The sequence below is a fragment of the Pseudomonas sp. PA15(2017) genome (assembly GCF_001945395.1).
Classification (GTDB): Bacteria; Pseudomonadota; Gammaproteobacteria; order Pseudomonadales; family Pseudomonadaceae; genus Aquipseudomonas.
Genome location: NZ_MSXV01000052.1, coordinates 53859 through 108858 on the forward strand (window position 1 = coordinate 53859; position 55000 = coordinate 108858).

A 55000-nucleotide genomic window follows, 5' to 3' on the forward strand; every position below is an offset into this window, starting at 1 on the left:
GCCTGGCATACGCCATCTATGCCGTCGATGTTCTGGACGCCAACTCGGCCCCCGCCCCCCTGGATCACATTGCCTTGGAAGGCTACCTGACCAAATTGAAGCGTGAGCATACCGATACCGTAACTCTTCCCCGGGACAGGTTCGAGGCTCTGGTTACGAGTGGAAAACAGCGGGAGGTAGAGGTGTATGAGCGAATCAGACAAATGGCGGCTTACAGCGAAGCACCCGCGATCTTTCACGACTGGATTGACCTGATGCAGAACTTAGCACGCGAGGCGATTAGAGAAGGTTCAGGGCTCCAGCCCACAAGACCGCCAGGAACCTGACAAGAAACGGCGCCATCCGTATCTGCTCTTCAAACACCAGCCCGATGCGGGGAGCAGATTGGACGGCGCCGAGATGTATGACCGGTGAGGACAGTGACAGTTCCTCATGGCAAGCAATCGGGCTCAAACGTTATTGGAGGTAATACATGAGCCATCAACAGGTTCAGCGCAAAGGTCGTATCGATAAACCCAAGTACCTTGTCCGTTTGCCGGACGGCATGCGCGAGCGCATTTCTAAGAAAGCCAAAACCGCTCAGCGCTCCATGAACATGGAAATCATCCATCGTCTGAGCTGCAGCTTCGAGGCTGAAGATGACATCCGCCGCCTGGAAGCGGCGCTCGACAGCGCGCTGGAATTGAATCGCTTCCTCAGAAAAGAACTCGCTCAACACCAACCATCGATGTTTCAGGAACAGGGAGCACTCGTATGAAGCCCGTCAAGGCCGCAGACAACAGCTCCTTACGCGATAAGCTTCTCGTTGGCCAGTTCGGTACGACATCGCCACAACTATCAGCTCTTAGTGACCCTCTGGAACCCGTGCAGATGGTGCGGACACTAGACGAGTTGCGCCCTTATGAGCACAACCCCCGGGTTACCAAGAACGAGAAATACGAGGAGATCAAGGAGTCGATCCGCAACCGCGGACTCGACAGCCCTCCTCCGATCACTCGCAGACCAGGTGAGCAGCACTTCATCGTCAGTAATGGCGGCAACACCCGCCTGACAGCGTTGAATGAACTGTGGCAGGAAACCCGCGACGAAAAGTATTTCAAGATTCATTGCCTGTTCAAACCGTGGCCAAAGCGAGGCGATATCGTCGCGCTCACTGGCCATATGGCCGAGAACGACATTCGCGGCAACCTGTTGTGGATCGAGCGCTGCTTGGGCGTGGCCAAGGCGAAAGAGTTCTACAAGGAAGAGGATGGCGGCAAGGACATCTCGCAGAGCGAACTGTCCCGACGTCTAGCAACGGATGGCTACCCGATAGATCGATCGCACATCAGCCGGATGGAACAAACCCTGCTGCACCTCTTTCCCTTCATTCCCAATGTGCTGTGGAACGGCATGGGGGTGGACGGTGTACGTACGCTGTTGACCTTCCGCTCGAACGCTGAAAAAGCCTGGAACAAACTAGTCCAGGAGAAAGGCGTGCCGGCCAATGGCATCGACTTCGACCAGGTTTTCAGCAACACCCTCTGCGTCTACGACGAAGAGCCTGGTGGTTATGTCTTCAACCACTTCAAGGATGACCTCCTCGGCGCGATGACAGATGCACTTCGAGAGAACGGCGTGAGCTATGAGCTCATCCTGTTCGAGATTGAGGTAGCTCAAGATCCCAGGCAGGCTCGCCCGCTCGCAACCGTCGCACCGACCAGCACGCCAGAAACACAGCCACCAAGCATTGTGCCAGGCCAGGTACAAGAGACACACATACCGCCGTCAACCCAGCATCCGCTCCCCCCCGCGGGGAATACCGGTGGTCGTGCTGGAAGTGCAACCGTCGGCAAGTCGCCTACTCCCCCACAGGAACAAGTCCTGAAACAGGTACCAGTTCTCACTGCCGTCAACAACGAACCTGGGAGCACTGTCGTTTCAATTCCGGTTCAGGCTGGTGGTTTGGCACCGGTCAGCGATATCTGGGCGATCTACCCTCAGCAGGACAGCATTGCGGCAATCCGCAATCTGGCAGATCTGCTCGCCTTGGAGATCGCGACCTGGGCCGGCGTCATCGACTTCATGCGCTCTACCCAGGATCAGGGACTGGGTTTCACGCTGCGCCGGCCTGAGACCTTCACCTCGGCAGCATCGGAGACGACCTGGCAACTGCTGGCGAGCCTGTCTGGTAACTCGCCTGCAGAGGAGATTCAACCTGTTGCTCCAGACGATCTTGCCGAGCTGCTGATTCAGCATCTTCCTGATGACCTAGTCATCAAGGCCTTTCGCATGATCCGCCTGGCACGCCGAGCAAAGGAACTGACCGGGGAGAAGTGAGATGACCGATAGTTCATTGAATACAGCTGTTCTGTACCAAGTGATGACCCACCTGCGCGACGGAAACTTTCGGCGCTGCTTGGAGATGGGCTTCGATCAAGAGGAGCTGGTGCAGCTCAATCAACTTTCATTCAGCGATATCAGTGAACTGACGCGAACGCCCGTGAGGTTTATTGAAATCACGGTGAACCACGACCTGCTGGGGCGTGCGCTTGGTCGCTTACAAGAAGAAGCCTTGCGGCAGCAAATGATTCAACGGGCGATAAAACTTGGTGCAAGCCTCGAGATGCTGAACTCGTTGTTCGGCATCACCTCCGAAGAGGTCAGCGGCCGAAGACGTTTCATGGGCATCAATATCAAGCCCGGTAGACCACAGATGCCTGAAGTCGAGGAAATGCACCAACTCTGGAATCGTTGGCAGAAGCTCATTGCCGAGAACAGCGCCAAGATTGACCAAACCGATCCCACAGCTGCGCTTGGCGTGATGATGATACTCGCCGAAGAGACAGGTCATCCCCTGTCAATCATCTGGAAGCTGATTCGAGAATGGGAAGCCGACGTTCGAGAAATGCTGAAGAAGTCCACCAAAGGTAAACCGAAAACACCTAGGAAGAAACCTGCAGCAGCCATCGTGTCTCAACCATCGCCCAGTAGACAGGAGGCAGCTCGATGAGCGACCTGTCGGCACTGGTTGGTCGAGCGTGCGGGCAACTGACGCAGCGTGCGGCTAATCGTGCAGCCGGCCTCTCAGACGACGATGATCTGGGTGGCCTGCTGTTCTTCGGCAACCCCATGGAAACGACGCCGAGGCGCTTACTCCTGGACGAACGTCTATCGCCCGTCGACAAGATCGGCTGGATGGCTTTCCGAATGATGGCTTCGAAGGATCGAGAAACCTCATTCCCAAGCTACGACTCACTGCAGCGCCTACTCTCGTCCAGGGCCGATGGCAGCCAGGCTAGCAAGAGCACGGTCAACCGGGTGATTTACATCCTACGCCTTACCCGTTGGCTCAGCCTGTGCCACCAGGCCAGGAATACGGCCAACGGTCGCATGGTCGGCAACATCTATGCCTTGCATGACGAGCCGGTTCCGATCGTCGATGCGGCCAGTATCGACACTGATTACATTGCATTCGTCGGTCGCTGTCGCAAGCACGGTAACCAGGCAGTACGCAAAGTCGCCAGCCTGGTCTTCGAAGAGCTGGCAGAGGACACGATGGTCCGTTACTTGATGACGCGCCTGGGCTTGTTCGAAGAGCGGCTACGTGATCATGAGCTGAACAAACCACGTCCACGATCAAGCGCTAAACAAAATCGAACCCGGCAGACCAGAAAGCTGGATGCAGGGTTCGAAAATCGGACTGAGCGGAACTCACCGAGTTCGAATATCGAACCAGGTGAAGAACAAAATCAAACCCTGGCTGAAAGCCCTGAGTTCGAAAATCAGCCAGATCCGGCGCTTAGCGGAACAAAATCGAACTCAGTTGAAAACACTGGGCCTGCTCCCAGAGTCTCAAATTCAAACTCATATACAGTACGTACTATACAAAAACCTGTTCTTGTAAAGGTACGTACTGGGCCACTCGATTGGTCGAAGCTGACGCTGAACACTGATGAGCAACAGGGCATCACGCGCTACATGAGCGGAGTACCTGTGGAGCTCCACCAAGCCATCATCGATGAGGCCGCTGCGCGCATCAAATCCGTCCGCAACATGAGCGCTTACCTGATTGGCCTGATCGATAAAGCGAAGGTCGGCGAACTGAAACTTACGACAGCCACCAGGCCACCTGTCATCGACGCGCCGCCTGATACGCGACAAGTTCAGCCCCCGTCTTCCCCACCGCCATCAGCCGAGGGCAGACGTGTTCACCCGCTCGGTAAGCCCGTTGATATATCCGCCGAACTGCAAGCGATTCGGGGGCTAGTTGGTGCCAAACCGACGTCACTCCCTCCCCCTAAGGAGACACAGACCAATGAGTAGCCATGACCATGAGATCGGGGCAGTGCTGTTCTTCGGCAACCCCATGGAAGTCATTCCGCGCCGACTGATTGCAGCCTCGACGCTCACCCATGAGGAAAAGATCTGCTGGATGGCGGTGAAGGTGCTAAGCGAACACAACCGCGTCCACGACCTTGAAACCTGCTCTCAGTTGGCTCAGATGCTCTACAACGACCCCAATCGAATGGAACCGCTCCAGGATGTATTGATCAAGTTGCGCCTGGGCCGCTGGATAACTCGATGCGGCGAGTCCGTGGCGGGCAGTAGCTTGTACGGTATTCACGACGAAGTAGCTTCGATCAAAGAAGTCATGCGACTCGACCCTGACTACCCTGCACTTGTCGACGCTTCGACACAGCATGAGCGCGAGGATATTCGCCAATTGGCTCTGGCCATACAGCCGCAGCTGCTGCCCTCTCCAGTTGCGGACGCAGGGTGATGGCGATGAAAACTACGCTACAGGCATTGGGGATCGGATTGCTGTTCCAGTGGGTACTGTTCACTGCCTTCGTACTCACTGGTTATCGCGACCTTTTCTTGGAGCATGGTGGTTTCTGGATGAGCTGGGTAGCCGCCAGTCTAGTTCTTGCTGCCTCATTTACAGCAATCAGGATCAGCGTTGAGCTCACTCGAAAGCGGCTCAAGGCTGCAACAACGGCCAAGGCATACTATCTGGCCGTATTGCTATTGTGTGCGTTGTGCTTGCTAGCGTCCTTCTTGAGCATCATCACATCGACAGCACTTTTCGACATTCAGGGTGATCGCCGCCTTCTACTTCCTGATATAGGGCTGATAACCAATTTCGTCTGCGTCGTGGGTTTACATCTAGGGTACCAACAGTGGTTAGTCGGTCATCTTTTACTCTCTACCCCCCTACCCAAAGAATCCGCGCAAGGCATGTGGAACAATGATGGAGCCCTTCCCGAAAAGTCCTGTCGACCACATCATAGTGACTGCCAAGAGAAACAACCCGGCAAGCACAACAGCAATAACAACAAATGACCGCATAAGGCCTCCCACGTAAGACGAGGCAGTGAAACTATCACAGTGATTCGATCCTGATCACCACCAGGGCAACGGCATGGCAGCTATGCGGGTGGCATAGATCCAGCAGTGGTGCGGGCCGCGTCACCAGAGCAACGACCTGGAAGTGATGAAGCCTTCATCACCAACGGGAATTGCCTTATCAGAATCCGAGCAGGAGCTTACCAATGAACAACGATCTACTTGGGCTTGTGATCAGCACCTTCATACTTGCACTTATAACGACCTTCATCGCTGCGTCCTGGTTCTATCGTCGTTACGTGCGATCCCGTCAGGCTGATCTGATGAATGCCAGCCAAACACTGCGAACCGTAACTCACAGCTGCCGTGGTATATACAAACGTCTTGATGAGCTTCGCGAGCTCGAGACTTTTCTACACGAGGAAATACCTGAGCTGATCCAGGAAAAACCGTGGGTCATCAGTTGGATCAAAGGGCAGTCCATTTGGATGACCGACCTAATTGAGCAGCTTGAGAAGATCAGTCCCGACTTCCGTCAATACAGCGAGCAGCAGAAGATCCGCTACAGGTCATGAACTATTACTGCTTTGTTTGAGGTGCTCTATACGACGAGCTAGCTCCCATACCCAGCCAAAAGCTTCGTAACGCGGCTCACCAACACAAGCCCCAGTTTCGATGCAACGCCACTTTCGACCGTCAAAACGCACATATGGAATGAGAGGGAGTACATCAATTACCTCCCTTGGAATAAGCCAGCCATCTCCGCGAATGATCGCTTGGGCGATGGAGTGGTTTCCTCCACTGACCCATCCAATGCAGAGCGCGGGCATAGACGTAACTTTATGGTTAATCGATTGTTTGAATTCACCACAAGGTAGTCCCTTTCCTATTCTACCCAGGGTATCGATGAGGCTATTTGGATGCCACCCAGTAGGCAAGACCATGTCGGATGCCAAGCTTATTTTCTCATTTTCAGTTCCTTCTCTGACGCACTGCTTGAGGATGTATGTTTCTATCCTCTCGCTCAAAGTAGGTATATGCCCAATTAGCCCCATTGAATCCAACCACCAAAGCTCTTCTATACCGGCATGGGCTGGTTTGAGATAGGCATCTGATAGATGCAAAGCTTGTATGGGACGCAGCACTATCTTCATCAGATCTCGCAGACCTGTCTCATTCCCTTGCTCGACAAGCTGATCAGCCCAACTGAGCAGGCACCCCATAGGGGATATATCGGAGTGAGGCTTCCTCCGCCCACCCCCTAATAACCTCGACAATATTTGCATACGGCCTCCACCAAAGCTGCTGGCCGATACTGGAGTCTTCACTGATAGGAAGCAACCAATATGGCCTGGCACCTATGCGGGCCGCATAGCTCCGGCAGTGGTGCGGGCCGCACCACCTGGGCAGCGACCTGGCACCTGTGGAGCCTCCACAGCTCCGGCAGTGGTGGAGCCTCCACCACCTGGGCAACGACCTGGCACCTGTGGAGCCTCCACAGCTCCGGCAGTGGTGGAGCCTCCACCACCTGGGCAACGACCTGGCACCTGTGGAGCCTTCACAGCTCCGGCAGTGATGCGGGCCGCATCACCCAGGGCAGCGCCATGGAAGTGATGAAGCCTTCACCACCTGGGCAAGGCCTGGCACCTGTGGAGCCTTCACAGCTCCGGCAGTGATGCGGGCCGCATCACCCAGGGCAGCGCCATGGAAGTGATGAAGCCTTCACCACCTGGGCAAGGCCTGGCACCTGTGGAGCCTCCACAGCTCCGGCAGTGGTGGAGCCTCCACCACCTGGGCAACGACCTGGCACCTGTGGAGCCTCCACAGCTCCGGCAGTGGTGAAGCCTTCACCACCTGGGCAACGACCTGGCAGTGGTGAAGCCTTCACCACCTGGGCAACGACCTGGCAGTGGTGAAGCCTTCACCACCTGGGCAACGGCCTGGCAGTGGTGAAGCCTTCACCACCTGGGCAACGACCTGGCAGAGGTGAAGCCTTCACCACCTATGAAGGCTTCATAGCTCTGGCAGTGATGCAGACCGCATCACCCGGGGCAGCGCCACGGAAGTGGTGGAACCTCCACCACCTATGAAGGCTTCATAGCTCCGGCAGTGGTGGAGCCTCCATCACCAGAGCATCGGCCTGGCACCTATGCGGGCCGCATAGCTCCGGCAGTGTTGCGGGCCGCAACACCTGGGCAACGGCCTGGCAGTGGTGAAGCCTTCACCACCTGGGCAACGGCCTGGCAGTGGTGAAGCCTTCACCACCTGGGCAACAGCCTGGCAGTGGTGAAGCCTCCACCACCTGGGCAACGACCTGGCAGTGGTGGAGCCTCCACCACCTGGGCAACGACCTGGCAGTGGTGAAGCCTTCACCACCTGGGCAACGACCAGACAGTGATGAAGCCTTCATCACCAGGAACCAGGATTTGCCGCCGCTGGAGATCGGCTTATCTATAGAAAGAAGCTTCCCAAACCAGCGAGATTCAACACAGACATCCTGGAGGGAAGAACAATCCATGACAGCTAAGCTCCCCATGTGGAAACAAGCCCTGAATTTCCATAAAGACATGTACCCCGATGACTTCGGTGTGGTGGTGAAGGACGAGCACTACTACCCCATTTTGGCCAACCTGCTGATAACCCGCCGCACTCAGAAAGCCTTCAGCTATCTGGACATCGAGCCCATCGAATCCACCCTCATGGTCTCACGCAGCGATCCGGTCGTTGTCCGTGCCAAGGGCGGTAACCGACTCATGTTCAAGGATGCATCGGGTGCATTTCGCGTCCGCCTGAGTAAGGAGGAATGCGTCCATATCGTTCGCTGCAGGTTAAACACCAAACTCAGCATCGAGTATGCGGTTGGCCGGCAAAGCGCGATGCTGCAGCTTCACAACCTCTGTCGAACCGGATCGCGAAATCTGCGCCGCACACTCCCGAAAAAAGGACTGTGGGACTGCGAAAAAGATAGCGGCCTGGTCTACCAAAGACCCAAGCCCTCTGTCGTAAAGGAGGCCATGGCTTTTTCCGGCCACCCTCAATATGAAGCTCTCGAAGCTGACTTCAACCAGTTCTTTGAGGACATCGAGTTTTACACACGATACGGTCAGGCAGGCATGCGTAAGGTTCTGATGGCAGGCCCGCCTGGAACCGGCAAGACGACTCTGGCTCGTGTGCTGGCAGCCAACCACTGCAATAAGTACGCATTCATTCAAGCTGACGGCTACACGTTCAAGGACGTGTGCTACGAGGCAGCCCGACGCTCAACTCCCACGATTGTTATTGCGGAAGAGGTCGACCATCTCTACAGGGGCAGAGCCGATTCGGGCATCCTCAGCTTCCTAGATGGGATCAAGACGCCCAGGAACGTTGGTGGTACCTACGTCATTTTCTCGACCAACTACCCGAAGGCTATTGACGAAAGGATCCTCAAGCGGCCAGGGCGTATCGACCGTGTTATCTCAGTAGGCGCCTTCAGGCGTAAAGCCGCTGCTGCCTGTGCTCAGCACTATCTACCAGATGATTGCAGCCTCCCGCTGAAAGAACTTGGTGCTGCACTGGATCGCTGCACCGCGGCAGAGATCAAAGAAATCATTGTTACCGCCTTCGGCGTCACTCGAGTCACCCGCGAAGAACTCTCGGTGAAGACGATCGAGCATGCCAGGGAACTGCTGCAGGGGCGCCTGAAGCGTGCGGCCGAAACCTGCGAGGAAGATATGGACACCCGGCAGGATGAGTTCAAGGAGAACGGTCCTGGTGTCGACCATGACGAGTTGCTAGCGGAGCTTGAGGACAGAGCTGAGCTATCACCCACTCCCGCTGTAGATAGCCTGAACAGGGATGTTCAGTAATTCCCCCCTTCCCCAATTTCGATTTCCCGTTGAGCAGCTACCCCGGCTGCATCGACCATCGGCGCACACCCTCTCGCTACCTTTAGGAGGCCACGTGGCCGATAACTTCGAACTCAACCTTGGAAGCCTGCGCAGTGCGATGAGCATCACCATGCACACTCATCGCGCAGCCTGGCTCTGGTTCGGGCGCCGGAAGAACCAGGACAACCCCCAAAATAGCCACGCCATCATCGGCATGCCGCGCTTCATCATGATCATGGATCAGATGAAGAATGCCTCCGCGCAGAACGATCCCTATGCAGACCACTGGCTCATACGCATGGAAGAGCGGCTGGAGAAAGCACGCGAGACCATCTCATCGCTCCAAGATCACGTTGACCATCTGCTAAGCCAGGTTCCGCCAGCGATCTCCATCGAAGACAACATCAACATCCAGCCCATCAAGCTCCCGCTTTATATCGGCTGCCAATTGGGCTTCATTGGCATCTACATGCTGACCGAGTACGACACACTCGCTCGACGTGTCCTGCTGTCACATCACGTCGGGATGATCGGGCGCAAGCAGATGGAGCAGTGGCTGGATCAGGGTGCGCATGAGATCCGCAGTTGCTATGGACTGGCACAGCAGTACCGCCATGCCGGAGTCACCCGCGATGATATGGCCGCAAACAATGCCCGAGCCCGCGAAGCGCTCGAGAAGTTTGGCCCTCTGCCCCAGGGCGTGTTGGACGGCACTTTACGTTCGAACTACGCACCGGCGCTGCCGCAGCTACGTGATGGGTCGGATGCTGCCGCAGAGCACGTGGCGGTCGATGATTCTGTGCTGGAGCAGAGTGCTGTGATCGATGCTGAGGACACCACCAGTGGCGCATGACCTCTCCCCAAATGAGGCGCACGACCTCTATCGACGCATGGCGCACGAGTCCTCCCTAAAAGGCCTTTTAAAACCCTTTAAGGGTAATAGGGACTACAGCGAGTTGGAGGAAGGCGCGAGGGGGGCTTTGGATAAGCTGAACTTGATGATGCAGCGTTTGGTGACTCTGACTGAACACCAGCACGTGTCTCACAAAAACATAGTGCTCCGGCTGCATAAAGCGAAGTCTGGCCAGGGCTACCTGCGCTGGAGAACCCTCAGACATGCGGTGGATCAGTCCATGGGCTTCATGCTCTGGAAAGCGGTGGTCAACGATCCTCTGACTGGCCCTCAAACTCGGCAAAACCTACTGATCCTGGAGCAACAGCGGATCGCTCTGAACATGCAGGCATCTGTCCTGCAGTACGTCATCCGCCAAGCCTCGGACTGCTCCGGCAAGGTTCAGTTGGCTCAGCAAGCAGTTGGCTAGATAGCGCAGGAGAAATACCTATGAACGGCAAAATCCCATCCACTCACACCGTGTCAGCCTCCACTGAAATCTCTGTGGAGATATTCGATGGCAAAACCACAACCACCAGCCTTGATGTCGCTACCCACTTCGGCAAACACCACAAAGATGTCCTCAAGCGAATCTCTAACCTAGATTGTTCTCATGAGTTCACACAGCGCAATTTTGCGCCGTGTACTCGGCCTGGCTCGAACAACAAGCCTGAGCCGTACTACCGCATGACCCGCGATGGCTTCACCTTCCTGTGCATGGGATTCACCGGTAAGGAGGCGGCAAGGTGGAAGGAGGCGTACATCAATGCCTTTAACCAGATGGAGCAACTGCTGATTGAGCAACCAGCCATCCTGAGCAATCGCCACCTGTTGCAATTCGCACTCAAGACCCTTGAGCTCATGCGAGACCGCGCGGCTAATCATCCCCCGCGGCCAAGCACCGAGCAGGTGGTGCAGAACTACCTGAACCTCAAGTCGCTGGAGCAAGCCACTGCCGAGCAGATGGTACAGGCTATTGCTTTCCTGCAGGGGCAGATCATCGGAGAGGGTGCAGCCGCTAAATCCCTGCCTGGTATAGCTGGCAGCTCCATCACCAAGGATCTTCTGTACGGCCTACTGCGCTCCTCGCACGACGCCGAGTTGCTATTCAATTCGCTCTACGACAGCGGCATAGAGAAGTTGGCCAGTGAGGCATTTAAGAAGCACATGGCCGACAAACTCGCCGAGACATCTCGTCAGGCCCGCGACCTGCTTGGCTATATTGCTAGCCGCGCTGCTCACAGGCCCTACACGAACCAATCCACGCACTGAAAATAGCCGGATGGAAAAGATGGGCGCGACGATAGGGAGTGGGCGGCAGATCATGGCCAAGCAACTGACCACCGCAGCATCAATCAGCACTAGTTCTAAATCAAGCTAAAGCTAAGGAGCACGTTATGGCACGTGGGGTTAACAAAGTCATTTTGGTCGGTACCTGCGGACAGGATCCTGATACACGCTACATGCCCAATGGCAACGCGGTCACCAACCTGAGTCTGGCGACCAATGAGCAGTGGACGGATAAGCAAAGCGGTCAGCGCGTCGAGAAGACCGAGTGGCACCGTGTATCGCTGTTCGGCAAGATCGCGGAAATCGCCGGTGAGTATCTGCGCAAGGGTTCGCAGGTCTACATTGAAGGCAAGCTGCAGACCCGGGAGTGGGAAAAGGACGGCGTCAAGCGCTACACCACCGAAATCATTGTCGACATGCAAGGCACGATGCAACTGCTTGGCGGCCGTCCGGACAACGCTGGCGGTGGTGATTCCGCAACGCGCCAATCGCGTCCAGCACCGAAGAGCGAGCCGCAACAACCGGCTCCGCGCCAGTCCGCTCCGCAGCAGCAGAAGCCACAGCAGCCGGCTCAGGACTACGACAGCTTTGATGACGATATACCGTTCTGAGGGGCAAATCGCCTCCATCTTGAAGTCCCAGTAAAGTCTGGGACTTATTTTTCGTGGAGCAGGCATCCATGACGAAATCCAGCACCTGTACCGATGGGCGCAGATTCAACAATCCACATCGGGCAATCTATGATGCCGGCCTGCAGGCAGCCCTATCAGGGTTACCTGTGCACACTTGTCCGCATCGACATCCGCCATTGAGAAACACCTGGCTCAAAGGCTTCACTGCTGGAAAGCAAATTCCGTTGTTCTCGGAGTAAGGATTATCTGTGGTTCTAGCTGACGCCCTGGTGAAAGCTCTGCGCAGTAACTCACCCGAGCATGACAGAGAGGCCAATATGAATCATGACGAGATCCTAGAAAACCGAGCCGAGTTGTCTTCGGAGCCTGTTCAGGAAACCAGCGGACAGTGCTGCGACAATCACCTGATCTTCGCTCTGCGAGATCGCCATCATGACTTTTCGTTGGGTATTTCCACGGTTCTAGAGTGCCTTCGATTTGCCGAAGCCCAAGGAGCGATACCAGCGCTGCCCGAAGACTGGTGGATTGCAGTACGGGGCAGATATCATCTCAGTAACAACCAGAGGTAGAAGGTGTTGCGCATGGATGTCTACAAACTCAGGCCGGAGCATGTTGGTGGCCATCGCATCGAACGCGAGAAATTCGAGGCAGACACCCAGCGGCAGAAACCTTGGTATCAGATTGGGGCATCCGGACGTAGTTCTCAGTTCGCGGTTTGCCCTGCCTGCGACAACCCTGTTCAGTTGATAGGCTTGTACGAGCTGCCAGCCAATGTCCGTCAGCCATTTGGTAAGCACGCGGTCAAGAGTGTCGAGGGCCTGGGGCTGGTGGACTCTGAAGCCCGAGAGAACTGCCCCTATTTCAAGCCGCGTCAGCACGAAAAAGCTGCCCGTAAAGTTCGCTTCGACGGTACACCCAGGAAGATAGTGCAACTGCTCATCGAGCAGTTTGATCGCGTGGTGTACCTGCTGCAAAAACAGACCGGGGTGACGCTGTCCCAGAACGCACTGAAAGGAATGCTCCGGCGGTACAAGGGGGAGCGCGGCTTCATGTACACCGGGGCGACGCTACGGAATGTGCCGTGGATTTTCGCTTATATGTCAGATGCCACCGATCTGTTCGGCCAACGTCTGATCGCACCTTTGCAAGAAGTCATTCTGGCTTCGGTTCCTGGAGCGGACATTAGTGCTGATGGGCGGGTGGTTTCCCAATTACTTCCCGATGGAACCAAAGCCCCATTCTTCGACCTGAAGCATTGTTTCATTCACCATCGGGTCAGCAAGACCGACGATGATGGTGGCTTGTCGGAGACCATGACGATGGTGTTTTCGCTTCGAGAGAGACAGGACATTCGTGAAATTTACCGGCAGGTGCTCGAATTCGATTACGAGGAGTTCGAGCGGCTTATTCGCATACCGGAGGGTAGAGGGACGCGACGGATGGAACTGGTCTCGCTGGCCAACGAGATGCTGGGGGAGCTGCTGCGTTAACGCCATCGATACCTTCACCTTTTCAGGCAAACAGCATAATTCCCCTGTGACCAAAAAAGACCTTTCCATTGAACTGGGCCTGACTCGGGCTTGACCATGCATCCAGCACAGATCTGGAAGCATGCGCATGACCGTTCTCGTTATCGTGGAGTCGCCGATCAAGGCGAAGACCATCCAGAAGTACCTCGGATCGGGGTATGACGTAAGAGCCAGTGTCGGCCACATACGTGACCTTCCTGAGAAAGAGTTCGGCATCGACCTCGAAACCTTTCAGGCTCGATACGTCACGTTGCCTGGCAAGAAGAAGGTAATCGACGGGCTGAAGCAACGCGCTGCAGCGGCGTCAGATGTCATCATCGCCACCGACCTTGATCGCGAGGGCGAAGCCATTGCCTGGCACCTGGCAACGGCGCTTAAACTGAAAAACCCACAGAGGATGGTCTACAGCGAGGTAACGCCCGATGCGCTGCGCGCAGCCGTCAAGGACGTTCGCCAGATCGATATGGCGAGGGTCAATGCACAGCAAGCCAGGCGCCTGATAGATCGCATCGTCGGGTGGCTGGTCAGCCAACGAATCTCGCAACTGCGTGGACAGAAACTGTCCGCTGGGAGGGTGCAGAGTGTCACGTTGCGACTGATCGCGGAACTCTGCGACCGCGTTCGGCGGTTCCAACCCATTTCGCACTTCGGCGCCGAGGTCGAGTTCGCAGGCCCCGGAGGGGTGTGGAAAGCCAAGTGGCAATCGAAACCGATCCTGCAGCAACGCAACCTTGGCGACTACTGGTTTGACCAGGACTTCGCACACCGAGTCGCCGCCCTATCTCAGTTCAAAGTTCTTACATGTGATGACAGGAATCGCAATGAGAATCCGCCTGCAGCACTAACGACCGCAACGATGATGCAGCGGGCCTCCAGCGAACTGAAACTCAAGAGCTCTGCCACGATGGCGGCAGCGCAGAAGCTATTTGATGCTGGGCTGATCACCTACCACCGGACAGACAGCCCCAACCTATCAGGCACAGCCTTCGCTGCGATTACGGACTATTGCAGGGCGCATAACCTGCCAGTGGTAGACCAACAGCGACTCTGGAACGCAAAGGAGATGGCGCAAGAGGCGCATGAGGCAATTCGTCCGACCGACTTCCAACTGCTGGAGGCTGGAGCAGATAGCGCGCAGCAGGCGCTTTACCACTTAATCTGGCGGCATGCGGTCGGCTCACAACTGGAGAGTGCAGTCTGGAACGTTCGCACTGCCAGCCTGCAGGCACTTGATGCTCTGGACGGTGAAATGATCCAGTTCTCTGCTACCGGCAAGGTTCTCACCAGGCCCGGGTGGAGAAGGTTGTTGCAGGTCGGAGTTGAAGACGATGGTCAAGAGCAGGAGGAAATGAAAAACCCCGTTCCGGAGCTCGATGCCGGCCAGCGTCTTCAACCGCTGTCTGGCCACCTGCTTGAGCTCGAAACGTCACCGCCAAAGCTGTTCACCGAGGCGTCACTAATCAAGGCATTGGAGAACCTCGGGATCGGCCGCCCCAGCACCTACTCGGCGATCATCACCAACATCCAGAAGCGCGATTACGTCCAGGTCGACAAGAAAGGATATTTCCACGTAACCGAGTTGGGACTAGTCGTGGTCGCCAGCCTGGTGAAACAGTTCAGCTTCATGCAGGTGGACTTCACCAAGAAAATGGAGGAATTACTCGACGCTATCTCGACCACAAAAATGGAATACATCCCGGTTGTGAGGAGCTTCTACAACCGTATTGTCCGCGAGCTCGATGGCGTGCAGATCGCAGCTGCAAAGTCTTTTCCATGTCCCGAATGCGGTCGCCCCATGTACCTGAACCCGAAAGGCAAGTTCGGCCCGTTCTGGTCGTGCTCGGGCTTCAAGGAAGCGGGGTGCAAAGCATCGTTGCCGGACGTAGAGGGTAAGCCCGGCCAGAAGCGGCCTACACGTGTGTGAGTGAGATCAACGCATGACATACGCATCAGCCGTACTGATTGGTTACGACTACTGGCGCCGCAGGCGCGACCAGGTCGAAGAGCGCGTGCAGTGGAATCCAGAACGGCTGGCAAATCATCATGTCGGCATCGCTGGAGCACCTGGGGCAGGTAAGACCCATTGGATCCGCAACTTCATCGAAGGACAGTCCGATGATGTGGAAGTCGACATTTTTGACTACCACGGCGATATCGAGGTTCCAGGCGCCAAGACCGTGCTTTTCAGTGAATCGACGAAGTACGGCTTCAATCCGCTGGTGTTGAACCCAGATCCCGATTACGGCGGCGTTAGACGGGCAGTCAATGACGTGATCGCAGCTATCGGCAATACCTCACGCGCTTTAGGCACCAACCAGGAAAGTGTACTTCGGAACCTTCTAACCGATGCTTATTCGCTCAAGGGGATATCCGCAACCAATCCCTCAACTTGGTACCGGAACGAAGCCACCGACGAACAGATACATCGCCTCATCGAGCAACAGGACTGGGCTGGCCTGCGTCAGGTTTACCCAACGCTTCATGATGTCACCACCTTGGCCAGAAGGAAGCTCAAGGCTCTTTGGATGGGCATCGAGGACAAAGACGAAGGACGCCAGGTGCTGACTGCCTTCGACGAGTTCTGCCGGGTGATGGCTACCTTGAATCAGCGCAGGATGAAGAACGCCAGCCAAGCATCCGACGACACGGAACTGGCACAGCTCGACAGCAAATTGGGTAGCATCAAGATGCGTGCCCTGGACGGTTTCGGGACGTTCCTGGAACGCATGCAGTCAGGCCGTGAGTTCGAAGAGGTGGTGAAATACAACTCGAAGGACGTGCTGCTGAGCGTGATCAACCGTCTTGAGAACCTGCAGGCCATCGGGATCTTCAACAGCAATCCTCCCCCGTTCGGCAATGCGAGGATTCGTCGCTACAACATCAAGCCATTGGCTCAGTCCGAGGATGAGCTACGCATGTTTGTCCACTTCCGCCTGCAGGCGATCATTCGCGAAGAAATGCAACGCGGCGAAGCACACGGGCGGATCCGCCGACTGGTTGTTGTCGACGAGTGTGTATTGTTCAACGACGAGTCTCGGAGCAACCCGATCAACGTCATTGCGACCCAGATGCGCAAGTTCGGTTTGGCACTGCTGCAGGCCGGACAGTCGCCTACTCACATGAGTGAGGAGTTTCTATCGAGTGCAGGGACATTGCTGCTCTTGAACTTGTCGCCAACCATCTGGGACAGTGCAGCTCGGCGTCTAAAGATCGATCAGAAAATGCTGCAGTATCTACAACCGCAACACACTGGTGCAGTCAGACTGACCGAGAAAGGACAAATCCCAGCGTTTAAGCAGGTTTATTTCGCTTGAGCAGTTGAACTGCTGTCAACACGTGACGATAATCCGAATCAACGATTTCACCCGCTGGCAACTGGCGTCTCAGTTGTGCCCTTGGGCAGACGGCTCCCGACTGACACTCGCCGGCCGTTATGTCCTAACCCAAGCACGCCATCACTCAGGGAAGCGCGTGCGAACCCTGCCTCCGTGCACACGAAGCCTCCAACTTCCGGGTTCTGAGTTTCCTCTTCTACGGGTCGGTCTGGTGTTCCGCCCCTTCCTTTTTTACACAGCGTCGTGAGTCGGTTGTCGTGGATCACCTCTTACTGGTGCTCCACGACAACCGCGCTTGCGGCCATACTCATTGCCGGTGCCCGCCGGCGAACACTGGGATCCGTTTGTGTGCGGATGCATGCTTGTATTTGCCGGCCTTAGGTCACGACGAGGGTCGGATGTGGGAAACGTGATCTTGCGAGGGGCACAAACCTGCATGGTGACCATTCTGCACTTCGCTGCGCCCTAAAACGCGCAGCAATCTGTTCGTTATCACCGCCCGCCAGCGGCATAGAGTCTGGCAAGAATTCCAAGCTGCTGTCGTCGACAGCAACTTCCCAAGCCTGTCACGCATCCGGCAGAACAGGCGGTCGCCGTTGGCGATGGATGCTTCTTAACCTCAACCCTAACAGGGCGCTCTCCTGTTGGGGGCGCTCCTATCCTAATAGGAGATACGACATGTTCCTCAACAAAGCCCTATCACTGCCTACCACTGAGCTGCACCTGGTGCAGGATATTCTCGACGAAGCAATCGCCATGCACTCAGATCCATCTGCGATCCGCGAGCAAGCGATCGACTTACTACAGCTCAACCTGCAGCAGCCTGAGTCTGCAGTAGTGGACAGGTTTGCAGCCATCGTGGACGAGCTGTTGGCTCACATGGCTATGCCGACCAATAAACTGATGCTGGCAATCGCACTACTGCGTGAGGCTGGCTTCGAAGAGGAAGCAGATCTGCTTAGACCAGCCATACCGGATCGCATGCTGCTCATTCGCGCAGCGCCAGGTCTGGAAAGCCGTCTGCGCGATATTTTCAACCACTGCCCAGCCTGCTCGAATTCAGAGCGGCATAGCCATGATCTAGCCTGGCGGGCTCTTGAACACCTCACCTTTAATGCTCGGTTCGGTTCCTCGAAGGCCTCCTGATCGACATGCTTACAAATCAACCCATGCGGGAAGCTCCTTCCCATGGGAATGGGCTCTCCGCTATCAAAGCTGGAGAACAACCATGACCCCATATGGCCACCTGTACGACGAACCACTGCTGGATCTGGCGGATCAGCACAACACCATTCTCGCTTGCATGGCTGAGCTCGGATGGACTGTTAACCTTGACACCAAGAATGGCAGACTTCACATAGGCGGTGGACGCTGCGGTGGTGCTCTGAACCCTCACGGAAATCGAGTCGTGGTTGCCGCGTTTGATCCGACTGACTTGAGATGGATGACCCTTCAAGTTGGGTTTACCGATGCGTACGAACAGCGCATTTCGAACTTTCCAACAGCGCGGTCTTTCGCCCAGGCAATGCACAACGCCGCACAATCTCTTCCAATCGAATACTGACCTGTTCCATGCCCCCATCAACGGTGGCTAAACAGGGCTTGACAACAATCTCGATTGCTCACATATTTTTAGTCGTATGCCGCTGACGTTGTCAGCAACATGCCCAGGCAGCGAGGATCTTCAAGCTGCGTCCGCTGTTGCGGTGATCCACCTCCCCAGTCCGTTTCGCATCCGGTAGTACGGACAATCGCCCCCGGCGATGGATGCCCTCTCTTCCAAACATCTACTCACCCTTGCGGGAAACACACTCCCGCAAGGGATACGTGTTTCTCCGCTTTCCCGTACCTGGAATCTGGAGAACCACCATGACTACTACCAACGCTCAAAAAAGCTACTTCGACCTCCACATCACTGGCTTCGGCTACCTGAATCGCATCCGCGAAGTGCCCATCCGCAAGGGTGACCCCTTCCTGGCCTGCGATATCGTCGCCCTCCATGGTGATGCTAGCGCTCCTGAAAAAACCCGGTTCGACTGCAAAGTCTCTGGCGGTGAAGCTGACAAGCTGATCCGTCGTTGCATGGCAGCCGTAGCAGCCGAAAAGAAAGTCCTCATCGGCTTCCGACTCGGCGACCTGACCCCCGATCTCTTCACCTACCAAGGTGGCGAGAAGAAAGGTCAACCCGGTGTCAGCCTGAAAGCCCGCCTGCTGTTCGTCAGCTGGATCAAGGTCGACGGCGAAATGGTCTACAAGGCAGAGCCGAAAGGTGATGCAGAACAACCACAACAAGCTCAGCAGCCCGCTGCAGAGCCGCAACAACCCGCACAAAGCAGCTCCCAGGAAACACCTGAAGCTGCCAGCTTCTGAACCACCGGCCCTCTCTGAGGGCCACCACTCAACTCAGCTAACCCATCCGGGGGGCACCATCCCCCCGCTGGCGGGCTTGGTGTTCTCCAAAAATCCCTTTTGGAGAATCATCATGAATAACGCCAACATCCAAGCTGTAGAACTGCCTGCTCTGCCGGAAGTCACCGAGATTTCCGAAAGTGACGCCCTCGAGGCCCTGCTCGATAACGAGCAGTTCTGCGAGTACGCATGGGCCGTCCTGGCCGCTTAATGTCTGACCTCAAGGCACCTTCGGGTGCCTTTGTCTTCTTCGCTTAGGAGTCCATATGGCCACTGTAGCCCTGCTCCAGAAATCTACTCGCAACAAATCCACTGAGGACGCTTTTGACTCTAAGGGCTTCGGCATGACCCTTCGCACTGTCTACAAACTCACAGTGCTTGCTGCTAACGGCTGCTATTTCGCGCCTCGTTACGTCAATGTCCGCGCTTTGATGCTCGATGGCGACTCGCAGTGCCTGTACACACCGATCCGCTGGCTTGCCTATGAGGTGATCGCATGATCCGCAAATTCGATGTGTATCTTGAAGGCGCCTATTGCCTTTCTGTTCGTGCCCAATCTGAGCAGGAAGCACGCCGCACTGCCTGCGAAGCAACTGGTTGTGACTATGACGATGCCGCTCTTGAGCTTTTCGAGGTGTTCGAATGATCGCCCTACCCTCTCAATCCACCTTTGAGTGTGGCTGATCTGCACAATGCCCCGAAGTTGCGTCGCGGACAGCGATACATCTGATGGATAGCTAAATCGACAGCCGGGCGCCTCTGGCGCCCTGACTTTTCCCACCTGGGGCAATGCCCCTTGGGTAATTGCTCCTGGCTCTACAATGGAGCAGCCCATGTCCCATTTCCCCAACCCATTCCTCCGCGGCTTTTACAGCTTCACGATCGAACGTCAGCTGCAGATATTTCGGGAAGCCGATCAGCCGACGATCTTCCGCCCACTCCACCCCAGTCAGGGAAACCTGACGGATGAGATGGTCAATCGCCACCCCTGTATCTACTCGTGTGACTTCGCGCTTGTAACTGAGGGACAGGAAATTACACCCGAGCTCGAGGAGCACTTCCATGGCAGCGGTGTCGCCTGCAGAGTCACCTACTCGTTGTTCGGACACCGGGAATCCACATCGATCTTCCTCGGCGACTACGACAACTTCGCCCTGGCCATGGCCATCAGCGAGCAGCTGACGTTCAGAACGGGGCACTTCAGCCGCGCCTGGGAAATCAGCAGTCTTCATCTGCCCGAGAAAGCTCTTGAACACGCCCAACGGTTGGCCGGTTTCGAAATTCCCAGCGGCCAACTTGTAGAGTTCTTCTTATTGCCTGGCTGCGATGGTGTTGGGTGCAAGCTGTTCATGACACCCTGGAGCGACGAGAATCTTGCCGGTCTTGGGCTAACAGCTGAAAAGCTGCGCCAGGAACATCTGGATAATGGACTCCACCTGAATCTGATCGAGCTGCTCCACCAGGCAGCTGCCGCAGACGTGCGCTTCCTGGTCTTTGACCCTGATGCGGATCGGCTGCAGGATCTGCCAATTTACGATCTAAAGGGCTAAGATCATTAACACAGTGCGCCATCGTTGATGGCACCTGCCCAAGCTGCTCGAACCTGTAATGCAGCGCTGCCCCTGGCAGTGGTTCATCCCAAGCCCAAACCTGTTTCGCATCCGGTAGGACAGGTGATCGCCATTGGCGATGGATGCCCGCTAAACAACCACCCCTTCGGGAGCTTCACGAAGGAGGCCTCCCGTTTAATTTCTGGAGGTCTATGATGAAAGCAGCAATTACGCTGTATGACGCGCTGGTTTCCGCCAATGTCCCAACCGATAAGGCCAAGGACGTGGTTGAAGCCTGGGAGAAAGACATGGAAAACCTGGCCACCAAGCAAGATCTGCTTGGACTTGGAGAATCGCTGAAAAGTGACTTCAAAGCCTTGCTGTACCAAGCCATGTTGCTTCAAACCTTAACAATGGCAGGTGTGTTCATAGCGGTCATCAAACTGATCAACTAGAAACACACAGCTCACACTTCCAAGTACCTCGCGGGAATCACTATCCCGCTAGGGACAAGTGATTCTCCGCTTCCTGGAGAATCACGATGAAAACTGCAAACCTCGTTGCTTTCCTTGCCGCTGCCCGTTCCGGACAGTTCCTGGAAGTCGATAGCGCTGTACTCGAGCAATACGACCTTGATGGGTCGGTGCTTCACCTAACAGTCGACGAGCTCGCTGACCACCTGGTTGCACTGCACACGCAGATGCAAGCAGAGCGTCTGCAGGCCGAGCTGCAGATCCACAACCAATCTCTACTCAAGATCGAGCAGTTGCAGCGCGAAGTGGAAACCCAACGTGCCAAGCTGCAACACGAGAAGGACTGGGCGGATAGCCAGATCCAGGCTCTCACTTACAAGTGCGAGCAGTACGAAGCCATCCTGCCGGGTCTTTCCCAAGGGAATACTCGCTGGATGTCATTTCGCACCTGGTGGTGGGTGATTGGACTGCTCTTCCTCGCATTGTGGGCTTTCAAGTCCGACTATGCGGTCGACAGTCTGATTTTCAGCATCGGCTGGATCGGCTCTTACTCGGGAGTGTTCCTGGGCAAGCTATTTCGCTTCCTCGGCCAACCTCTGCGGGAGCTCATTCGTATGCCGGCACTACGTTGCCACGCACCTCGGCTTGAACGGAAGGCTCAACAACCGTTTCGAGTCCTATGATTCAACCTCTACCACAGGCGCCTTCGGGTGCCTTTTTTATGACTCGAAATTAATTCTCGGCGTTGGGATTTGGATTCTTCATTGTTGCCAGGGCGTGCGGGAGCAACCCTATGCACCTATCGAAGTTGGAGATCCCCCAATGCGCCATCCCCTGCTGCTCACGCTTGTCATTGCGACAGCAGGTTGTGCTGTTCAGCGACAACCTGTCCCAGCCGAGGCTGAAGAAGCTCCCGCCAATCCCGTGTTCATCACTCCAGACATCTACGCGAACAAAGAGTTAGGGATGAACCGCGAGGGGGATCTGGTCAGGAACGGCCGGTACACGCTGAAGAGCACCACTCCTACTATCGCCCAGGAAGACCTGATGGCTCAGATCATCGAGGTGACGATTCCTGGGTCGTTGAAACCGACAGTCGGGGATGCCCTCAAACATGCCCTGTCACGCTCGGGATATGCACTCACGGCTCCCAATAACACCACAAAAGTTCTCTTCAGCCGCCCTCTGCCAGCTGCGCACTACAACCTGGGACCAATGAAGCTACGCGACACTCTCCAAGTGCTCGCAGGGCCGGCATGGAAGGTTCAAGTTGATGAAGTCACACGCCAAGTGGCTTTCAGCTTACGTCCAGGCTATCAGGTACCGGCGCAACAACGCCCCCGTTCTCCTGCGGCGGTCGCGGGAACCCCTGTCGTAAGCCCACCGAAGGCTGTAATCATCTCGACGGCACCGCCCAGTACATCCGTCACAGCAACTGCCTCGGCTGATCACCTTGATGTCGAAGTTGCCAAAAGTGGCAGCACAGGTGCTACGCCTATTCCGGCTTCTTCAGCCACGGCTGCCATCGTGAGTGTTCCCCCTCCAGCGCCTGCCTCGAAACCACCTACGCAAATCTGGTCGGCGGAATCGGGCTCAACCCTACGTGACTCAGTCGAGGCCTGGGCGGAGAAAGCTGGTTGGACATTGATCTGGGAACAAGACGATCTGAACTACCCCATCGTGGCTCCGCTACGGTTTGAAGGGTCATTCCAAGAGGCAATCGATCAGGTTTTCCCGCTGTACGACAAAGCTCCTCGATCATTCGTCGTCGATGGAAGCTCGTCACAACGATTTGTACACATCGCCGAGAGGAAGAAGAAATGACCCTGCTTCGCGTGATCCTACCTTTCGCTCTGGTGATGATGAGCAGTTGCACGCTACAGCGTGTAGACGAATCGGTCGACCGGGCAGAGCGTGCTGGGGCGACTGCACGACAGTACGCCTCTGTTCTTCGAAACCAAAGAGCAGAGACAGCCCGAGAAACTGTCATCTTCAGTGAGAAACCCTGGGTCTCAACTCAGCCCCTGGTAACTAAGCGAGGCTTGCCACCTGCTCTGAACCAGCACATTGCTTATCGCCCTGCGCGCTCGGTAACTATCACAGAGGTTGCGCAGTACATTACAACCGAAACAGGACTACCGGTTGTTGTAGCTCCAGATGCTGTCGATCCAAGCATCCTCAATGCAACGACTGCAGCAGCTGGCAGCAGCATCGCTCCCCCTGCGATCAGCCCGATCTCTCCCAATAGCCTGGAGGGGCTGTACCCTGCCAGCGCAACAGGCGCGAGCCCTAATTTCGGCATGAGCCTCAACCTGCCATACAGCGTCAGCGGCATAAAATTCTCAGGCGCCGTATCTGGACTCCTTGACCAAGTCACAGGCCGCCTGGGTCTCTCCTGGCAATACGCCCCAGAGATTCGGGGAGTGAAGATCACTAATTTCGACACCAGAACCTTTGATGTATGGGCATTCGGTGACGACCAGGTTATCGAGAGCACAGTCAAAAGCGGCCTGGTTACGGCGACAGGATCTGGGGATAGCTCGACCGGAGGCTCAGGGGGTTCTGGCGCGACAGGCGAGTCGGGGAGCAGCCAGAGCACAACTGTCACTATCAAAACGTCGCTTCTCGGCGATATCGAGAACAACGTCAAATCGATGCTGAGCACCCAGCCTGCAGGGCGCATGTTCTTGTCCCGCACCACTGGAACATTGACGGTAAGTGACCGCCCTGACGTACTCAACCGAGTCAGCGCCTACCTGAAAAGCATCAATAGCAGCATCACTCGTCAGGTGGTGTTCAACGTAACGGTGTTCGAAGTTAGCCTGACTGATCGTCACCAACTCGCCGTTGATTGGTCTGCGGTTTACCAATCTATCTCGAGTGACTGGGGCTTCTCGCTCGCAAACACCGTCGCAGGCATCAGCAACGAGGCCGTATCAGGATCATTCGGCATACTTGATACCGCCGATTCGCCTTGGGCCGGCTCGACTGCCGTTATGCAGGCGCTGGCCCAACAAGGCCGGATTTCAAACATCCGAACCCCCAGCGTCACGACATTGAACTTGCAGCCGGCGCCGATTCAGATCGGTAACGTGCAAAGCTATATCGCCTCCAGTTCAACCACCACGACAGCATCGGTTGGATCCAGCACATCGCTCAATCAGGCAACGATTACCAGCGGCTTCAACATGATGTTGCTCCCCAAAGTCATTGATCGCGACAACCTTCTGTTGATGATCAACCTAAGCATGAGCAGCAGGCCGACCTTCCAAACGTTCACCAGTAACGACTCCAGTGTTCAAACAGCCGACTACGACACTAAAAACGCAGCTCCCAAAGTAAAGCTACGCAGCGGGCAGACCCTCGTGTTGACTGGGTTCGAAGAGAATCGTGAAGACGCTTCCAGAACTGGTGTCGGAAGCGCCAGGTTCTTCGGCCTGGGCGGGGGGCGGGTCAGCTCGTCGGAGCATAGCGTCCTGGTCGTATTGGTCACCCCTGTGGTGGAGCCTGACAACCTGAACACCGGTAGTATCCAGTTCGTGCCTGACACCTATCACACAGCGGTAGGCATGGCCGCCAACGAAGCTTTTCCCTCTAGTCGCATGACATGCAGACAGCCTCTGCGTGCTTGCTCGGTCTTCTGACGGGGGCCGAATGAGCACTGAACAGCTTCAACCACCTCGAACCTCACGCACTCAGATTATCGTCCATCGCGGTCGATCTTTCGTGACCGGCCTGCGCTGGCACCCGCTGGGAAGCGTGACGAGTTACATGAAGGAGGCCCGCCAGTTCGGCAAGGAAAACAACCTCGATATCGTGGCCATCCGCAGAACACCGGGCATCATCCAGGCCGGGTTTGTCTCCCGTAGCGACGGTGTCACGAAGGGGATGTATTCGTTGGCCGCTACTCTGGCGGGCCAGTTGGGTGACTCCTGGATCGCTGCGTGGCGTGTTGACTTGGTCGAAGATCGATTCGCGGTTGTTGCGGTTCACAAAGGGGGGATCATCCCGGGCTGCGACCTGATAGGCACAGAGGCCGAGATTCGTCGACGTGTGGCTCAGCAGCGCAGCCGCGGCATTGAGTTTGATGACTGGTATCTGCCACCTGAATTCGGCATGGGCGGCACCGCGGCCGACATCGATGAGCTGCTCCACCCTTCGAAGCTGAAGCGCGAGTATAGATTGCGTCCACTGATGTTCGGCTTGTCGAAAGCAGAGCTGGCACAGTTGATAGTAGTGGGATTGATACTCGCCGCAGGGCTGACTGGATGGATGCAGTGGCAAGCCTACCAGGACAAGATCCAGCTCGAGGCCAGACTTGCCGCAGAGCAGAAGCGCCTTGAGGAATTGGCCAGACTGAAGGAAGAGAGCGGCGCCGAGCAACCCGAGCAAGCGCTAGAACATCCGTGGGCGAAACGCCCTGGTGTATCTACCTTTGTGAAAGGCTGTAGCGAAGTCATATACCAGTTGCCGCTCAACATTCACGGTTGGGCCTTCGCTAATGCTCAATGCGACGGCGCTCAGGTTTTGGCCTCATACAAACGATCGGGAAGCAATAGCACTGCCGATCAATTGATAGCCGCAACAACCGACTACTTCTCGGATCTACCAGCATTCTTCGACGATGGCAACTCCGCAACGTTGAAGTTCGATATCTCATTGCCTGCCGCCGGCGACGAGCCGCTGGCCGAGGCAATTGATGCGCTGGCCAGCCTTTCCTCCTGGCTCCATGGCTTTGCCCAGGAACCCACCTTGAAAGAGGTGCCAGTCGTTGTGCCGCAACAAGCAGCACTACCTGGTGAACCAGCGCCTCCACCACCACCACCGCCACAATGGAAGCAGTTCGAGCTGAACTACGTCTCCGGCATCCTCCCCTTCGACTCCCTCAACGGCGCCCCGACCCAGGGCCTACGCCTGCGCGAAATAAAGACAGAGCTCCAGTCCGAGCTCCTCATGTGGTCTGTAACAGGTGATCTCTATGCAAAATAACCCTGAATTGAAAAAGCCCTGGTGCCCTCACCTAGCGTTACTCACCGCACTGCTGGTGGCCTCATTCATCTCTACGCACGTCGAGGCTGCCCAAGCAGACCTATCCGGTATCAATGTCGGCGAGCTCGGCATCGTGCAGAGCCAAACCATCCTCTTCAATGCCCAGGCAGAACGGGCGAAAGCAGAACGGGCGGCCGGTAGCGGCGCCGCCAGTTCGAATCCAGTATCCAGCTACCCCGCCCAAATCCCGGCCAGCCCCCCCATGTCGGCCGATCAGCCTCCAAGGCAACAAGACCTACCGGTCATCAAAGCCATTACCGGGTCGTCCAACAAGCTGCGCGCAACGCTGCTGTACAGCTCGGGGATCGAGGTAGAGGTCACTGCTGGCTCACGCGACCTACCGGGTGACTTCCGTGTTGCCCAAATCACGCTAGAAGCCGTAGTTCTGGAACGTAGCGGCAAGCGCTTTCTCTTGGGCTTCTCTGAGCGAGCTCCAAGTAGCGTCAGCTATCTCCCAGCCTCAACACCACCGGCAATACCCGGACTGGCGCCTGCAGAGCATTGAGGATACGAGTATGACTTCCATCGTTGAAAACACGCCGAACATCGCAGAAGCATCTGCAGCAGAAACCCTGGTGGAGCTGTTTCCTCGCCGCTCGGTACTCACAGCACCTGGAGGACGGTTTGAACTCAAGCCGGATCTACGCCAACTCTGCGCCCTGACAGTGGACGGCAAACTCCACGTTTCTGCTCAACACCGTACCGATCCCTACATCATGGCCTTTATGGATCAGCTCGAGCACGAAGGGGTTGAGTACGAGCTCACGACCTGTTCTATGACCGACATCAAAGCGATATACCAGTCCACGGAGCATCTGGTGTTGTCCTCTACCCAGGTAGAAACCGACCGCCAGGCCCAAGCGGTAGCCATCTTGGCCGACGCTCACCAGCGTGGCGCCAGTGACGTACACATCGTGGTCGGCCACGAAATCACCCGTATCAAATACCGTGTCCACGGCCTGCTCTGGGAAGCAGGCCAGGAGAAAAGCGCGGTTGGGCGCGAACTATGCGCAGCGCTTTACAACAGCATGTGCGACGTGACGAAAGACCACTTCCAGCCTCAAATTCCCCAGGATGCTCGGGTGAGCCGCAAGTTCGTCGAGCAGTTGGGCTTGTTCGGTGCGCGTATCGCTACACGCCCTCTTGTAGAGGGGCCGCTTATGGTCATGCGGCTGCTGTACGACGACAAGTCCAAGATGAGCCTGGAGGATCTGGGTTTTCTACCCGAGCAGATCCTGCAGTTCGCCAGGCTGCGTAGCCTGCCCTATGGCGTGAACCTTATCACCGGGCCTACCGGCTCGGGCAAGTCGAAGACCCTGCAGGTGAACATCGACCTTCAGGATGAAGAATGTCGTAACTCCAAGCACATCCTTACCGTTGAGGATCCACCCGAGTATCGCTGTCGCGCCAACCAGTCCCCACTTGGTACCGGCGAGACTTGGGATGAGGCCATCACTAACTCAATGCGCCTCGACCCTGACTCCCTTATGTATGGGGAAATCCGTGACCTGGCCTCAGCTCAGGCAGCATTTCGCGGGGGTATGACCGGACACTTAGTGTGGTCCACCCTCCATACCAACAATGCTGTTGCTTCGCTGCAGCGCCTGGGCGATATGGGTGTTGATCAGTACCTGATCACCGACCCAGCATTGATGACCGGCATCATCAATCAATCCCTGCTCCCCGTATTGTGCCCTGAGTGTCGGGTACCGGCGGGAGATCATCTTGACCAGTTGGACGCGGGGCTGCATGCCAGGTTGGAGCAGTTGCAGATCCTGGACAAAACCAACCTGCGGGGCGATGGCTGCCAGCACTGCAAGGGACTTGGTGTAATTGGTCGAACCGTGGTCGCAGAGGTGCTACTGACTGACCTTATGTTCATGAAGGTGTTCGCCGAACAAGGTGCCAGCGCTGCACGCCGGCACTGGGTAAAGGAAATGGGCGGGATCACCAAGATCGCCCACGCCATCACAAAAATCGGAAACGGCGACATCGATCCTCGGCATGCCGAAACCGTCATCGGCCCACTGGACTTCGACCGGCAGATCCTGGAGCTCACTCATGCTTGCTGAGGTTCAGGACTTCTATGATGGACTGCGTGAGGCGTGGCGCGCAAAGGTAGAGGGTTTCTATGCTGCCCAGTTTGGAAAGATGGAGCGCATACAGTTCTACGAGAGCCTCATGGGTGTCCTCGAGGACGGTATTCCCATCGAGGAAGCACTTGAGACAGTCGAGAAAGCTTTCAGTAACGGTGGACGCGACCTCCACCCGGTGTCAATTGTCTGCGCTGAAGTCGCCATGGGTGTTCGCGGCGGTAAGACGCTGGCTGACGCTTGCCGGGCGAGATTCCCGTACGACGAGACGTCACTGATCGAGACGGGGGAGGAAACCGGTGGCCTGGTGCAAGCATTTCGCGATTGCGTCCGCATTATCGAAGTTCGCCAGCAAGTATCACGCTTGGTTCTTTCAGTTGTCGCGCTGCCATCGCTCACATGGAGTCTCATGTGGGTACTGCTGTACGTGATCGCCCTGTGGCTGGTTCCTTCGATGTCTCGGCGTAGCGACCCTGATAGCTGGACTGGCATCCCAGCATTCCTGTACTTGCTGTCAAATGTGGTCACCCACTACGGAGTGTTCATCGTAGTCGCGGCCGTGGCACTGATTGTCACCTCGATACTTACATTGCCCTACTTCTGCGGACTCAAGGTCACGCCAACAAGCCCCAGTTGGAAGATCCAACTGAGCAAGATCCTTCAAACGGCGAGGCTACGCCTTGAAGGCATTCCGCCATGGTCAATCTACAAGACTCTTCAGGGGTCGATCTTCCTGCTCAACATGTCGGTGATGCTTCGCACCGGCATCAACCAGCTCGATGCGCTCGACACCCTTAAACGAAGCGCAACACCCTGGTTGCGTGAGCGGCTGGATGCCATCCACTACGGCGTCAGCTCCGGCAAGAACTTCGGCCAGGCGCTGAAGCTCTCCAACCATCAATTCCCCGACACGATGGCCATCCACTTCCTGGAGGTTCTCGCCCCGCGCAAAGGCTTCGCCGAGTCAATGGAGCGATTCGCCAACCGCTGGCTGAAGCAAATGCTGGAGCACGTAAATGCCATATCCAAGTCACTGATCGCTCTGTCCTCAGTCTGCATGGGTGCCCTCATGATCCTGGTCGTCATCGGGGTCTTCATGTTGGCCGGCAATGCCACCGAATCCGCAAATTTTTAAACACCACACTAAAGGGGTAAGGGGCATGAAAGTCTCTGGCAGCAACTCGCAACAACGCGGTTTCTTATCAATCGACGGACTGTTCTGGCTCATGCTGGTGGTAGTCGCTCTCGGGTTCATTCTCTGGATGAGTTGGAGAATGCTTGGCAGCTCCGACGTGGCGATCGAGCAGAGCAACATCAGTACGCTGATCGCCAACACCAAAAAACTCAAGGGGTCGACTGGCTACGGGGCATCGGGACAGAACCTGGTTCCTTCACTCATTGCCATTGAAGGCACGGGATCCATGGGCGTTTCTGGTACCACCCTGCTCAACCAGTGGAACGGCGGAGTGACTATCGCCAGCAATGGAATGACTTTTACCATCACAGAGAGGGCCATTCCTAAAAGCGCATGCATCACCCTAGCCACGAAAGTTGCGAAAGATCGTCAGACAACGACAGCCATCAACGGCGGTTCCGCCACAACTGGTGAAGTTCAAGCAGCAGCCGCCACCACGAGTTGCTCTTCTGATTCGAACACAATCGCCTGGACCACCTACTGAAGGATCCTCCAGTGAGTGTCATCGCCGAAGCTGAATTCGTGGATCTTTACCTTGGGGACGGCTTTGCTGACGTAAAGGGGCTGCCTGGGCAGCCTCGTCGCGTACGAGCACCTGATGATTGGGAAAACGACCTGCAGGATCTGCTGCAGCGTTGCAACGACCACTTCAGCGCAACTCAAGAGCCCGAGTTCTCATTGATCGTCAACGGTATGGTTCTTCGCGTCACGCAGCTCCAGGACGTGAATGCCAAGCAAGTCTTCGTGCTCAATAAATCCTCGGTGCAGATCCTTCCTCTGGATAACCTGGGGCTGCCTGAAGAACTGCATACCTCGCTGATGTACGAGTCCATCCGCGGGCTCGTGTTCATCTGCGGCGAGATGGGTTCAGGCAAGACCTCCAGTGCCGCATCAATAATAAAAGCCAGGCTGGAGGCACACGGCGGTACCGCGTTGACCGTCGAAGACCCACCCGAACCGCTGCTGCATGGCGAACACGGCCCAGGCCGCTGCATACAGATTCCGGTGTCGCGCCGGCATGGCGGTTACGAAGAAGCGCTGATCCGAGCGCTACGCACCCGCGCAGAGCTGCTGCTCGTGGGCGAGGTACGCGATACCCCCACTGCAGTCCAGGTCGTCCAGGCGTCTATCAACGGTCACCTGATCATCTGCACCGGGCACTCCGGCAACGTCATTCAGGGTATCGAGCGGCTTGCCGTCCTGGCCCAGCCCCAGTTACCGAACGCGCGGCACATTCTGGCTCAAGGGCTCATTGCCGTGATCCACCAGACGCTGATCACCAGTCCCTCTGGAATCAAACACCTCAAGCTGCAGTGCCTCTCCTTCACCGGCCACGACGGCGCCGGCATCCGGGAAAAACTTCGTTCCGGCCAGATCGCCACGCTCGAGCAAGACATTGCGCATCAATCCTCAAGGAGCCTCTGGAATGATCAGTAAACGCAGACAAGCAGGGTTTCTTGGCCTGGATGCAGTCATGGCGCTTATTGTGCTTACCATCCTCATTGGCCTGGCCACTGCCTGGACTACCAGGATGCTGGATCAGCAGGACTACAGGATCGCTGCAGATCAGCAGCGTACCGTCGCTGAGGCTCTATCAAAATATTTGAAGGACAACTACAGCACTGTACTTAGCAGCGCTACCGCCAATGCTCCTGCACAGATCAGTGTTTCAATGCTGCGCAATACCAATTACTTGCCCAGTGGATTCAGTGCAACAAACCTCTTCGGCCAAACGATCACCGGATTGGCCCGAAGGCCGAATCCAAATCAGCTGGAGGCCATTGTTATCACAACAGGGGGCCAGGCCATCCCCGAGATTGGAATAAGAACGATCGCTGAGAACTTAGGTGGGCCAGGAGGGTTCATCTCGTCAACCGCGCCGAATGTAATTCAGGGGGTGCGAGGCGGTTGGCAAGTCACACTAAGCAACTACGCCATCAGTCCAGGCGCTGGTCATACTGCCAGCGCCCTATTTCTGATGGATGGCGAGCTGGCGAATGACTACCTCTACCGACACGCGGTACCTGGACGCCCAGAACTCAATACCATGTCGACTGAAATCAGAATGGGCGGCAACAATATAAGCAACGTCGGCGACATAACAACTAGCAACCTGACCGCGACCAACACAATCAAGACTGCAACAGCAGATGTGACGGGGGAAACTTACACGGGCGGCTGGTTCAGAACCCGTGGTGATACCGGTTGGTACAGCGAGAAGTGGGGCGGAGGGTTCTATCAGTCGGACGCGGAATTTGTGCGGATCTATAACGATAAGGGGCTCGCCACTGGCGGTCGTATCAGTGCTGGGACAATACAAACCGACGGTAGAGCATCCATCGGTGAATATTTAGATATCGGGAGTGTTGCCAGCGAAGGGGCCGCGTGCCCCAAAATCGGCCTGCAATCGAAAAATAGTCTAGGTGCTCCCCTGAGCTGTCAGTGCCTCACCTCTTCTTGCCAATCCGGTGTGTGGAAAGGACCCTCTGCAGGCCTCGAAACGATCCAACTAAGTACAACCTTTTATACTCAATCCGTCCTTACATGCCCGGCCGGCTACAAACGGCTGGGTTGTAGTCATATGTCAATGGATGACAAACGCGCTGATCGCTACTTCGGCGCTACCTATGAGGGTAGTGATCAATGCCGGTTTTACAACGGCCAATGGCCCGGAGTACCCGCTTACGGTTACATGGACTGCTTTAAGCAGTAATTGAATATTCCTGCGCATCCCATACATACTTGCGGGCAACTGCATCTGTACCGACCAACTCCGTGGTAATTCGCAAGCTAGAAGGACACACAAGAATAGTTGGTCTCGCTCATCCTGGAACAAGAGGGTTCGGCGGTAGCTTGACGGGCAGGAGTAGTAAGGATCCTGACCTTCGCAAAGGTGGTGTTGATGTGCCTTTTGGCCGTATTGAGACCTAAATCCATAGACCTGGCCGCTAACTGACGTGCTCGGGTGGCAAACCTATATACGCCTAAGCAGGCGACATTCTCACTTCCGACGGCAGTTATCTGGTAGATTATAAAACAATCGGTTGGAATTTCGTTGTTGCGGAGCTCGCTCAACATACAGCCGAAAGCCTTGTTTCGGTGCGTCAGCAAATCAGCCGAGCGCTAGAATATGAATTGTTATGGCACTGAATAGTGTCATCAATATACCGTCCGAAGGTCTTCCCCAATAAATCTAGGCTTTCCAATGTATTTCCACTGGATTGTGCTGACCTTCCTGGTCATCTCTGCCGGAATTCTCTCTCATGTTCAGTACCAGGATGTGGTGACATCCGAGCAGGCCAGCATCGATGCCCTTAGCAGAAGCCTACTCGTCTATCGATCCGCAGCAGCTGAGTATGCTCGACTGAATCCCGCCTTCACCGGCACTCCGAATGATGCGGCTCTATCCTTCCCCGCCTGGTACCACAAGCCTGCCGGGCTGCATGCCTCGATCCTCGGGGGCGCAACCTATACCTATTACTCCACTCCTACCCCCGGACTAGCCGCAGCTCTGCTAGAGCGTACTGAGTCCGTATCAATAGGGGTGAGCAAAGCGGGTGTTCTGGTCTCCCTAAAAGCCGGAACCACCAACATATCCCTGCCTGCCGTAGTGCCTGAGGGCGCAATTGTGGTCGTCAACTGAGCCCTGCCCTTGGCTCACAACCTCGCTCACCATAAATCCTCGCCACCGGAATTTTGAATTCCCATTGAGCGCTCCTCTCTCCTGCCGCAGCCTATCGATCGCAACCGATTCGATGGGCGGTAAGGGACATGGCATCACGTAATTTCAAGATTGGCATGGGCGTACTGGTTGTACTGCAACTTGGCCAGTTTGCATGGCTTTCAGCGATGCAGTACGCCACTTGGAACAGCACCAAGTCGGCAGACCGAATAATGAACCAGGTCGAAGGGTTTTCCAGCAGCATCGATGCATTGGAATCTACACAGGCTGACCTGAAGCAATCCCTCGAGACCGCAAATGCCAACAACGCCCAACTTGGATCCGTAGAGGCGCGCCTCTCAGAGGTAGAGGCGACAACACGCTCTCTCGGCCGGTCGCAAGCTGACACCTCAGAGCTGCGCGTAGTGATTGCAGCGCAACTTGAGCAGCTCACCGAGGACTTCATCAGACTGAAGAAGGCCACCTCTCCTTCTCCCAAGCCTGTAGTTCAGCCTCAAAAACGCCCAGTTCCTGCGGCCTCGGCTCGCGTTGCCAAGCAGCCGTCAAAGCCTATTCCAGCACCACCCCCCTTCGTACTACTCGGCATTGAGACCCGTGCCGGTGAAGCATTCGCGTCGGTTGCCCGGGAAGGCGCAGCCAGTCTGGACGAGATTCAGCTCCTACGTGCAGGCGAGGCCTATCAGAACTGGAAGTTGATTCGCCTGGATAACAACTCAGCCGCATTCCTTGCAAGTGGGGAAGAGCGAGTGGTCAGCGTTCGGTAACTAGGAATAAACATGCCCAGAACAGTATTGCGTATTGCACTCATGCTACCGGCTCTCATAGTCGGCAATGCTATAGCGGACAGCACCAAGCCCGAAGTAACTAAAATTGAATCGACCTCTCAGGAGGCTGCCACGGCCAAAGCCTGGAACCTGGACGAATCGGAATGGCGCCAATACAAGCAGATCCAGGCCGGCCCCCGCGGCATCTGGTCACCCGGGCTCGATCCAATAACAAGTCTCGGCTTAAACGCTGAAACCGATGCGCAACGGCGACGATACGCCGAGCTGCTAGTTCGCATTGAGAAGCAGCGAGTTGAACAAGAGCTGGCGTTTCAGCGCGAATACGATGCTGCCTGGATTCGACTTTATCCGGATCTCCTGCCCATCGCCTCGAGCACGACAAACCTGACCCAGCCGATCCAGCCCGACATGACAACCGGACGGCTTTTGGTATTCGTCTCTCCATCCTGTAGCAGCTGTGAAGAAGCGGTGGCCACCTTGCTCACAGCGGGAACCGATTTCGATCTATTCATCGTCGGTACCAGCAACGATGACCAGGTGATCCGCCGATGGGCTCAGGATGCAGGTATCCCTCCTGAACAGGTTCGATCCAGACAGATAACTCTCAACCATGACAACGGGCAATGGCTCGACCTTGGCGGCCTCACTGGCAGTCTCCCTGCAGCGTTCAAACGAGCTGGTGATAAATGGCTGCCCGTGGATCTGTGATAGCTCTGCTGCTTGCGAGCGCGGCAGCTGAAACGGCCTGGGCACAATGGCCAGAGGTACCACCGCCTGCATACCAGCTCGCCGGCCACACGGCGGGCACGCCATCCGAACTTCTCTATGCCGTTGCTAAGACCGAGAGCAACGCAAAGTTACGCATCGGCTACTTCCCCTGGCCCTGGACACTCAACGTCAAGGGCAAGGCAATGTACTTCAGTACCCGTGAAGAAGCCTGCCGGGCTGCCCTGGAAGGTATTCAAAAGCACGGTGAGCGGGGCGTAGACATCGGTTTGACTCAGCAGAACTGGGGATATGTGGGCAAGGAGTGGTTCTCCCACCCCTGCGATGCGCTGGATCCGTACGCCAACCTGTCAGCCGCATCGAAGCAGTTGCGGCGGTATTTCGACACAACGGGTGACTGGCTAGATGCAGCGGGCAAGTATCACCGCCCTGCCGGCGGTACACCGGCCAGGCGCTACCGGGCACAAGTGCGGAGCCGACTGGGCCAGATCTGCGCCCAGTCCTGCTCCTTTCCCATCTCCCAACATTGAAGGTCAATCATGAAAGCCATTCAGTACCTCATCGCATGCACTGTCTTGCTTGCGCCAAGCCTCTCCAGTGCAATGACAGTTGTGGCGGATCATGGCGGAATACCCGCAGCCCCCTTCTATGACAGCTTGAACCTGGAAACCAAAGCCTTACAGACGCCAGCACCTATGCTGTCTCATCCGGTCAGCACCGAACAGATGCTGCCGGTATTGAGCCAGCTCACTCCAGGAAAAGTCGACGCAAAGCCAGTCACTCTCGCGACACTCCCGGCCCCTCTGTTCGTTGTCGGTGATGACAGCATGTCGCTGAGCTGGCTGCAGCAGCACCAGGACACATTGCGGCGCCTGCAGGCGATTGGGTGGGCGGTAAACGTGCGTGACCAAGCCTCTCTTGATCGCATACGCCAAGCTGTTCCAGGCCTGGCAGTAAAGCCCATGCACGTCGACGACTTTGCACAGCGCATTGGGCTTCGCCACTACCCTGCGCTGATCACCAGAAGCTCGGTCGAGCAGTAACCATGGCGCGACAGCATGTGATCGAGGCCCTGCTTCGCCCAGCAGTTGAGCTCTATACAACGACCATCTGCTTGGCCTCTGCCGCACTTTGCCTCTGGGCGCCCTGGATGATCGCGTTGAACCCCAGCATCGGCGCCGGCATGGCGGCGGCGTTTCTGTTGCTTGCCTGGCATCGAGGCGTCGACGCCTGGACCGTCCTCACGTATCAACGCAATATTCGACGCCTGCCGCGCTATGAGATGTCCAGTGCCGATGTACCGGTCAGCCCTTCCAATCTGTTCCTGGGCAAGGGCTTCCTTTGGGAGCAGAAGCACACTCAACGCCTGTACAGCAGCCTCAAACCCGAAGTGGCTAAATACGTCAAACCCAGCAAGCTCTACCGCTCTGCGCGCCGGTTGGAAAAGCGGCTAGACCGGGAAGGGCAGAAGCTCCTGCCCAGCCCGCTGGCACGAGCGGTTCAACGTGGGCTGAAATGGGATAGCGCCTTCAACCCTGTTCGCCCGTTACCGCCGGTAGGCGGTTCCCCAATTCTCCACGGTATAGAGCCAAACGAAGAAGAGGCGTGGCTTCCACTGGGCGAGCGCGTCGGCCACACCCTCGTCACGGGCACTACCCGGGTGGGTAAGACGAGATTGGCCCAGCTGCTGGTGACTCAAGATATTCGTCGTTTCAAGCGCCGAGCCAGGCAGATCGCAACATCGCTATGGACGCGGCTGTGGAAGCTTTTGACATTCTGGATCGCCGATCGAGACCAGGAAGAAAAAGACTATGAAGTCGTTGTCGTTTTCGACCCCAAGGGTGATGACGAGATGCTCCGTAGCATGTACGCAGAGGCCAAACGTGCCGGTCGACTCGACAGCTTCTACGTCTTCCACCTGGGTTGGCCTGAGATTTCTGCCCGCTACAACGCTGTGGGCCGGTTCGGCCGGATCTCCGAAGTAGCCTCTCGTATCTCTGGGCAGCTCGCCAGTGAGGGCAACAGCGCCGCATTCAAGGAATTCGCTTGGCGCTTTGTGAACATTGTTGCCAGAGCTCGGAACGCCCTCGGCCATCGGCCTGATTACCTGATGATCCAACGTGACGTGGTCAACATCGATGCTCTGTTCATCGAGTACGCCCAGTTCATGCTGCCGCAGAAAGATCCCAAGGCCTGGGATGTCATCGTGAACATCGAGAATGGCCTGAACGACAAGAACATACCGCGAAACATGCAGGGAAGGGACAAGCGTGTGGTGGCCATTGAGCAATACTTGGCCATCTCCAAGTTGCACGACCCGGTGATGGATGGTCTGCGGTCGGCCGTGCGCTATGACCGCACCTATTTCGACAAAATCGTAGCCAGCCTCTTGCCGCTACTTGAGAAGCTCACCACCGGCAAAATCGCCCAATTGCTGGCTCCCAACTACACCGACCTCGAGGATCCTCGTCCGATCTTCGATTGGCAGCAGATCATCCGTAAGCGTGGGATCGTCTATATCGGCTTGGATGCGTTGTCTGATCCAGAAGTCGCATCCGCGGTGGGGAACTCCATGTTCGCGGATCTCGTATCGGTGGCAGGTCATATCTATAAACATGGCATTGACGATGGCCTGCCTGGGAAGGGGTCAAGCAAGGTAGCCATAAACCTGCACTGCGATGAGTTCAACGAGTTGATGGGTGAGGAATTCATCCCCTTGATCAACAAGGGCGGTGGCGCCGGCATACAAGTGACGGCCTACACGCAAACAATGAGTGATATCGAAGCGCGGATAGGCAATCGCGCGAAAGCTGGTCAAGTCGTGGGCAACTTCAACAACCTGATCATGCTGCGCGTACGTGAGACCGCGACAGCCGAGCTGCTGACCAATCAACTGCCCAAGGTCGACGTCTACACGACGACACTCGTATCAGGTGCAACAGACTCTTCCGACCCGACCAGCAATACCGATTTCACCTCCAATACACAGGATCGTGTCAGCACCACCAGCGTACCGATGATCGAACCAGCGTCAATTGTTCGCCTGCCGAAGGGCCAGGCCTTTGCCCTACTTGAAGGTGGGCAACTCTGGAAGATCCGTATGCCGCTTCCGGCATCCAATGACGACGACCTGATGCCCCCAAACCTCGAAACCTTGGCGAACTACATGCGCAAGAATTACCGCACGAGCAGCCAGTGGTGGTCAGGGGCCCCAGTGCCAGATGACGACTCGGTACTGGATGACCTACAGGAGATAGCCTGATGTCACAACACAGCAATACCGACACCTCAATGGCCGGTTCTCACGAACGCTTCCAGATCGTCAAGATCACATTGCCCGAGGCAAGTCGGTATCTGGATGCGATCCTTCAGTTGACGACGCGGATCCAGATAGGGCTTGCAGCTGAAGAACTCTTCGGCCTTCTCCAAGTGCATGGGTTCTCACCACACTGGCTATCACATTGTGCTTCCTCGCCTGGAGCGACGTACGGAGTCGCCACGCTTTGTGTCGAAATCCCCGAACACGCTCCGCAATTACTGACGTGTCGTACAACCCGCATAACCCTGCACTAGGCGCACGCACATGGCAGAACCTAGCAAAGTCCAGACACAACCACGTCCGCAAGAAGCTCCCAAAGGAATATTCGGCGTACTGCACAAAGCAAAGCTGGCAATTGGGGTGCTATTGCTTTCCCTGCTCATGAGCATCGTCATCGAATGGATAGGGATGGCCATGAAGTGGTGGACCGAGGATGGCTACCTGCACTCGCAAGCCATGTTGCAGGTCGAGCTGGGCTGGATCGCAAAGGATTTTACTCAATCCTTGCTGATGTCTGATCCGATTCAAACTGCACAGCAGCTGACCCACACCGTCTACGAATGGTTGTTTGTAAAGTCAGGGTTCCTTGAATGGATTGTGCAAGCGCGGCAGCCGCTTCCTAAAGGGGCATCGGCCCTGCAGGTCTACTCCAACAATCTCGTCACCGCGCTCGAGGACTACCTGCTAGCGACCCTGTACGTGACGCTCACTTTCATGGTTCGCCTGGTCATACTCGTCCTCACAAGCCCTCTGTTTGCTATGGCCACATTGGTTGGTTTGGTGGATGGATTGGTACGTCGGGATATTCGCCGTTTTGGCGCAGGGCGCGAGTCATCGTTCCTTTACCACCACAGCAAACGCTTGATTGCCCCATTGTTTTTCTCATCCTGGCTGATCTACCTGTCGCTGCCCTTCTCACTTCATCCCAACTGGATCCTGCTGCCTTGCGCAGCATTACTCGGTCTTGCCGTTTCGATCACGGCAGGCTCGTTCAAGAAGTATCTCTGAGCAACCTTGGAGCAAGCTTATGGCCGTCTACGAATATCGAACCACCTACGTCTCAATCCGCTATCAGACAGAAAAAGAGGGGCTTTTTATCAAGCGGGAATTGCCTCAGACCACACCTGATATCTCATCGCTGGACGAGTACCAGAACCAGATGAATGAGTTGGGACGTGCGGGGTGGGGGCTTGTTAACGTCCAGCCTGTGTTGCGTGGCATCTATGACATTCCGCAGGCGAACCACGCTGGTGGAGGTGCCATCAGCTACTCCCTCACCGATGGCTTCTACCTGTTCTGGATGCGCCAGAAAGAGGCCGAAAATTAATTCTCGGAAAGCAAAAAAGAGTTATCTGTTCATCCGTGCAATCATTTCAGAGAGGCTGATCCCAGTTCATTCAATCTGGGTCAGCCTTGATGCCACCACACCCCACTCGCCGGCGCCGCCTGTGCCAGCTGGCAACCATAGTCCTCGCCGTCGGCTCCCCCGTATCGACCTGGGCGAGTGGTAACCCCCAGGAAACCAACGAACTCACCCTGGCCTTGAAGCAACTGGAGAACGTCCAGGCGATCTTCAAGCGGGCTGAGATACAAGCCCGAGCCAGCAATCGAGATCTGCGAACCACCCGCTACGAATTTGACTACGAGCTGGTTCGGTCTGACCTCAATCGAATTTCCGAAGGCGTACGCGGATACCTGTCTCCCTCTCGAGCTCAGCCCCGGGACATTGGTGACATCGCGGGCGATTACAGCCGCGATCGTGGTGCGCCATGACTCCAGAACAAGAAGCTGCGTTCACCCTCGGAGCCGGCTACTCGCCCGCTCAAGTGGGGTTACTGATCTCGCTGATTACAGGAGCCGTGCTGTTCCTTTTCTTGGGCTGGGTGCTGTTCTCGGCATACCAGGGCTGGAGCGACCGGTCTCTTGCGTTCAAAAAGCTGGGCTTCACGATTCTACGCATAGCCCTTCTCGCCTTCGTTGTCCTCGTCGTAATCGCAATCTAGGAGCTACACCCATGACACGTCGTTCGAACAATATCGTTGCCCGCCTGGTGCTCGCCCTGCTTGCGGCAGCACCAGCCTGGTCCTGCGCAGCACTTCCAACGCCAGATGCGCCAAGCCGGGGGCAAGGGAGTGGGTTCCTGCAGTTGCTTCAAAACTATGCATACGACATCGCGGTAGTGGCTGCCTTAGGGATTTCCGCAGTCGCCTTCATCGTCGTTTCGATGAACGTGGTTCAGAAATTCAACGAAGTCACGACCAAGAAAGCGACCTGGACAGAGTTCTTTATTTTGGTGCTGATTGGTGGTGGCCTGCTCATCATCGTCATTTGGCTGGCCAACAAGGCCGTCGAGATCCTCTGATGTCCATCGAATTCCTTCCCGAGCGCCTGAATCGCTCGCCAGTGGTGTTCAGAGGTTTGACGTCTGGAGAACTGTTTCTGGCGTTCGGCTGTGGGGCGATGATCGGCTTGGTGCTTGGAATCCTTCTGATCATGGTGACCGGTATCTGGCCGCTCATCCCAACAGCAGTGCTTCTGTGCGGGTTCCTCACCGTTTTCTTCTCCGGTCGGTTGCTAGCCTCTCGCAAGCGCGGGCGGGCGAGCATGTGGTTTTACAGAGCCCTGCAGATGAGGCTTACCACCTCCCCTTTCATGCCCTTTTTTGAAGCCTTCGGCCTGGCAGATCGCAGATTGATCCAGCTCGAAAATCACTGGGCCGTCCGCCGGAAATGATCCATGAGTAAATACAAACGTGCCCTTGATGACCGAGATGGCCATATCCGGACGCTTCGAATCGGAAATGTGGCGTTATTTGGCGCCTGCCTCCTGCTTGGCCTGGGCTGGTACTCGGCCCCGAAGAGCCTAACGATCCATAACCCTCCTGATCTGCGATCCGGCAGCACTCGCGCATGGTGGGAGGTCCCACCGAGCACGGTGTACGGATTCGCTTATTACATCTTCCAGCAACTCAATCGCTGGCCTAAAGATGGCTCGGTCGAATACGAGCGCAACATCTACAACCTCCAGCATTTTCTGACGTCCTCCTGCCGGACGTTCCTTGAGAACGATTTTGGACAACGCAAGGCCGCGAACGAGTTGAAAAATCGTGAGCGCTCCGTTTACGAGATCCCCGGACGGGGATTCAAAAATAGCCGCGTCGACGTCGAGAGTAGAGACAGCTGGGTGGTGTATCTCGACCTGGTCACGGATGAGCACTATCTATCGGAATCTGTCAAAAGCACCTTGGTCCGGTACCCGATTCGAGTCATTCGCAATGATATCGATCCTGAGCTGAACCCCTGGGGCCTCCAGCTGGATTGCTATGCGCAAGTCCCTCAACGCCTTGGCATCCGGGGAGAACCAGAATGATCCGTGGACTCCTCCTGTGCGTGCTCGTTGCGGTCTATTCACAAGCGGTAAATGCGGTCGAGATTTTCAAGTGGAATCGAGTTCCCCTGCCAATCCAGTTAGGGGTTGGGCACGAACGCATCGTCTTCGTCGATCGCAACGTCAGCGTGGGTGTACCTCGAACTCTCCAGGGCAAACTGCGCATCCAGAGCGTTGCCGGCGCCGTCTACCTTCTGGCAAGCGAGCATATTCCACCGAGTCGGCTGCAGCTCAAAGATGGCGAGACCGGAGAAATAATCCTGCTCGATATCGCGACACTCGATGCGGCAGCCGCGCTGGAACCGGTAAAGATCGTGACGCTGACAAGCGATGGTAGCGACCCTCAAACCGCCGAGGGTGATACCCAATCCGGATCCACCGGTGGGGGCACTAAACCATCGGCTCAGTCCAAGACGCCGGCGCCGGTAGCACTTACTCGATATGCCGCCCAGATGATGTACGCCCCACTTCGAACCGTTGAACCTCTCCCCGGTGTACGTCAGGTACCGCTACGACTATCCGGTAATCTGCCAACGCTTGCCCCCACTCTCGACATGGATGCCATAGCACTTGGTGCGTGGAGCTTGGGTAAGTGGACAGTGACCGCGATCAGGCTGACCAATCGTCGCGCAGAACGACTATTGCTAGACCCACGCCACTTGCAGGGTGACCTGTACGCGGCCACATTGCAGCACCTGGAACTAGGCCCAGCAGGAACCTCCGAAGACACTACGACTGCGTACGTTGTCACGCTCGACAAAGCCCTGGAACTCGCCCTGGTGCCTGCTCCTGCAGACGGGGGTAAGAATGACTAACCCTCTACTTCGATTCATCGCTGTTGCTGTCGTGGCAATCGCTCTGGCCATCATCCTTTGGCCCAGCAATAAACTCCCCGAGACCAGCGAAAAGAAGAATGCAGATCTGGATCAAGAACTTACCGTCGAGGAGCTCGAAGCACTCGGTTTGGCCGGTGACACAGCCAAAGACACTGTTGCAACCCTGATAGGTCAGGTAAAAGCGATGCGTGATGACGTCGAGGGGGTGAAGCAGGAAAACGAGCGGCTCCAGGAGGAAAACAGCAAGCTGCGCAACGAGCGCGCCAACATTGATGACACCGTTCAGAGAGCGATCAATGAAGCCAGGCAAAAAGGCGAACAGCAGAGCGGGCAGCTTTCATCTGCGATGGAGGCCTTACAGGGGCAACTGGATCAGTTGAAAAATACTGGCAAGAAGGCCGGCTTTGGCTACGACGACATTCCCGTTGGCCTGGGTTTGGATGGCAATTCTCTCGCAGGCCCCACAGGAAACGCCGATGACCTTATCTGGCATGATCCGCTGGACGCGATCACTACCGATCAAAGTGGCAACCGCTCTTCTACGACCAACTTCCCAAGTTCATTCAGTAGTTTGAGCGGCTCCCTGGCGAGCCTGGACGACAATCCTATATCGCAGTCCCAAAAAGGTCTCAGGGCAAACCTCAAGGGTGAGCGTGATCTTGAGGAGGCAACGCCCGTCTTCACCATCCCCGAAAACTCGACCCTGATGGGTTCGGTGGCCATGACCGCCATGATCGGCCGGGTTCCCATTCAGGGGTCTGTGACAGATCCATACCCCTTCAAGATCTTGATCGGCGGCGACAATTTGATCGCCAACGGCATCGAACTGCCCGACGTCGAGGCCGCCGTGGTGTCCGGCACCGCTACCGGCGACTGGACGTTGTCCTGCGTCAGCGGTTCGATCAACAGCCTGACATTCATCTTCCAGGACGGCCGGGTGCGCACCGTTCCGGCACCGCAGCCGACCGCCAGCGGCCAGTCCAACAGCAACCAACGCAGCAACATCGGCTGGATCTCCGATTCATACGGAGTGCCTTGCATTAGCGGTACGCGAAAAACCAATGCCAACCAATTCATCGCCAGCCAGTTCCTGATGGGTGGCCTCGCTGCCGCGGGCGAAGCCTATGCCAGCCGAGAAACTACAACCAGTGCGGATAGCTCGGGATCGACGTCGGCCGTCACCGGCAACATGGGCAGCTACATCTTGGGCAAAACGGGCGCCGGCGGAATGGAAGAGGTGCGCAAGTGGGCGATGGAACGGTACGGCCAGACATTCGACGCTGTCTACGTCCCTCCTGGACAGGAGGTTGCCATCCACATAACCAGCGAAATCCCCATCGACTACGAATTGAACGGACGGAAGGTGAAGTATGAAAGCAGCCAGACTGCCCTACTGGATCTTGATTAGCCTACTGGCCCTGTCGGGTTGCTCCACCACGTCCGAGGAGATGCTGCCTCGGGGTGACAAGACCATGATGGATCTGTGGAACAGCAGTGGCAGAGGGACTAAGCAGCAGTTGGCAGACGCACGTGCTTCCCTTCGCCGGCCGCTCACTGAACAGCAGCTGCAGCAGCATCCTGGAGAACAGACCGCATACACCCGCTCGGCCCAGAACGAGATCTACAACTTGTTCCCGCGGCTGCCGAACCCTGACCTGGTCATGTTCGTGTACCCGCACCTGGTTGGAAACGAGCCGGCTCCTATCCCGGGCTATTCGACCGTTTTCCCGTTCTACTCCCGTGTGCAATACGCAATGCCCGGCGAACGCCTCGAGGACTATTGATGCTCAAGAATCTGCTTTCGCAACTCGGGCTGTCACCAAATCCCAGAGCTCAGTACGACGGTAGCGACCGCAGGATAGTCGCCGAGGCCGGACAGCCAACCCGCCCCCTCCTGCAGTCGGACGTCGACAAGATGTACGAGCCTCTGCCCAGCTTCGCAGCGCGTCTACCGTGGGTCGAGTACCTGGAGAAAGACCAGGCCATCCTGCTCAGCGATGGCGTATCGGTCGGTGCGGCATTCGACGTAGGAACAATCCCAACGGAAGGCCGCAGCGAGGCGTGGCTCGATGAAGTTCGTGATGCCATTGAAGACGCCCTGCAGGACTCTTTCGAAGAGAAAGATGTTAGCCCTTGGGTAGTGCAGTTTTTTTGCCAGGACACCGATGATTTTCGCGACTACCTGGAGTCGTTGGAAAGCTACATAAAACCGGAGATTCGCAAAACCGAGTTCACCCAGGACTTCCTCGCTCAAACACGTCGACACATGCAGTCGATCGCCAAGGAAGGCGGACTTTTCAAGGATGAAATGGTCACGCAGACCCCATGGCGGGGGACTATCCGCAAAGTACGGATCATTATCTATCGCTGGATTCCACCCAATGAGAGCCGCGGTCTGTTCGACATGAGCCCGATGGAGGCTCTGAACGAGGCTTGCACGCGTCTATCCTCGGCATTGGCCGGTGCCGGTATCCCCATTACGCGAATGTCGAAACGCCAATTCCACCGCTGGATGTTGCCATGGTTCAACCCCGCGCCGAGTGCAGACACGCCCCAGCAATTTTATGACCTGGTCGATCAGTCGTATGCCGAACCGCCGCCTGCTAACGCGCTCCCGCTGCCCGATGACGACTTTGCCGAGTCCCTGCTGTTCTCACAGCCGAAGTCCCTGCCGGATCTTGGCTGGGTATTCGATGGACAGTTACACCAGATCATTACCGTTGAGCGCCTGCGCAAGCAGCCCAACGCGGGACATTTCACTGGGGAGGTAAAACGGGGTGATGCTATCAATGCATTGTTCGACCTCATGCCCGATGGTTCCGTGCTGTCCATCACCATGCTGGTCACACCACAGGACGTGCTCGAGCAGCACCTGGCTCAGCTATCAAAGCAATCAATCGGCGAAAACATCGACTCCGAATTGACGGCTCGTGATTGTGCAACCGCTCGGTCATACCTGGGAGAGAGACACAAGCTCTATCGCGGTAGTATTTCTGTCTTCATCAAGGGGCATACGAGAGAAGAACTACGTCGCCGGCATCGGACAGTTCTCAATGCCCTACAACAGGCTAGCCTGGAGCCTGTTACAGAGGCTGACGAGGTAGCGCCCTGCAACAGTTACCTACGCTGGCTGCCTATGGCATTCAATCCAATGGATGACCGGCATGACTGGTATTCCAGATTCATGTTCGTCCAGCACATCGCCAGTCTCATCCCCCTATATGGCCGCGCTCGAGGTACGGGCACTCCTGGCCTCACCTTCTTCAATCGCGGCGGTGAGCCTCTGTGCTTCGACCCAATCAGCAAGCACGATCGTCAGGCTAATGGGCACCTGCTCCTATTAGGCCCCACCGGGGCCGGTAAGTCGGCAACGATGGTAAAGCTGATGTACGAGGTGATGGCAGTCATTCGCCCGAGAATGTTCGTAATCGAAGCTGGTAATAGCTTCGGCCTGCTGGCTGACGACTTCGCTAGGAAAGGCATTTCGGTGAACCGAATCTCCATCAAACCAGGAGGACTGCGTCGAGTAGGCGATACTCAATTCAGTCTCAACCCCTTTCTGGAAGCCTGGAAGCTGCTCGAGCTCAAGGAAATTAAGCTCGAAGACTTCGACGAAGACGACGAGGATATTGTCGATAACGAAGACGAGCAACGCGACCTCATGGGCGAAATGGAAATCGCGGCTCGACTGATGATTACGGGGGGTGAGGCCAAGGAAATTGAAGCGATGACCCGTGCGGATCGCAGCATGATCCGAGAGGCCATCTATGACGCGGCGAAGGCAACTCACGCAGAGGTCAAACAGACGCTACCCGAGGATATTCGGGACGCCTTACGACACCAGTCCAATGATGAAGATAGGCCTGATCGCCGACGTGAACGGGCAGCCGAAATGGCCGAGTCGATGAACCTCTTCTGTCAGGGCTTCGAAGGCGAGTTGTTCAACCGCCCCTCAGACCCATGGCCGGACGCAGACTTCACCCTCGTCGACCTGGCAACATTTGCTCGAGAAGGCTACGACGGCCAGATGGCCATCACCTATATTTCCTTGCTGAATCGCGCCAATAACATCGCAGAACGCGAACAGCACTCTGGTCGCCCAGGCATAGTCCTGACTGACGAGGGCCACATCACCACCACCAATCCGCTGGTTGCACCCTATGCAGTGAAAGTTACGAAAATGTGGCGGAAGTTGGGCTTCTGGTACTGGGTGGCCACCCAGAACATGGCTGACTTCCCAAACGTAGCCGAGAAGCTCCTGAACATGATCGAATGGTGGCTGTGCCTGACGATGCCACCGGCAGAGGTAGAGGAAATATCGCGGTTCAGACGGTTGACCGATCCTCAGAAAGAGCTGCTGCTGTCGGCGACCAAAGAGCCGCGCAAGTACACTGAAGGTGTGGTGCTCTCAAAACGCGTCGAGGCCTTGTTCCGAGTCGTGCCCCCGAGCATTTATCTGGCCCTGGGCATGACTGAAAACGAGGAGAAAGCCGAGCGCCGCGAGCTGATGCGAGAACATGGAATCTCGGAGGTCGAGGCGGCCTACCTGGTTGCCCAAAAAATCGACCTGGCGCGAGGGATCACGCACGAGCATGAAGCGCTATGAGTGAACTCCACCGCTCCCGGATGTTGAGTCGAACGTTTGATGAGCTTCGCCTGCTCAGGAATTCAGGCCCACCAAGCGCCTACAGGGCAGCGCTGCATATAGCCGCCCCCGGGATCCTCGAGGCGTTGCTCGAGCGCCACGATAAATTGGATGCAGCCCCAAGTGAGCAGCTCTGTGAGCTAGTTGCCGACTGGCTCTGGCTGCGCATACTGGGATGGTGCCAACGCAATAACGTGCCTGATTCGCAGCGCGAGGATCTCTTCAAGCTTGTGGAAGCAATACGCACGGCCGTGCCTTTAGAAGCCTCAGCTCTCGCCCCATCCTGAACGAAAGCAGGCCCTCTATGATGGCTACACCGGAGTCCACGGGCTGGCCAGGATTCGCTGGAGTCAGGCTGTAAACTTGATCGCAATCATCTGACTGCGGGAATCATGTTTTGCACTACCCATTCTTTCGTATAGGTGACATCCGATCCGTCTTCCTTTTCAAACGTGACACTCAGTACAGAGCCGGAATCACCAACGGTTCCGAATGACTGAATTATTACTCTGTGTGGGTTACCGTTAGGCTCGCTTTTCAGCGTCCATATCGTTCCTATCTCAAGCCCTTCAAACATTGCACCACTCCTCTTGGATACCCCTGCAGTTATACCCTATTTGAGTCAGATTCGAAGCTGACGATCCGGCACCACGCGGTGACAACCGAGCTCCATCATCTCCCGGATCCGCATAAAAATAATTCCCCGATGAGCAATTTTGAATTATCTGATTCGCCCAACGGTTGACTAACCCAGGATGTGGCCAGGTTCCTTACCAGGTGACATCCATGTGCGCTCTCAGAAGGTTTTTTACCGTCATGTCGTTTCTCACCATGACGGTGTTGTTCCCCGCCTCCCACCCCCATGCTGCCGACCGTTCCTCATCGGGGAGTGATGGAAAGGTAGTGGTCTACACCACTAGCCAGATTGCTCTCACTCACGTTCCCGCCGGCGTCACGATCATCTCGCTTGACCGCTTGAGGGAGATCGAAGCTCAGATGTCGAAGGGGCTTCCTGCCAATGCGCGGCAGGCAACGCTGATCATTCAGCAACGAATGAAGACCCCTGAGTGGCTTCAATTGCAATCACAGCTGCGTGACGCCTCCGACGGTGTAGCCCAAGCGAAGGTGGCAGGTATTCAAAAGCTGCCGGCCGTGACCGTGGATAACACCTACGTCGTTTACGGTGTCGCGAATGTCACCGCCGCGCTACAGCAGATCGAGCACGCGAGGGCACGCCAATGAAAAGCCCATTGCGTAAAGCAATCGCCGTCGGCCTTACCAGCTTCTGTGGATCGACCGTGGCACTCGATTCTGCGACTACTGTCAGCTCAGCGCTATCCATGGATTGCATGGAGTACAAGGTTGTCGGCATCTGCTACTGGCTGTTCTGTACCAACTTCGGGTGCAGCGTGCGCACATCGACCAAGGTTCGGCACTTCATCCCCGAATTGGTCGTATCGAGCTACGCCAACACGGGCGCCAACCCCTGGACTGATGTCGCTTCAATGAGCTCACCGAATGCGCTTTCGCAGGGCGGCGGCAATGATCACTCCTCCGAGGCCTACAGCTCGCAGCGATTCAAGAACGTGGATGCGATCGGTCATCCAGGTGGATACCTCCTCACCCAAGCTGCGTCATCGTCGGGTTACATTTGCAAATCCGGCGCGACAGCGTTCATGCCCTATTTCCTCAGCACGCTAGATCCACTTTCCTGGCGCCACAGCATTCCAGAAAGCCTTTACCCCGAGGCGCTCATCCCAGGCATGCGAGAGATAGGCTCAATCAGTAGCAGTTGGGGACACATCTACCCAAGATCCGGCTGGGTCAATCAATCCAACGACTACAAGGCTGCCGCAGTCATCGCTCAACGTGCTGGCGACCTCGTCACGCAGTCAGGGCAACCCCACATCTACATCCCTCTCAGCACTCAGACATCTGACGGCTACTGGCCACCCGGCGAAATAAAGGAAGGCGATATCTCCACTCATAAATGGCAAGCCCTCTGGCCCGTGCTGGACGACACCTGCGCGGTATTTCCCAACGGTGGTCTGAACGAAACCTTCGCCGATCGACAGGCCGAGGATGGTGCCTACGCCTGGGCATTCTGGCGCCCCTATGCGTGCTGCGAACGCAAGGGACAGATATTCCTCGGCAGCACAGACTTTCGATGAGGAGGCGGCGGTGAAATCACGACGTAGCAGCGGCCAGCGGCAGCAATGGACTATTCGCGAGTTGGAGATGGTTGAGCGCTACTACCACAAGATCCCGCTGCGAGAGCTGCAGGCACTTCATTTGCCGAACCGCACGCTTCCTGCCATTAGGCTCCAGGCTCGCTTGCTGGGCGTTCAACGCCCCAACAGCCGCCACTGGAGAGAAGATGAATTGGAACTGCTTCGCCAACATTACCCGACGCATACCAACGAGGAGCTACGCGCTCGGTTCCTTCCCAATCGATCCGACGCCGCCATCACTCATAAAGTGATGAGACTGGGCCTGCAGAAGGCTCCACTTTCCTGGTCGAATGATGAACTGGAACTCCTGCGCCTTCACCATGGCCGCCTACCGTTACGTGAGCTCCAGCAGCGGTATCTACCAAAACGCACGCTTAGTGCTATCGAAACCCGAATCGTCTATCTCGGCCTGGGCGACCACTCGGACGACTGGACAGAGCATGAGCGCGCCCTACTGATTCGCAACTACCCCAACATGCGCATAAAACAGCTCAGATCAAACTTCCTTCCAGAGCGCAGCCTAAGGTCGATCGCAGCCGCCGCACAACGCCTCGGACTCAAAAGCAATTACCACTGGCCTGACGATGAGTTGGACAAACTCAAGCGGCTATACGGCACGCTGCCCAGTCGGGAACTACAGCAACGATATTTCCCTGGCCGTACCCCTGCCGCCCTTAGGTCCATGGCCTATCTGCTCAAGCTGAGTAAGCCTAATTAATTCTCGGCAAGCAAAATATGATTATCTACAGATATTCCAATGCCTTTTTCGCAAGCTCCGGCCATCACTCACACACGGGGCTTTCACCATGACTTATCTCTTACAACTGCGCCGCCTGCTTTACGGGTTAGCCATCCTCCTCGCATTGCCACATCTACCTGCATCGGCTGCCGGAATCAGCGATCTAGATATCAGTTCTCTCTCGGACAGGATCTATTACCAAATTGGTGGCGCAAATGTCTCGACGCGTTCCTCAAGCGGGGTCAATACGCTGGGCTACGGAATTTCCGCGAACTGGTCTGACTTACAGATGTGCGGGAATCTCGACCTGGAGGGCACCGTAAAAAATCAGCTCAACGGTGTTACGGACGGTTTTAAAAACATGATGTCTGGTGTGCTCCAGCAAGCCACTGCGGCCGTAACAAGCCTGCCGGCTCTGATCCTGAAGCGTTCCAATCCTGACTTATACGATCTGATAAATAACGGGGTGCTCCAAGCACGTGTGGATTTCGACAAGGGCCTGCTCAGCTGCCAGCGCATGACTGAAACGATGGGCGACGTACTCAACGGAGGTGGCTGGCAGCAGGCAGCCACCGCTACCAGTTGGGCGGATGCAATCAGCAGCACGGGTGGTGATGCAGCGGCCTCTGAACAACGCGTTTCAAAAGAAGCCGGCAACAGAGGGTTGCTCTGGACTGATGGCCAGTCTCGTGGTGGCCACAATCAGCCAGCTATCGCCGTGACTCGGGACACCGTGATCGCCGGCTATAACATCCTCAACGGCCGGGCGAATACGTCTGACACTTCGTCAGTAAGCAGTAGCTCATGCACTGGCGAGCTCTGCCGACAGTGGCCGACGCCGAATGAGGCTGCACAGTTCATGAAGCGCGTGGTTGGCGAACAGGAGATCCGCACTTGCGACAACTGTGAGCAATCCAGGAACACTCCTGGTGTCGGGCTCATGCCAATCATCCAGGAGGAGCAAGAGGAGATCTATACCGCGCTGCAGGATCTGGTCACACAGCGGGTTCCAACGACGGCTGAAAACCTGAACAAAGCTAGCGGCGGCTCGATGCGTACGTCCAGAAGCGTGATTGAGGCCCTTCAGCGAGATCCTGACAGTGAAGTGCTGATGCAGCGCCTATCTGGCGAGATGGCACTCGTGCGCGTACTTGAACAAGCCATATCGGCCAGCCGCGCCATGCACGCTGGCATGAAGGAGCCGAACATCGCGAATGTGAACGAAGCAGTGGTCACCAACGATCGCAGCCTCAGCATGTTGGAGCGCGAGATCAACCTGATTAAAACCGAGCTGGATCTGCGCAACAGCATCTCGAACAACACGGCGATGGCCATCCTCGAACGCCGGACCGGCCGGCAGGAGTCAGGCAAGCCTGTCGACATGCATGACCCCGCTATAAACCGTCCTGCTCAAGCTGATAAACCGAGGTCAGGGCAATGAAGGAATGGCTTAAACGTCGCAGCACGACGGCGGTATTTGTATCCTCCACGCTGCTGGTTCTGATCTTGACTGTGCTGATTCAAAGGATCGGCGTTTCAGTCATGGGCGTGACCGAGTTCGCCCAGCTGGTGGAAAGCAGCAAAGCCTGGTTACTTCCCGTTCGCCTGATCCTGTATGCGGTCGCGGGACATTACTGGTGGGGCTATTGCAAGCAGTCCATCGAGCAGAGTTCGAACCCGACGCTAGAACGACGGGCGCGCAATCGTATGACTGCCGGCATCTTGCTGTATATGGCAGCACTCGAATTCGCATGCTGGATGAAAAATGCGGAGGTGACCCTGCCATGATGACTCACAGTTACCTGGAGTATTTCCTGACACTGCTCGGGTGGATACTCAACAACAGCATCGCCGATATTGTGATGAGCACCGGGGTGGCCATCCTCCCCTTCCTCGCTGTCATCATCAGTAATTTCCTGAAAGCTCGCGACCAAGGCGCGGATGAAGGGAACAAGGGCGTCCTCGCACTGACCTGGGTGGAGACCCGTGTTTACACGATGATCTTCATCAGTATGTTCGGCCTCATCCCGTTTGTGCCTATTCAACTCGGGGTGATCCAGATCGACGAGGGGCGATCGGCACAATGTGGGCGATCAGTCGTTCAACCGGCCGAGACGGGCTGGGGGCAAAGCTTCAGCTCGCTCAATGGCCAGAGCGCCCGCGTCCCGATTTGGTGGTACCTGGTTCACACCCTCTCGAAAGGGGTGACCGCTGCGTCCGTCGCTAGCCTTCCTTGTGGTACCGAGCTGCGGCAGGCACAAATCGCAATCGATGAAATGCGGCTGGAGGATCCGTACCTGAGGCAAGAAGTCGGTGACTTTGTACGTGACTGCTACGCCAGCGCCAAGGTGATCCTCTTCGACGAGCGCCCTTCTCTCACGCAGGAGCAAGTCGTCGACGTGGGCTGGATCGGCAGCAACTATTTCATGACGACTCCAGGCTACTACGATCGGGAATATTCGCGTACGCCCCGGGCCAGCTGGCCCTACGACAAAACGCGTGATGCGGGACTGCCTGCCAATAAAGGGGGCGGATTTCCTACCTGCCGGCAATGGTGGTCGGACTCAGGCGTTGGCCTGCGAGACCGCCTGGTCAATGAGGTGCCGGCGACAACGTGGGAGCGGGTGAGGAACGCCATCACCTTCAGCTCACAGGCCGAGTCGGAGAATGCTTTACTGCGAGAACTGGTCAGCCCCAAACGACAGCGACTGAGCCAGGGAGGAATATACAACAGCTATAACTCCCTCGACCCAAGCCTTGGATACGGTCAAGCCACCGCTGCAGCAGCTACCATTGGCACGGGGGTTTCAGGCATGACTTTTTTCCCAAAAATGCATGCTGTACGGGAGGTCATACCGGTTATCACAGCGTATGTGATCATGGTGGCGGTGATCGCACTTCCCCTGGTACTCGTTCTCAGCGGCTATGAGTTGAAGGTATTCATCAGCGTTTCAATCATCATATTCGCACTGCACTTTTTGCACTTCTGGTTCGAGCTCGCTCGCTGGCTGGATAGCCGGTTGCTTGACGCGCTTTACAACAGTGGCGGGCCAAACTCTGGAGAGGGGTTCTTGGATTTCGGCGCTGATTCAGCCGGAGGCATGTATGTCGACTTCGCAACAAGCTTGATGTTCTTGTTTGTGCCGGCAATGTGGCTGGGAGTATTGGGGTGGACTGGCATAAAATCTGGAGAGTTCGCGGCCAGCGCTATGGGTAGTGCGGGGGCTGGAAAGGTGGGAGAAAGCCAAGCAGAAGGGCAACGACAGGTTAAATCCGCCTCAACTAGTCTGGGCAACTCATTTAACGAAGGAGTCAAAGAGGGTCTAGCAGGAAAGAAGAAAAAGGGATAACTATAAAATCCCCAATTCAACATTGGGGATTAACACCATAAAGATAGCGGCCCGTTATCAATCATCACCATCCATTCGAGGTCTTCACCGATCTCAGACCATGTTGAGCGCATAGTCGATCTGTCTCAATCTTCATCATCCAGCCGACCTACTCTCATTCCGCCCATGTAATAACCGTATCCTGATGGGCCATGCATATATCCATCCTCGTCAGAGCCGCCACCGAGCCCCGACAATACCACCACCGCTAGGCCCAGCAGCGGAAGGGCCAGATAGGTCACATACACAACAGCTAGCAGCAATCCGACCACGAACGCGATCTTGAACAGCAGGAAGCCCAAGGCCATCCAGCGACCATTCTCGCCGGCCTGCCGAACCATGCGCTGCTCGATCATACGAAAGCGCTTGGGGCCCGACCGCACAAGGCGACCAGCGCCTAAGCCAAAGCGATACCCAAAGCCTTGCTTTACCGAGCTACGAGCGTGATGTGAACTAGCCATTTCAGCTTGGCCTCGCAACGAAAATTTCTGATTCCATAGTGCCACATTTAGGCCAGGCTAGCCAAACAGTCAAGCGCATTTTCGGGGGGACGGCATAGGAACTGATGCAGTAACCAATACGACGAAATCCTTTACAAAAAATTTCCGACGCACAAACACAAATACGCGCTATCAAAATCACCTCAAGGCCCGGAAACACTGGATTCTTGAAGCAGGTATTTATCATTTGCTGATACCAGATAATGAAGATACACACATCATAACGTTACTAAAGCAATTGCAATAGTAAAACACACGCAAAACTGTAGCTTGCAGTACAACTTCTGACATGCGTGAATAGCCTACCCCGCCCGCCTACAGTACAGGACAGCAGTATGTACGCTCGTAACGTTGACCCTTTTGCCTTTGTAGTCGCAATCGCCCTCGGCATCTTCGCCCTGATAGCGTTTAAAATCGCGCAACTTCTTGGATCCGACTATATATTAACGCTGGAAGCTTGCGCGTTAACGATACTTGCTCTCGCAGGCGCGGCATTTATGCCTTTCGTTTTCGGAGTACTGCGCCGAAGGTATACCGTTGGTTTCGCGGTCTGGTGGTCGTATACATGTTGGTTCGACGTCATCCGTAATATTGGCGAGAAATATGCCGAGGCCTCTGCAGAATATAGTTTTGGCGGTGCAGAGTTACCATTTTGGGCGACAGACTCATTCCTATACGGGAGCGCTGCCGTCTTGGCGGTAGTTATCATCGTCGCTCTGAACAAGAGCAGCCGCTATTGAAGTGAATGAAACGAGCTCCGGTTACCGGAGCCGTGTCAATGAGGCAATCTGCCAGGCTTCAGACCGCCGCAGGGAAAAGGCTTTCATAAGGAATTCTCAACCCGTCGTGAAGCCGCTTTATCATGGTAAGACTCAGACCACGCTTGCCGTTTAGCACTTCTGAAACCCGGCCGCTCGAGCCGATGTAAGGCTCCAAGTCCCGAGGGGTCAGCCCCTGCTGATCCATGCGAAACTTGATCGCCTCAATGGGATCAGACGCCTTCATTGCGAAGTGCTGATCCTCATACTTCTCGATCAGTATCGCCAGGATCTCCAGCTCATCACCTTCGGGAGAGCCAAGCTTGGCGCCCCACAGCTCATCTAGACGAGCCATCGAT

Annotated in this window: 64 protein-coding genes (2 of these 64 only partly in view); 61 read left to right on the plus strand and 3 right to left on the minus strand. The window is 56.1% G+C overall.

The window, feature by feature from the left end; translation table 11 throughout:
* From BVH03_RS17580 to BVH03_RS17615, 8 genes are all read left to right on the plus strand, one after another.
* Positions 1 to 326, plus strand: partial view of a hypothetical protein gene (locus tag BVH03_RS17580; RefSeq protein ID WP_143485992.1) — the end only. 712 nt of this gene lie to the left of the window's left edge; the window shows 326 of its 1038 coding nt (coding positions 713-1038); the start codon falls outside the window, past its left edge; it ends in the stop codon at positions 324 to 326.
* A 146-nt stretch (positions 327 to 472) separates the two neighbouring features.
* Positions 473 to 757, plus strand: coding sequence for an Arc family DNA-binding protein (locus BVH03_RS17585; RefSeq protein ID WP_075962376.1), 285 nt, complete (start codon positions 473 to 475; stop codon positions 755 to 757).
* Positions 754 to 2319 carry a ParB family protein gene (locus BVH03_RS17590; protein ID WP_075962377.1) on the plus strand — a complete coding sequence of 522 codons (1566 nt, stop codon included), beginning with the start codon at positions 754 to 756 and terminating at the stop codon, positions 2317 to 2319. Before BVH03_RS17585 ends, BVH03_RS17590 begins: the two co-directional genes overlap by 4 nt.
* Before the next feature lies 1 nt (position 2320).
* The gene (locus BVH03_RS17595; RefSeq protein ID WP_075962378.1) at positions 2321 to 2992 is read left to right on the plus strand and encodes a DUF2857 domain-containing protein; all 672 of its coding nucleotides are present in this window, start codon (positions 2321 to 2323) and stop codon (positions 2990 to 2992) included.
* Positions 2989 to 4305, plus strand: a complete 1317-nt coding sequence (locus BVH03_RS17600; RefSeq protein WP_075962379.1) for an STY4528 family pathogenicity island replication protein — start codon at positions 2989 to 2991, stop codon at positions 4303 to 4305. Before BVH03_RS17595 ends, BVH03_RS17600 begins: the two co-directional genes overlap by 4 nt.
* A complete protein-coding gene (locus BVH03_RS17605; protein ID WP_075962380.1) occupies positions 4298 to 4762 on the plus strand; it encodes a hypothetical protein in 465 nt (154 codons plus the stop codon). The genes BVH03_RS17600 and BVH03_RS17605 overlap by 8 nt, the downstream gene beginning before the upstream one ends.
* A gap of 5 nt (positions 4763 to 4767) precedes the next feature.
* Positions 4768 to 5325 carry a hypothetical protein gene (locus tag BVH03_RS17610; RefSeq protein WP_143485993.1) on the plus strand — a complete coding sequence of 186 codons (558 nt, stop codon included), beginning with the start codon at positions 4768 to 4770 and terminating at the stop codon, positions 5323 to 5325.
* A gap of 209 nt (positions 5326 to 5534) precedes the next feature.
* Complete coding sequence (locus tag BVH03_RS17615; RefSeq protein WP_075962382.1) at positions 5535 to 5903, plus strand: hypothetical protein; 369 nt, start codon at positions 5535 to 5537, stop codon at positions 5901 to 5903.
* Here BVH03_RS17615 and BVH03_RS26055 read toward each other — a convergent pair.
* Positions 5898 to 6614, minus strand: a complete 717-nt coding sequence (locus BVH03_RS26055) for a DUF6710 family protein (RefSeq protein WP_371915372.1) — start codon at positions 6612 to 6614, stop codon at positions 5898 to 5900. The two genes, BVH03_RS17615 and BVH03_RS26055, sit on opposite strands and share 6 nt — an antisense overlap.
* 60 nt (positions 6615 to 6674) lie before the next feature.
* Here BVH03_RS26055 and BVH03_RS26060 point away from each other — a divergent pair, with 60 nt between their 5' ends.
* From BVH03_RS26060 to BVH03_RS17865, 52 genes are all read left to right on the plus strand, one after another.
* Positions 6675 to 7004 (plus strand): hypothetical protein, encoded by a 330-nt coding sequence (locus BVH03_RS26060; protein WP_143485995.1) that lies wholly within the window; start codon positions 6675 to 6677, stop codon positions 7002 to 7004.
* Between the two features lie 840 nt (positions 7005 to 7844).
* Entirely contained in the window at positions 7845 to 9176 is a 1332-nt protein-coding gene (locus tag BVH03_RS17620; protein ID WP_083640093.1) for an ATP-binding protein, read from the plus strand.
* A 94-nt stretch (positions 9177 to 9270) separates the two neighbouring features.
* Complete coding sequence (locus BVH03_RS17625) at positions 9271 to 10050, plus strand: PFL_4669 family integrating conjugative element protein (RefSeq protein ID WP_075962383.1); 780 nt, start codon at positions 9271 to 9273, stop codon at positions 10048 to 10050.
* Entirely contained in the window at positions 10040 to 10519 is a 480-nt protein-coding gene (locus BVH03_RS17630) for a DUF3158 family protein (protein ID WP_168175639.1), read from the plus strand. Before BVH03_RS17625 ends, BVH03_RS17630 begins: the two co-directional genes overlap by 11 nt.
* Before the next feature lie 20 nt (positions 10520 to 10539).
* Positions 10540 to 11361 (plus strand): Rha family transcriptional regulator, encoded by an 822-nt coding sequence (locus BVH03_RS17635; protein WP_075962385.1) that lies wholly within the window; start codon positions 10540 to 10542, stop codon positions 11359 to 11361.
* Positions 11362 to 11486: 125 nt separating this feature from the next.
* On the plus strand, positions 11487 to 11990 hold the full coding sequence (locus BVH03_RS17640) for a single-stranded DNA-binding protein (RefSeq protein ID WP_075962386.1): 504 nt from the start codon (positions 11487 to 11489) through the stop codon (positions 11988 to 11990).
* 68 nt (positions 11991 to 12058) lie between these two features.
* Complete coding sequence (locus BVH03_RS17645) at positions 12059 to 12250, plus strand: CrpP family ICE-associated protein (RefSeq protein WP_075962387.1); 192 nt, start codon at positions 12059 to 12061, stop codon at positions 12248 to 12250.
* A gap of 342 nt (positions 12251 to 12592) precedes the next feature.
* Positions 12593 to 13501 (plus strand): hypothetical protein, encoded by a 909-nt coding sequence (locus BVH03_RS17655; protein ID WP_075962388.1) that lies wholly within the window; start codon positions 12593 to 12595, stop codon positions 13499 to 13501.
* 127 nt (positions 13502 to 13628) lie between these two features.
* Positions 13629 to 15464, plus strand: a complete 1836-nt coding sequence (gene topA, locus BVH03_RS17660; RefSeq protein WP_075962389.1) for a type I DNA topoisomerase — start codon at positions 13629 to 13631, stop codon at positions 15462 to 15464.
* Positions 15465 to 15477: 13 nt separating this feature from the next.
* Positions 15478 to 16854, plus strand: a complete 1377-nt coding sequence (locus tag BVH03_RS17665; RefSeq protein ID WP_075962390.1) for a helicase HerA domain-containing protein — start codon at positions 15478 to 15480, stop codon at positions 16852 to 16854.
* A 699-nt stretch (positions 16855 to 17553) separates the two neighbouring features.
* Positions 17554 to 18021 (plus strand): hypothetical protein, encoded by a 468-nt coding sequence (locus BVH03_RS17670; RefSeq protein ID WP_075962391.1) that lies wholly within the window; start codon positions 17554 to 17556, stop codon positions 18019 to 18021.
* Positions 18022 to 18103: 82 nt separating this feature from the next.
* Positions 18104 to 18439, plus strand: coding sequence for a hypothetical protein (locus BVH03_RS17675; protein ID WP_075962392.1), 336 nt, complete (start codon positions 18104 to 18106; stop codon positions 18437 to 18439).
* A 305-nt stretch (positions 18440 to 18744) separates the two neighbouring features.
* Positions 18745 to 19245: an STY4534 family ICE replication protein gene (locus BVH03_RS17680; protein ID WP_075962393.1), complete on the plus strand. Its 501-nt coding sequence runs from the start codon at positions 18745 to 18747 to the stop codon at positions 19243 to 19245.
* 112 nt (positions 19246 to 19357) lie between these two features.
* Entirely contained in the window at positions 19358 to 19495 is a 138-nt protein-coding gene (locus BVH03_RS26425) for a hypothetical protein (RefSeq protein ID WP_168175640.1), read from the plus strand.
* A 55-nt stretch (positions 19496 to 19550) separates the two neighbouring features.
* Complete coding sequence (locus tag BVH03_RS17685) at positions 19551 to 19784, plus strand: hypothetical protein (RefSeq protein WP_075962394.1); 234 nt, start codon at positions 19551 to 19553, stop codon at positions 19782 to 19784.
* Positions 19781 to 19930 carry a hypothetical protein gene (locus BVH03_RS26430; RefSeq protein ID WP_168175641.1) on the plus strand — a complete coding sequence of 50 codons (150 nt, stop codon included), beginning with the start codon at positions 19781 to 19783 and terminating at the stop codon, positions 19928 to 19930. The genes BVH03_RS17685 and BVH03_RS26430 overlap by 4 nt, the downstream gene beginning before the upstream one ends.
* 187 nt (positions 19931 to 20117) lie before the next feature.
* A complete protein-coding gene (locus BVH03_RS17690) occupies positions 20118 to 20834 on the plus strand; it encodes a hypothetical protein (RefSeq protein ID WP_075962395.1) in 717 nt (238 codons plus the stop codon).
* A gap of 215 nt (positions 20835 to 21049) precedes the next feature.
* Entirely contained in the window at positions 21050 to 21289 is a 240-nt protein-coding gene (locus BVH03_RS17695; RefSeq protein ID WP_075962564.1) for a hypothetical protein, read from the plus strand.
* Between the two features lie 86 nt (positions 21290 to 21375).
* Positions 21376 to 21990 (plus strand): hypothetical protein, encoded by a 615-nt coding sequence (locus tag BVH03_RS17700; RefSeq protein WP_075962396.1) that lies wholly within the window; start codon positions 21376 to 21378, stop codon positions 21988 to 21990.
* Positions 21991 to 22129: 139 nt separating this feature from the next.
* Complete coding sequence (locus BVH03_RS17705) at positions 22130 to 23131, plus strand: TcpQ domain-containing protein (RefSeq protein WP_075962397.1); 1002 nt, start codon at positions 22130 to 22132, stop codon at positions 23129 to 23131.
* The gene (locus BVH03_RS17710) at positions 23128 to 24951 is read left to right on the plus strand and encodes a PilN family type IVB pilus formation outer membrane protein (RefSeq protein ID WP_075962398.1); all 1824 of its coding nucleotides are present in this window, start codon (positions 23128 to 23130) and stop codon (positions 24949 to 24951) included. Before BVH03_RS17705 ends, BVH03_RS17710 begins: the two co-directional genes overlap by 4 nt.
* Before the next feature lie 10 nt (positions 24952 to 24961).
* On the plus strand, positions 24962 to 26296 hold the full coding sequence (gene pilO2, locus BVH03_RS17715) for a type 4b pilus protein PilO2 (protein WP_075962399.1): 1335 nt from the start codon (positions 24962 to 24964) through the stop codon (positions 26294 to 26296).
* Entirely contained in the window at positions 26286 to 26861 is a 576-nt protein-coding gene (pilP, locus tag BVH03_RS17720; RefSeq protein WP_075962400.1) for a type IV pilus biogenesis protein PilP, read from the plus strand. Before pilO2 ends, pilP begins: the two co-directional genes overlap by 11 nt.
* A 10-nt stretch (positions 26862 to 26871) precedes the next feature.
* Complete coding sequence (locus BVH03_RS17725; protein ID WP_075962401.1) at positions 26872 to 28428, plus strand: GspE/PulE family protein; 1557 nt, start codon at positions 26872 to 26874, stop codon at positions 28426 to 28428.
* Positions 28418 to 29584, plus strand: coding sequence for a type II secretion system F family protein (locus BVH03_RS17730; protein WP_075962402.1), 1167 nt, complete (start codon positions 28418 to 28420; stop codon positions 29582 to 29584). Before BVH03_RS17725 ends, BVH03_RS17730 begins: the two co-directional genes overlap by 11 nt.
* A 25-nt stretch (positions 29585 to 29609) precedes the next feature.
* Positions 29610 to 30128: a type 4 pilus major pilin gene (locus tag BVH03_RS17735; protein ID WP_075962403.1), complete on the plus strand. Its 519-nt coding sequence runs from the start codon at positions 29610 to 29612 to the stop codon at positions 30126 to 30128.
* An 11-nt stretch (positions 30129 to 30139) separates the two neighbouring features.
* Entirely contained in the window at positions 30140 to 31081 is a 942-nt protein-coding gene (locus BVH03_RS17740; protein ID WP_075962404.1) for an ATPase, T2SS/T4P/T4SS family, read from the plus strand.
* Positions 31071 to 32357 (plus strand): shufflon system plasmid conjugative transfer pilus tip adhesin PilV, encoded by a 1287-nt coding sequence (pilV, locus tag BVH03_RS17745; RefSeq protein WP_075962405.1) that lies wholly within the window; start codon positions 31071 to 31073, stop codon positions 32355 to 32357. Before BVH03_RS17740 ends, pilV begins: the two co-directional genes overlap by 11 nt.
* A 492-nt stretch (positions 32358 to 32849) precedes the next feature.
* Positions 32850 to 33287, plus strand: a complete 438-nt coding sequence (gene pilM / locus BVH03_RS17750; protein WP_075962406.1) for a type IV pilus biogenesis protein PilM — start codon at positions 32850 to 32852, stop codon at positions 33285 to 33287.
* 128 nt (positions 33288 to 33415) lie between these two features.
* Positions 33416 to 34090 carry a hypothetical protein gene (locus tag BVH03_RS17755; protein WP_143485996.1) on the plus strand — a complete coding sequence of 225 codons (675 nt, stop codon included), beginning with the start codon at positions 33416 to 33418 and terminating at the stop codon, positions 34088 to 34090.
* 12 nt (positions 34091 to 34102) lie between these two features.
* Positions 34103 to 34819 (plus strand): TIGR03759 family integrating conjugative element protein, encoded by a 717-nt coding sequence (locus tag BVH03_RS17760; RefSeq protein ID WP_075962408.1) that lies wholly within the window; start codon positions 34103 to 34105, stop codon positions 34817 to 34819.
* Positions 34798 to 35367 carry a transglycosylase SLT domain-containing protein gene (locus BVH03_RS17765; RefSeq protein ID WP_083640098.1) on the plus strand — a complete coding sequence of 190 codons (570 nt, stop codon included), beginning with the start codon at positions 34798 to 34800 and terminating at the stop codon, positions 35365 to 35367. The genes BVH03_RS17760 and BVH03_RS17765 overlap by 22 nt, the downstream gene beginning before the upstream one ends.
* A gap of 9 nt (positions 35368 to 35376) precedes the next feature.
* Complete coding sequence (locus BVH03_RS17770) at positions 35377 to 35880, plus strand: integrating conjugative element protein (RefSeq protein ID WP_075962409.1); 504 nt, start codon at positions 35377 to 35379, stop codon at positions 35878 to 35880.
* Between the two features lie 2 nt (positions 35881 to 35882).
* Positions 35883 to 38099: a type IV conjugative transfer system coupling protein TraD gene (gene traD / locus BVH03_RS17775; RefSeq protein ID WP_075962410.1), complete on the plus strand. Its 2217-nt coding sequence runs from the start codon at positions 35883 to 35885 to the stop codon at positions 38097 to 38099.
* Entirely contained in the window at positions 38099 to 38410 is a 312-nt protein-coding gene (locus BVH03_RS26065; RefSeq protein WP_143485997.1) for a hypothetical protein, read from the plus strand. The genes traD and BVH03_RS26065 overlap by 1 nt, the downstream gene beginning before the upstream one ends.
* A gap of 10 nt (positions 38411 to 38420) precedes the next feature.
* Complete coding sequence (locus BVH03_RS17780; protein ID WP_075962411.1) at positions 38421 to 39164, plus strand: TIGR03747 family integrating conjugative element membrane protein; 744 nt, start codon at positions 38421 to 38423, stop codon at positions 39162 to 39164.
* A gap of 19 nt (positions 39165 to 39183) precedes the next feature.
* Positions 39184 to 39483, plus strand: a complete 300-nt coding sequence (locus BVH03_RS17785; RefSeq protein ID WP_075962412.1) for a hypothetical protein — start codon at positions 39184 to 39186, stop codon at positions 39481 to 39483.
* A gap of 89 nt (positions 39484 to 39572) precedes the next feature.
* Entirely contained in the window at positions 39573 to 39929 is a 357-nt protein-coding gene (locus tag BVH03_RS17790) for an RAQPRD family integrative conjugative element protein (RefSeq protein WP_083640099.1), read from the plus strand.
* The gene (locus BVH03_RS17795) at positions 39926 to 40159 is read left to right on the plus strand and encodes a TIGR03758 family integrating conjugative element protein (protein WP_075962413.1); all 234 of its coding nucleotides are present in this window, start codon (positions 39926 to 39928) and stop codon (positions 40157 to 40159) included. Before BVH03_RS17790 ends, BVH03_RS17795 begins: the two co-directional genes overlap by 4 nt.
* Positions 40160 to 40170: 11 nt before the next feature.
* Positions 40171 to 40518, plus strand: a complete 348-nt coding sequence (locus BVH03_RS17800) for a TIGR03745 family integrating conjugative element membrane protein (RefSeq protein WP_075962414.1) — start codon at positions 40171 to 40173, stop codon at positions 40516 to 40518.
* On the plus strand, positions 40518 to 40889 hold the full coding sequence (locus tag BVH03_RS17805) for a TIGR03750 family conjugal transfer protein (protein WP_218189549.1): 372 nt from the start codon (positions 40518 to 40520) through the stop codon (positions 40887 to 40889). The genes BVH03_RS17800 and BVH03_RS17805 overlap by 1 nt, the downstream gene beginning before the upstream one ends.
* Before the next feature lie 3 nt (positions 40890 to 40892).
* Positions 40893 to 41525: a PFL_4703 family integrating conjugative element protein gene (locus BVH03_RS17810; RefSeq protein WP_075962415.1), complete on the plus strand. Its 633-nt coding sequence runs from the start codon at positions 40893 to 40895 to the stop codon at positions 41523 to 41525.
* On the plus strand, positions 41522 to 42358 hold the full coding sequence (locus BVH03_RS17815; protein WP_075962416.1) for a TIGR03749 family integrating conjugative element protein: 837 nt from the start codon (positions 41522 to 41524) through the stop codon (positions 42356 to 42358). Before BVH03_RS17810 ends, BVH03_RS17815 begins: the two co-directional genes overlap by 4 nt.
* The gene (locus tag BVH03_RS17820) at positions 42351 to 43787 is read left to right on the plus strand and encodes a TIGR03752 family integrating conjugative element protein (RefSeq protein ID WP_075962417.1); all 1437 of its coding nucleotides are present in this window, start codon (positions 42351 to 42353) and stop codon (positions 43785 to 43787) included. Before BVH03_RS17815 ends, BVH03_RS17820 begins: the two co-directional genes overlap by 8 nt.
* Positions 43750 to 44163, plus strand: a complete 414-nt coding sequence (locus BVH03_RS17825; RefSeq protein ID WP_075962418.1) for a TIGR03751 family conjugal transfer lipoprotein — start codon at positions 43750 to 43752, stop codon at positions 44161 to 44163. Before BVH03_RS17820 ends, BVH03_RS17825 begins: the two co-directional genes overlap by 38 nt.
* Positions 44163 to 46985 (plus strand): conjugative transfer ATPase, encoded by a 2823-nt coding sequence (locus BVH03_RS17830; protein ID WP_083640100.1) that lies wholly within the window; start codon positions 44163 to 44165, stop codon positions 46983 to 46985. The genes BVH03_RS17825 and BVH03_RS17830 overlap by 1 nt, the downstream gene beginning before the upstream one ends.
* An 855-nt stretch (positions 46986 to 47840) precedes the next feature.
* Entirely contained in the window at positions 47841 to 48266 is a 426-nt protein-coding gene (locus tag BVH03_RS17840; protein WP_168175642.1) for a TIGR03757 family integrating conjugative element protein, read from the plus strand.
* Complete coding sequence (locus BVH03_RS17845) at positions 48263 to 49195, plus strand: TIGR03756 family integrating conjugative element protein (protein WP_075962420.1); 933 nt, start codon at positions 48263 to 48265, stop codon at positions 49193 to 49195. Before BVH03_RS17840 ends, BVH03_RS17845 begins: the two co-directional genes overlap by 4 nt.
* A gap of 10 nt (positions 49196 to 49205) precedes the next feature.
* Positions 49206 to 49973 (plus strand): hypothetical protein, encoded by a 768-nt coding sequence (locus BVH03_RS17850; protein ID WP_075962421.1) that lies wholly within the window; start codon positions 49206 to 49208, stop codon positions 49971 to 49973.
* Between the two features lie 88 nt (positions 49974 to 50061).
* The gene (locus tag BVH03_RS17855; RefSeq protein ID WP_075962422.1) at positions 50062 to 51435 is read left to right on the plus strand and encodes an integrating conjugative element protein; all 1374 of its coding nucleotides are present in this window, start codon (positions 50062 to 50064) and stop codon (positions 51433 to 51435) included.
* Entirely contained in the window at positions 51432 to 51782 is a 351-nt protein-coding gene (locus tag BVH03_RS17860; RefSeq protein WP_075962423.1) for a hypothetical protein, read from the plus strand. Before BVH03_RS17855 ends, BVH03_RS17860 begins: the two co-directional genes overlap by 4 nt.
* Complete coding sequence (locus BVH03_RS17865; RefSeq protein ID WP_075962424.1) at positions 51779 to 53344, plus strand: conjugal transfer protein TraG N-terminal domain-containing protein; 1566 nt, start codon at positions 51779 to 51781, stop codon at positions 53342 to 53344. Before BVH03_RS17860 ends, BVH03_RS17865 begins: the two co-directional genes overlap by 4 nt.
* Before the next feature lie 125 nt (positions 53345 to 53469).
* Here BVH03_RS17865 and BVH03_RS17870 read toward each other — a convergent pair whose 3' ends face one another.
* Positions 53470 to 53739 (minus strand): hypothetical protein, encoded by a 270-nt coding sequence (locus BVH03_RS17870; protein WP_075962425.1) that lies wholly within the window; start codon positions 53737 to 53739, stop codon positions 53470 to 53472.
* Positions 53740 to 54218: 479 nt separating this feature from the next.
* Between BVH03_RS17870 and BVH03_RS17875 the strand changes: the two genes are divergently transcribed.
* Entirely contained in the window at positions 54219 to 54623 is a 405-nt protein-coding gene (locus BVH03_RS17875; RefSeq protein ID WP_075962426.1) for a hypothetical protein, read from the plus strand.
* A 58-nt stretch (positions 54624 to 54681) separates the two neighbouring features.
* Here the strand turns inward: BVH03_RS17875 and BVH03_RS17880 are convergent, their stop codons facing one another.
* Positions 54682 to 55000, minus strand: the 3' portion of a protein-coding gene (locus tag BVH03_RS17880; RefSeq protein WP_075962427.1) for a type II toxin-antitoxin system HigA family antitoxin. Its footprint extends 41 nt past the window's final position; 319 of the gene's 360 nt are visible here — the last part of the coding sequence; its start codon lies beyond the right edge, outside the window — the gene reads right to left on this strand; it ends in the stop codon at positions 54682 to 54684.

Excerpts from the sequence above, each read along its gene's own strand:
- BVH03_RS17595 (WP_075962378.1), top strand. The coding sequence starts at position 2,321 with ATGACCGATAGTTCATTGAATACAGCTGTTCTGTACCAAGTGATGACC.
- BVH03_RS17760 (WP_075962408.1), top strand. The coding sequence starts at position 34,103 with ATGCCCAGAACAGTATTGCGTATTGCACTCATGCTACCGGCTCTCATA.
- BVH03_RS26060 (WP_143485995.1), top strand. The coding sequence starts at position 6,675 with ATGGCCTGGCACCTATGCGGGCCGCATAGCTCCGGCAGTGGTGCGGGC.
- BVH03_RS17635 (WP_075962385.1), top strand. The coding sequence starts at position 10,540 with ATGAACGGCAAAATCCCATCCACTCACACCGTGTCAGCCTCCACTGAA.
- BVH03_RS17590 (WP_075962377.1), top strand. The coding sequence starts at position 754 with ATGAAGCCCGTCAAGGCCGCAGACAACAGCTCCTTACGCGATAAGCTT.
- BVH03_RS17770 (WP_075962409.1), top strand. The coding sequence starts at position 35,377 with ATGAAAGCCATTCAGTACCTCATCGCATGCACTGTCTTGCTTGCGCCA.
- topA (WP_075962389.1), top strand. The coding sequence starts at position 13,629 with ATGACCGTTCTCGTTATCGTGGAGTCGCCGATCAAGGCGAAGACCATC.
- BVH03_RS17645 (WP_075962387.1), top strand. The coding sequence starts at position 12,059 with ATGACGAAATCCAGCACCTGTACCGATGGGCGCAGATTCAACAATCCA.
- BVH03_RS17735 (WP_075962403.1), top strand. The coding sequence starts at position 29,610 with ATGAAAGTCTCTGGCAGCAACTCGCAACAACGCGGTTTCTTATCAATC.
- BVH03_RS17665 (WP_075962390.1), top strand. The coding sequence starts at position 15,478 with ATGACATACGCATCAGCCGTACTGATTGGTTACGACTACTGGCGCCGC.
- pilO2 (WP_075962399.1), top strand. The coding sequence starts at position 24,962 with ATGAGCACTGAACAGCTTCAACCACCTCGAACCTCACGCACTCAGATT.
- BVH03_RS26425 (WP_168175640.1), top strand. The coding sequence starts at position 19,358 with ATGAATAACGCCAACATCCAAGCTGTAGAACTGCCTGCTCTGCCGGAA.
- BVH03_RS17800 (WP_075962414.1), top strand. The coding sequence starts at position 40,171 with ATGACACGTCGTTCGAACAATATCGTTGCCCGCCTGGTGCTCGCCCTG.
- BVH03_RS17830 (WP_083640100.1), top strand. The coding sequence starts at position 44,163 with ATGCTCAAGAATCTGCTTTCGCAACTCGGGCTGTCACCAAATCCCAGA.
- BVH03_RS17855 (WP_075962422.1), top strand. The coding sequence starts at position 50,062 with ATGACTTATCTCTTACAACTGCGCCGCCTGCTTTACGGGTTAGCCATC.
- BVH03_RS17640 (WP_075962386.1), top strand. The coding sequence starts at position 11,487 with ATGGCACGTGGGGTTAACAAAGTCATTTTGGTCGGTACCTGCGGACAG.
- BVH03_RS17700 (WP_075962396.1), top strand. The coding sequence starts at position 21,376 with ATGAAAACTGCAAACCTCGTTGCTTTCCTTGCCGCTGCCCGTTCCGGA.
- BVH03_RS26065 (WP_143485997.1), top strand. The coding sequence starts at position 38,099 with ATGTCACAACACAGCAATACCGACACCTCAATGGCCGGTTCTCACGAA.
- BVH03_RS17765 (WP_083640098.1), top strand. The coding sequence starts at position 34,798 with ATGGCTGCCCGTGGATCTGTGATAGCTCTGCTGCTTGCGAGCGCGGCA.
- BVH03_RS17865 (WP_075962424.1), top strand. The coding sequence starts at position 51,779 with ATGATGACTCACAGTTACCTGGAGTATTTCCTGACACTGCTCGGGTGG.
- BVH03_RS17785 (WP_075962412.1), top strand. The coding sequence starts at position 39,184 with ATGGCCGTCTACGAATATCGAACCACCTACGTCTCAATCCGCTATCAG.
- BVH03_RS17620 (WP_083640093.1), top strand. The coding sequence starts at position 7,845 with ATGACAGCTAAGCTCCCCATGTGGAAACAAGCCCTGAATTTCCATAAA.
- BVH03_RS17795 (WP_075962413.1), top strand. The coding sequence starts at position 39,926 with ATGACTCCAGAACAAGAAGCTGCGTTCACCCTCGGAGCCGGCTACTCG.
- BVH03_RS17600 (WP_075962379.1), top strand. The coding sequence starts at position 2,989 with ATGAGCGACCTGTCGGCACTGGTTGGTCGAGCGTGCGGGCAACTGACG.
- BVH03_RS17585 (WP_075962376.1), top strand. The coding sequence starts at position 473 with ATGAGCCATCAACAGGTTCAGCGCAAAGGTCGTATCGATAAACCCAAG.
- BVH03_RS17790 (WP_083640099.1), top strand. The coding sequence starts at position 39,573 with ATGCCACCACACCCCACTCGCCGGCGCCGCCTGTGCCAGCTGGCAACC.
- BVH03_RS17605 (WP_075962380.1), top strand. The coding sequence starts at position 4,298 with ATGAGTAGCCATGACCATGAGATCGGGGCAGTGCTGTTCTTCGGCAAC.
- BVH03_RS17815 (WP_075962416.1), top strand. The coding sequence starts at position 41,522 with ATGATCCGTGGACTCCTCCTGTGCGTGCTCGTTGCGGTCTATTCACAA.
- BVH03_RS17705 (WP_075962397.1), top strand. The coding sequence starts at position 22,130 with ATGCGCCATCCCCTGCTGCTCACGCTTGTCATTGCGACAGCAGGTTGT.
- BVH03_RS17615 (WP_075962382.1), top strand. The coding sequence starts at position 5,535 with ATGAACAACGATCTACTTGGGCTTGTGATCAGCACCTTCATACTTGCA.
- BVH03_RS17840 (WP_168175642.1), top strand. The coding sequence starts at position 47,841 with ATGTCGTTTCTCACCATGACGGTGTTGTTCCCCGCCTCCCACCCCCAT.
- BVH03_RS17725 (WP_075962401.1), top strand. The coding sequence starts at position 26,872 with ATGACTTCCATCGTTGAAAACACGCCGAACATCGCAGAAGCATCTGCA.
- BVH03_RS17655 (WP_075962388.1), top strand. The coding sequence starts at position 12,593 with ATGGATGTCTACAAACTCAGGCCGGAGCATGTTGGTGGCCATCGCATC.
- BVH03_RS17805 (WP_218189549.1), top strand. The coding sequence starts at position 40,518 with ATGTCCATCGAATTCCTTCCCGAGCGCCTGAATCGCTCGCCAGTGGTG.
- traD (WP_075962410.1), top strand. The coding sequence starts at position 35,883 with ATGGCGCGACAGCATGTGATCGAGGCCCTGCTTCGCCCAGCAGTTGAG.
- BVH03_RS26430 (WP_168175641.1), top strand. The coding sequence starts at position 19,781 with ATGATCCGCAAATTCGATGTGTATCTTGAAGGCGCCTATTGCCTTTCT.
- BVH03_RS17695 (WP_075962564.1), top strand. The coding sequence starts at position 21,050 with ATGAAAGCAGCAATTACGCTGTATGACGCGCTGGTTTCCGCCAATGTC.
- BVH03_RS17685 (WP_075962394.1), top strand. The coding sequence starts at position 19,551 with ATGGCCACTGTAGCCCTGCTCCAGAAATCTACTCGCAACAAATCCACT.
- pilV (WP_075962405.1), top strand. The coding sequence starts at position 31,071 with ATGATCAGTAAACGCAGACAAGCAGGGTTTCTTGGCCTGGATGCAGTC.
- BVH03_RS17845 (WP_075962420.1), top strand. The coding sequence starts at position 48,263 with ATGAAAAGCCCATTGCGTAAAGCAATCGCCGTCGGCCTTACCAGCTTC.
- BVH03_RS17610 (WP_143485993.1), top strand. The coding sequence starts at position 4,768 with ATGAAAACTACGCTACAGGCATTGGGGATCGGATTGCTGTTCCAGTGG.
- BVH03_RS17710 (WP_075962398.1), top strand. The coding sequence starts at position 23,128 with ATGACCCTGCTTCGCGTGATCCTACCTTTCGCTCTGGTGATGATGAGC.
- BVH03_RS17675 (WP_075962392.1), top strand. The coding sequence starts at position 18,104 with ATGACCCCATATGGCCACCTGTACGACGAACCACTGCTGGATCTGGCG.
- BVH03_RS17690 (WP_075962395.1), top strand. The coding sequence starts at position 20,118 with ATGTCCCATTTCCCCAACCCATTCCTCCGCGGCTTTTACAGCTTCACG.
- BVH03_RS17820 (WP_075962417.1), top strand. The coding sequence starts at position 42,351 with ATGACTAACCCTCTACTTCGATTCATCGCTGTTGCTGTCGTGGCAATC.
- pilP (WP_075962400.1), top strand. The coding sequence starts at position 26,286 with ATGCAAAATAACCCTGAATTGAAAAAGCCCTGGTGCCCTCACCTAGCG.
- pilM (WP_075962406.1), top strand. The coding sequence starts at position 32,850 with ATGTATTTCCACTGGATTGTGCTGACCTTCCTGGTCATCTCTGCCGGA.
- BVH03_RS17860 (WP_075962423.1), top strand. The coding sequence starts at position 51,432 with ATGAAGGAATGGCTTAAACGTCGCAGCACGACGGCGGTATTTGTATCC.
- BVH03_RS17780 (WP_075962411.1), top strand. The coding sequence starts at position 38,421 with ATGGCAGAACCTAGCAAAGTCCAGACACAACCACGTCCGCAAGAAGCT.
- BVH03_RS26055 (WP_371915372.1), bottom strand. The coding sequence starts at position 6,614 with ATGCAAATATTGTCGAGGTTATTAGGGGGTGGGCGGAGGAAGCCTCAC.
- BVH03_RS17730 (WP_075962402.1), top strand. The coding sequence starts at position 28,418 with ATGCTTGCTGAGGTTCAGGACTTCTATGATGGACTGCGTGAGGCGTGG.
- BVH03_RS17670 (WP_075962391.1), top strand. The coding sequence starts at position 17,554 with ATGTTCCTCAACAAAGCCCTATCACTGCCTACCACTGAGCTGCACCTG.
- BVH03_RS17755 (WP_143485996.1), top strand. The coding sequence starts at position 33,416 with ATGGCATCACGTAATTTCAAGATTGGCATGGGCGTACTGGTTGTACTG.
- BVH03_RS17680 (WP_075962393.1), top strand. The coding sequence starts at position 18,745 with ATGACTACTACCAACGCTCAAAAAAGCTACTTCGACCTCCACATCACT.
- BVH03_RS17870 (WP_075962425.1), bottom strand. The coding sequence starts at position 53,739 with ATGATCGAGCAGCGCATGGTTCGGCAGGCCGGCGAGAATGGTCGCTGG.
- BVH03_RS17825 (WP_075962418.1), top strand. The coding sequence starts at position 43,750 with ATGAAAGCAGCCAGACTGCCCTACTGGATCTTGATTAGCCTACTGGCC.
- BVH03_RS17875 (WP_075962426.1), top strand. The coding sequence starts at position 54,219 with ATGTACGCTCGTAACGTTGACCCTTTTGCCTTTGTAGTCGCAATCGCC.
- BVH03_RS17810 (WP_075962415.1), top strand. The coding sequence starts at position 40,893 with ATGAGTAAATACAAACGTGCCCTTGATGACCGAGATGGCCATATCCGG.